Consider the following 56,658-nt stretch of genomic DNA (forward strand, 5'->3'; position numbering starts at 1 on the left):
TCGCGGGCCGGCGCACGACCCTGGTGGTGGCCCACCGGCTGACCACCGCGGCCCGCGCCGACCGGGTCGTGGTCATGGACCGCGGCCGGGTGGTGGAGGACGGCACCCACACCGAACTGCTGAACCGCGGCGGCCGCTACGCCGACCTGTGGCGCACCTTCGCCGGCGAGGACGAACCGGCCGCGGCGTAGGGGCGGCGGGCCCCGGCCCGCCCCGCCCGCGCTCAGAGCTCGCCGAACAGCAGGTTGCCGGGAGCGTCCTCCTCGTCGCCCGTGTAGTACGCGCGGACGGCGTCGAGGAGTTCGTCGACGGACAGGTAGCCGTCGTGGTTCCGGTCGATCCGCGCGAACAGCGCGTCCGCGTCCGCCGGGCCCAGCTCCGTGTCGAAGGCCAGCTGGGCGCGGTGGAACTCCTCGGGGCTGATGCGGCCGTCCCCGTTGGTGTCCACGACCGTCAGGATCGCCTTGACCATCGGGCGGAAGGAGCGGTCGTACGCCGCCCCGCCGCCCCGGTAGAGGCGCGTCATGCCCTGCTTGTACTCCTCCGGGGTGACCTTGCCGTCCCGGTCCAGGTCCAGCTCCGTGAACAGCTCCTGCCAGAAGTCGACGAGCCCGCCCATCACCAGCGTCGCGCGGGGCGAGGCGGCCGGCTCGTCGAGCGCCGACAGCAGGCGCGACCCCAGCCCGATGATGTCGTGCTCGTCGATGACCCGGTCCCCGTTGACGTCGAGGTGGGCGAAGGCGCGCTCCAGCTTGCGGTCGAGGAGGTCGTTCGTCATGTGGATGGCCTTTCACGGCTACGGTGGGCGTTCGTCGGGCCACCCAGCGTAGGGTCCCCGCGGGGCCGCCGCTCCCGCCCTCCCCCGCGGGGCCGCCGATGCACCCGTACGGGGTCCCGCCGCGCCCGGATCCGTGGGTGCTGCAACCTTCCGCGGGGTCCGCGCGTCGTACGTGCGTACACGCGCGGTACGTACGGCTGAGGGGGGCCAGGGTGATGCGGTGGTGGAGGGCGCGCGGCCGGGGGACGGTCGCGGCGGGGGTGTTCACGCTGGCGCTCGGGCTGTGCGCGGGCGGGCTGTACGCCGCGCCGGCGGCCCGGGCCGCGTCCGAGGGCTGCGGGGGCCGGCTGGCGCGCACGCTGCCGTTCCCGACGGGCGAGGTGCGGGTGTACAAGAGCCGCACCCAGGCCTGCGCGCTGGCGGTGGCCCGGGTGCCCGGCGAGCGGCGCCGGATGGCCGTCAGCATCCAGCCGCGCGGCGGAGTGCCGGTCACCGATGCGGGGCTGTTCACCCGGTACGCCGGGCCCGTCACCGTCGGCGCGATCAACCGGTGCGTGTATGTAAAGGGGAGCGTGGGAGCCGGATCGGTCGACTCCGGATGGATCCTGTGCTGAGGCGGCGGCCCAACGGGGTCTGGTCACGGGCGCGTTGGCCCGGCTAGGTTCACGGCGACCGAAGTGAACGCAAGGGGAGGGTGCATGCGCAAGACGCTCGGATGGCTGCTGTCGCTCGTGGTGCTGATCGGCACCATGGGCGCGGCCGGCTCCACGGCACACGCGGCCACCGCCGCGGGGCCCGCGGCCGCCACGGACATCAAGGACCAGATCCTCGGCATTCCCGGGATGAGCCTGATCGAGGAGAAGCCGTACCCCGGCTACCGCTTCTTCGTACTGAACTACGAGCAGCCGGTCGACCACCGGCAGCCGTGGAAGGGCACCTTCACGCAGCGCCTGACCCTGCTGCACAAGGACGTGTCGCGGCCGACGGTCTTCTTCACCTCCGGCTACAACGTCAACACCAGCCCGCGCCGCAGCGAGCCGACGACCATAGTCGACGGCAACCAGGTCTCGCTGGAGTACCGGTTCTTCACGCCGTCCCGGCCCGACCCGGCCAACTGGGCCAACCTGGACATCTGGCAGGCCGCCAGTGACCAGCACCGCCTCTTCGCCGCGCTGAAGAAGATCTACAAGAAGAACTGGCTGTCCACCGGCGGCAGCAAGGGCGGCATGACGGCGACGTACTACGAGCGCTTCTACCCGCGCGACATGGACGGCGTCGTCGCGTACGTCGCGCCCAACGACGTCGTCAACAAGGAGGACGCGGCCTACGACCGCTTCTTCGCCAAGGTCGGGACCAAGGAGTGCCGCGACCGGCTGAACGCCGTGCAGCGCGAGGCGCTCGTGCGCCGCGGGCCGCTGGAGGCCAAGTACGCGGCCGCCGCCGCGGAGAACGGCTGGACCTTCGGCACGATCGGCACCCTCGACAAGGCCTACGAGGCCGTCGTGCTCGACTACGTGTGGGCCTTCTGGCAGTACAGCCTGCTCGCCGACTGCCCCACCGTCCCGGCCGCCGCGACCGCGACGGACCAGGAGATCTGGGACAGCATCGACACGATCTCCGGCTTCTCCGCCTACACCGACCAGGGCCTGGAGACGTACACGCCGTACTACTACCAGGCGGGCACCCAGCTCGGTTCGCCCGACATCAAGCAGCCGCACCTCAAGGGCCTGAGCCGCTACGGCTACCAGCCGCCGCGCAACTTCGTGCCCCGCACGATCCCGATGACCTTCCAGCCGGGGGCCATGGCGGACGTGGACAACTGGGTGCGCACGCACGCGAACCAGATGCTGTTCGTGTACGGCCAGAACGACCCGTGGGGCGCCGAGCCGTTCCGCCTCGGGTACGGGGTCCGCGACAGCTACGTGATGACCGCTCCGGGCGCCAACCACGGCGCCAACGTCGCCAAGCTCCAGGACGGCGAGCGGGCCCTGGCCACCGCGAAGATCCTCCAGTGGGCCGGGGTGGCCCCGGCCGCCGCCCTCGCCGACGCGGCCAAGGCGGCGCCGCTGGCCGCGCCCGACGCGCAGCTCGACCAGCGCGACGTCGAGCGCGAGCCGCAGCTGCGGCCGTAGCCCGCGACCCCGCGGGGCCGCGGGCTAGTACGAGAGCCCGTGGCCCCGCGGGTAGCGGCCCGGGACCGGGACCGGCAGGCGGCCCCTGGGGGACACCGCGCCGGTGACCACCCGGGCCGCCGCCCGCATCTCCACGTCCGTCCAGGAATACGTCGCCAGCTCCGCCGCGCACGCCGGCAGCCGGGCCGTGTCGTACGGGTTGCGGACCGCCACCGCCACCACCGGGACGCCCGTCGCGACGAGCTCCGCCACCAGGGCGCGCTGCGGGCTCTCCCCCTCGGGGACGTTGTACGTGCACACCAGCACCGCCGCGTGCCCGGGGGCCGCGGCCGCCGCGCCCGCCGCCGGCACCGCGGTCGCCCGGCAGCCCAGCGCGGTCAGCTCCCGGGCCAGGACGGCCGCGGGGGGGCCGGTGGTACCGGTGGGTGACGCCGGTTCGGCCCCCGTGACCAGCAGCCGCGGGGCGGTGGCCGGGTCGATCGGCAGCAGTCCGGCGGGGTTGGCCAGCAGGGTCGTCGTACCGGCCGCGATGGCGTCGGCCGCGGCCAGGTGCTCCGCCGTCCCCACCACCGCGTCCGCCCGGGCGGCGGTCGTACCGGGCGCGTCGAACAGCCCGCGCCGGGCCTTCAGCTCCAGGATGCGCAGCACCGACTCCTCGATCCGGGCCTCGGCGAGCTCGCCCGCGGCGACGGCCGCCAACACGCTGCGGTGCGCGAGCCCCAGGTCCGGCGGGTTCAGCAGCTGGTCGCAGCCGGCGAGCAGGGCCAGTACCGGCACCCGCCCGTCGCCGTACTTCTGGCGGACCCCGGCCATGTCGAGGGCGTCGGTGACCACCACCCCGCCGAAGCCGAGGCGTTCGCGCAGGATGCCCGTGACGATCGGCCGGGAGAGCGTCGCCGGATCGCCCGAGGGGTCGAGGGCGGGGAAGACGATGTGCGCCGTCATCACCGCGTCCACGCCCGCCTCCACGGCGGCCCGGAACGGCGGCTCGTCCAGCTCCTCCCAGACGGCCCGGGTGTGCCGCATCACCGGCAGTCCGACGTGGCTGTCGGTCGCGGTGTCCCCGTGGCCGGGGAAGTGCTTGGCGGTGGCGGCCACCCCGGCGCTCTGGTAGCCGCGTACCTGCGCCGCGACCAGGGCCGCCACCGCCCGCGGGTCGGAGCCGAAGGACCGTACGCCGATCACCGGGTTGGCCGGGTCGACGTTGACGTCGGCCACCGGCGCGTAGTCCTGCCGGATGCCCAGGGCGGCCAGCTCGGCGGCCGCGATCCGCGCGGACCGGCGGGCGTCCGCGGGGGAGCCGGACGCCCCGAGCGCCATGGCCCCCGGCAGCAGGGTGGCGGGCCTGCCGATCCGGGCGACGGCGCCGTGCTCCTGGTCGGTGGAGAGCAGCAGCGGGATCCGGGCTCCGCCGGCCAGGGCGGCCCGCTGGAGGCCGGCCGAGAGCTCCGCGATCTGCTGCGGGGCGCCGGTGTTGTGCGCCCACGCGAAGTAGACGATCCCGCCGAGGTGGTAGCGGGAGACCAGTTCGGCCGCGGTGCGCACCCCGAACAGCGCCAGGTTCTGCTCCGCGTCGGCACGGTCGGGGTCGGTCGCCGAGTGGCCGTACACGCGGGAGACGAAGAGCTGCCCGACCTTCTCGGCCAGGCTCATCCCCTCCACGATCCGGCGCAGCCGGGCCCGGTCCGGGCCACGGTGCGGCGGCCCGTCGGGGTCCCGGCCGGGCGGGCGCGGGTCGTCGGGCAACGGGCGGGCGCCCGCCGCGGCGGAGACCGCCCCGGCGGCCGTGGCGGCGGCCAGGGCGGCCGCGGCGAGCAGGGACCGGCGGGAGGCGTGGATCGGCACGCGCCGGACCCTACTGCCGGGCCGCTCCCGGCACCTGACGGACACTCGGCGGTTCCCCCGGACGGGTCCAGTGCTCCTGGAGCGTCCGTACGGCCTCGGTGATCGCGGGCCGGCGGGCGGCCCCGGTCCGCCACAGCGCGTACAGCCGGCGTACGGGTCCGGGCTCCAGCGGCACGGCCACGGCGCCCGGCGGCAGCGCGCCCGTGCCCAGCCGGGGGACGACGGCGACGCCGAGCCCGGCCGCGACCAGGGCGACGATCGTGTGGTTCTCCTCCGCGACGTGCGCGATGTCCGGTTCCAGTCCGGCCGTCCGCAGGGTCCGCACCAGCCAGTCGTGGCAGACCCGGCCCGGCGGCTGGCACACCCAGCGCTGCCCGACCAGATCGGCCCGGACGACGGCCCGCCGGGCGGTGAAGGGGTGTCCGGCCGGCACCACCAGGTCGCACGGATCGTCGCCGATCACCGCCTGCTCGACGCCCTCGGGAGCCGGCAGCGGGGCGATGTCCCAGTCGTGCGCCACCGCCAGGTCGGTGACGCCCCGGGCCACCAGGTCCACCGACAGGTGCGGGTCCACCTCCGTGAGCCGGACGTCCAGCGCGGGATGGCGCCGGGCGAGGTCGGCCAGCACCCCGGGCAGCAGCCCGCGCGCCGCCGAGGCGAAGGCCGCCACCGTCAGCAGCCCGCCGGGCTCCCCGCGGCGCTCCTCCAGGGTCGTCTCGGCGCGCTCCACGATCGCCAGCAACTCCCGAGCGGTGTCCGCCAGGTGGCGGGCCTCCTCGGTCAGCGCCACCCCGCGCCCGCGCCGCTCCAGCAGGGTGGTGCGGGTCTCCCGCTCCAGTTTGGCGATCTGTTGCGAGACCGCCGAGGGGGTGTAGCCGAGGGCGGCGGCCGCACCGGCGACCGAACCGTGGACGGAGACGGCGTACAGGGCGCGCAGTCGGGCGAGATCGAGCATGCGGTCATGGTGGCAGCCACGCCACGCGTAAGCAACGCTTCATCCATCTCGGAAGGAATCCGCGCTGGTGCTACATGGTCCCGGCGTCGATGCTCGGAGCATGCGTCCCGTACACACCGCTCTCGCCGTGCTCGTCGCCGCCGTCTGGGGCGTCAACTTCGTCGTCATCGAGATCGGGCTCGGCCACTTCCCGCCGCTGCTCCTGTCCGCCCTGCGCTTCCTCGTCGCCGCCCTGCCCGCCGTGTTCTTCGTCGGCCGTCCCAAGGTCGCCTGGAAGTGGATCCTCGGCGTCGGGGCGGCCCTGGGCATCGCCAAGTTCGGCCTCCTGTTCACCGGCATGGCCGCCGGCATGCCGGCCGGGCTGTCCTCGCTCGTCCTCCAGGTGCAGGCCGTCTTCACCGCCGCCCTCGCCGCCGTCGTGCTGCGCGAGCGGCCCGGGCCCGTCCGGGCGGCCGGCATGGCGGTGGCCCTCGTCGGCATCGCCGTGGCCGCGGTGGACGGCGGGAGCTCCGGGCCGGTGCTCGGCTTCACCCTGGTCGTCGCGGCCGCCGCCTGCTGGGGGGTGTCCAACGTACTGACCCGCAAGGCCGCGCCGCCCGACGCGCTGAACTTCATGGTGTGGGTGTGCACGGTCCCCGTGCTGCCGCTGTTCGCGCTCTCGCTGCTGCTGGAGGGACCCGGGCGGGACCTGGCGGCGCTGCGCGCCCTGGACTGGTCCGGGGCGGCCGTCATCGGCTACGTCGCCTGGGTGTCGACCGTCTTCGGCTTCGGCGCCTGGGGCCACCTGCTGCGCCGCTACCCGGCCTCCTCGGTGGCGCCCTTCTCCCTGCTGGTCCCGGTCTTCGGGATGTCCTCGGCGGCCTTGGTGCTGGGGGAGTCCGTCTCGGGCACGCGCTGGCTGGCGGCGGTGCTCCTGGTCGGCGGGGTGGCCCTGACCTCGTTCGGCCGGGCCCGTCCGCGCGTCAGCCCGGGGAGCCCTCCCGCAACGGCAGCCGCCAGTCCTGCCCCGTGAGGTCCGCCCCGTACGAGCGGTGCGGGCGCTCGGCGACCAGGGTGAAGCCGGCGCGCAGGTAGAGGGCGCGGGCCCCGAGCAGCACGTCGTTGGTCCACAGCACCAGTTCGCGGTAGCCGGCCGAGCGGGCGAACGCGACCACGGCGTCGACCAGCAGGGTCCCGATGCCGCGGCCGCGCCCGGCCGGATCGACCAGGAGCAGCCGCAGCCGCGCGGTGCCCGGGGCGCCGTCCTCGCGCACGCACATCACCGAGCCGACCGGGCGGCCGTCGAGCTCCGCGATCCAGACGCGCTCCAGGTACGGGTCGTGGTCCTCGGCGAAGTCCGCGACGATCCGGGCCACCAGGCCCTCGAACTCGGCGTTCCAGCCGTACTCCGCGGCGTACAGGGCGCCGTGCCGCTGCACGATCCAGCCCAGGTCGCCGGCCCCCGGGTGGCGCAGGAGGACGGGGGACGGCCCGCGGGCGGGCTCGGGCCTTGCCTCGGGCGTGTCCATGGCGCCCGAGGATAGCGCGCGATCCGGCCCCGGCGGTCCGGGGCCGGAAGGGACGGTCCCGGCGGTCCGGGACCGGAAGGGACGGTCCCGGCGGTCCGGGACCGGAAGGGACGGCCTACGCCGTACGGGGCGCCCCGGTCACTTCTTGCCGCCGCCGAGGATCTGGCCCAGCAGGTCCCCGAGGCCGCCGCCCGCCGGGGCCGCGCCGCCGGGGGCCGCCGCGCCGCCCGGGGCCGCGCCCGCGGCGGAGCCGCCCGCGCCCTTGCCGGCCGTGGCGCGCTTGGCGAAGACCGCCAGCACCACCGGGATGAGCAGTTCGATCACCCGGCTGATGGTGGGCGCGGGGATGCCGGTCTTCTTCGAGACGGCGTTGGCCACCGGCCGGCTCGCCTTGGCGAGCACCCCGGCCATCATCCCGCCGCTCAGCAGTCCGCCCAGGCCGCCGCCCAGCGTGGCCACGCCCTGGAGCGGCGGGTCCGCCTGCGCCACCTCGGCGACGGCCTGGCGCACCTCCGCGCCGTCCGCGTCGTCCGCCCGGGCCTTCTCCTGCAGCCCGCCGGCCATGGTGCCGACCGTTTCCGCGACGGTCTGGCGGGCGCCGTCGGCGTCCGTGCCGAGCAGCCCGGCGATCTCGGTCAGGCGGTCGTCGCCGAGCTCGTGGAGCACGTCGTCCTGGAATGAAGGTTCGCTCATGCCTGAAACGCTACTTCTGTGATGATTTGGCGGCACCTCGGCGCGGCATCCGGTAACGGAAACGTAAAAGTCCGTCTCCGAGTGCAACCCCCGGCGGTGGTGGCGGGTCGTATGGTGCGTCGGGACTTCCGGGAGGGGATCTGGGGGGATCGGGAAGACCGGCACGGGAGGGGTAACCGTGAGGGGGGTCCGGCCGCGAGGCCGGACCCTTTTCTGGTGGGCCGCCCCTTCCCTGGTGGCCCGCCACCGACCCCGCCACCGCGCGGGCCCCCGCACCGGGCCCGCCGTCCACAGGGCTGCCGCACTGTCGGCCCCGGACGGTAGTTTCGGGGCATGGCAACCAACGGGGCGGCGGTACAACCGGCGGTGGTCGAGGGGGTGCTCGAACGCATCACCTACGCCAACGAGGAGAGCGGCTACACGGTCGCGCGCGTGGACACCGGCCGCGGCGCCGGCGACCTCCTCACCGTCGTGGGCTCCCTGCTCGGGGCGCAGCCCGGCGAATCGCTGCGCATGGAGGGCCGTTGGGGCTCTCACCCGCAGTACGGAAAGCAGTTCACGGTGGAGAACTACCGCACCGTGCTCCCCGCCACCATCCAGGGCATCCGGCGCTACCTCGGCTCCGGCCTGATCAAGGGCATCGGCCCGAAGATCGCCGACCGGATCGTGGAGCACTTCGGCACCGACACCCTCGACGTCATCGAGGAGGAGCCCGGGCGGCTGGTCGAGGTGCCCGGCCTGGGCCCCAAGCGCACCCGGCTGATCGGGGCCGCGTGGGAGGAGCAGAAGGCCATCAAGGAGGTCATGGTCTTCCTCCAGGGGGTCGGCGTCTCCACCTCCATCGCCGTCCGCATCTACAAGAAGTACGCCGACGCCTCCATCTCGGTGGTGCGCAACCAGCCCTACCGGCTCGCCGCCGACGTCTGGGGCATCGGCTTCCTCACCGCCGACCGCATCGCGCAGGCCGTCGGCATCCCGCACGACAGCCCCGAGCGGGTCAAGGCCGGGCTCCAGTACGCGCTGTCGCAGTCCACCGACCAGGGCCACTGCTTCCTGCCCGAGGACCGGCTCATCGCCGACGGGGTGAAACTGCTCCAGGTGGACACCGGGCTCGTCATCGACTGCCTGGCCGAACTCGCCGCCGACCCCGAGGGCGTCGTACGGGAGCGGGTGCCCGATCCGCAGGGCGCGCCCGATCCGCTCACCGCCGTGTACCTGGTGCCCTTCCACCGGGCCGAGCTGTCACTGGTGGGGCAGGTGCGCCGGCTGCTGAACGCCGAGGAGGACCGGATGCCGGGGTTCGGGGACGTGGACTGGGACAAGGCCCTGGGCTGGCTCGCGGGGCGGACCGGAGCCACCCTGGCCCCCGAGCAGCGGGACGCGGTCAAGCTCGCGCTCACCCGCCGGGTCGCCGTCCTGACCGGCGGACCGGGCTGCGGCAAGTCCTTCACCGTACGGTCCATCGTCGAACTGGCCCGGGCCAAGAAGGCCAGGGTGGTGCTCGCCGCGCCCACCGGCCGGGCGGCGAAGCGGCTGGCGGAGCTCACCGGGGCCGAGGCCTCCACCGTGCACCGGCTGTTGGAGCTCAAGCCGGGCGGGGACGCGGCGTACGACCGGGAACGCCCGCTGGACGCAGACCTGGTGGTGGTCGACGAGGCCTCGATGCTGGACCTGCTGCTGGCCAACAAGCTGGTCAAGGCCGTGGCTCCGGGCGCGCACCTGCTGCTGGTGGGGGACGTGGACCAGCTCCCGTCCGTCGGCGCCGGCGAGGTGCTGCGGGACCTGCTGGCGGACGGCGGCCCGGTGCCCGCGGTCCGGCTCACCCGCATCTTCCGGCAGGCCCAGCAGTCGGGTGTGGTCACCAACGCCCACCGGATCAACACCGGCCTCCCGCCGATCACCGACGGGCTGCCGGACTTCTTCCTCTTCCCCGAGGAGGACACCGAGGCGGCCGGGGTGCTCGCCGTGGACGTGGCGGCCCGCCGGATCCCGGCCCGGTTCGGACTCGACCCGCGCCGCGACGTCCAGGTGCTCGCCCCCATGCACCGCGGCCCGGCCGGCGCGGGCAACCTCAACGGGCTGCTGCAGCAGGCGATGACGCCGGGCCGGCCCGGCCTGCCGGAGAAGCGGTTCGGCGGCCGGGTCTTCCGTGTCGGCGACAAGGTGACCCAGATCAGGAACAACTACGACAAGGGCGCCAACGGCGTCTTCAACGGCACCGTCGGCGTGGTCACCGCCCTGGACGTCGACGAACAGCGCCTGACCGTGACGACGGAGGAGGACGAGGCGATCGACTACGAGTTCGCCGAGCTCGACGAGCTGTCCCACGCCTACGCCGTCACCATCCACCGCTCCCAGGGGAGTGAATATCCGGCCGTGGTGATCCCCGTCACCACCGGCGCCTGGATGATGCTCCAGCGCAACCTGCTCTACACGGCGGTGACCCGGGCCAAGAAGCTCGTGGTGCTCGTCGGGTCGCGCAAGGCCCTCGGACAGGCGGTCCGCACGGTTTCCGCAGGCCGGAGGTACACGGCGGTCGCGGCCCGGCTCGCCGGCCGGATACCGGTGGGAAACATCACCTAGATGATCGATCATTTGGGGTTCCTACAAGCGGTGCATAGGGGGCAGGATGAGCAGCTTGACGGCACTGAGTGCCGTCAAAAAGACCAAAGGCCGACCCCGAGTGCACTCTCCTGCGCCAAATGGGGGAAGGTAGAGGCAGTCAGGGCACCTCGAAGAAGAGGCACTACGTCGGTGAGGGATGACGTGAGCGACAACTCTGTAGTACTCCGGTACGCGGACGGTGAATACACCTACCCGGTGGTCGAGAGCACCGTCGGTGACCAGGGCTTCGACATCTCGAAGCTGCGGGCCCAGACCGGGCTCGTCACGTTGGACAGTGGCTACGGCAACACCGCGGCGTACAAGTCCGCCATTACCTACCTCGACGGTGAGCAGGGCATCCTGCGCTACCGCGGCTACCCGATCGAGCAGCTGGCCGAGCGTTCGACCTTCATCGAGGTCGCGTACCTGCTGATCAACGGGGAGCTGCCGACCGTCGACCAGCTCGCGTCGTTCCGCAACGAGATCACCCAGCACACGCTGCTGCACGAGGACGTCAAGCGCTTCTACGACGGCTTCCCGCGCGACGCGCACCCGATGGCGATGCTGTCCTCCGTGGTCAGCGCGCTGTCCACGTTCTACCAGGACAGCCACAACCCGTTCGACGAGAAGCAGCGCCACCTCTCGACGATCCGCCTGCTGGCCAAGCTGCCCACGATCGCGGCCTACGCGTACAAGAAGTCGGTCGGCCACCCGGTGGTCTACCCGCGCAACGACCTCGGCTACGTCGAGAACTTCCTGCGCATGACCTTCTCGGTGCCGGCCCAGGAGTACGACCTGGACCCGGTCGTGGTCTCGGCGCTGGACAAGCTGCTGATCCTGCACGCGGACCACGAGCAGAACTGCTCCACCTCCACCGTGCGCCTGGTCGGCTCCTCGCAGGCGAACATGTTCGCCTCGATCTCCGCCGGCATCTCGGCGCTGTGGGGCCCGCTGCACGGCGGCGCCAACCAGTCCGTCCTGGAGATGCTCGAAGGCATCAAGAACGACGGCGGCGACGTCGACGCCTTCATCCGCAAGGTGAAGAACAAGGAGGACGGTGTCCGCCTGATGGGCTTCGGGCACCGCGTCTACAAGAGCTTCGACCCTCGGGCGAAGATCATCAAGGCGGCGGCGCACGACGTCCTCTCGGCGCTCGGCAAGAGCGACGAGCTGCTGGACATCGCGCTCAAGCTGGAAGAGCACGCGCTGGCCGACGACTACTTCGTCGAGCGCAACCTCTACCCGAACGTGGACTTCTACACCGGTCTGATCTACCGGGCCATGGGCTTCCCGACCGAGATGTTCACCGTGCTCTTCGCCCTCGGCCGGCTGCCCGGCTGGATCGCGCAGTGGCACGAGATGATCAAGGAGCCCGGTTCGCGCATCGGCCGTCCGCGCCAGATCTACACCGGCGAGGTCCTGCGCGACTTCGTCCCCGTAGAGGCCCGCTGACGCCGAGTCCGACCGGGCCGCGTACGCCCCGTGCGAGGCGTACGGCCGGCTCGCGGCGGCTCGCGACCGCATACGAAAAGCGCCCCGCCGTCGATCCCCCCACGGGTCGACGGTCGGGGCGCTTTCCTTTCCCCGGTACGGATTCCCCCCACGGGACCCGAGCCGGGGCGTCGGTGTCTGCCGGGACCCGTTCGGGTCGGGAGGGCCGCTCAAAGCTTCCCGCGGGCACGCGTCCCGGCCGGCCGATGCCGTCGGACGTCCCCCAAGACCTCCGTGGAACGTCCCCCAAAGACGTTCCTGGCATCGCACCATTAGACCCATGACGGCGCCGGATGGTTACGTCGTCATCACTGTGATCTGCGTCTCCCGTGAAGGAACCGTGGGGGGAATGCGAAGGCGGTCCATTAGCGGAAGGACCGCAACCGGAGGCTGTTGGTCACCACGAACACCGAGGAGAAGGCCATCGCCGCCCCCGCGATCATCGGGTTGAGCAGTCCGGCGGCGGCCAGCGGCAGGGCCGCCACGTTGTAGCCGAAGGCCCAGAACAGGTTGCCCTTGATCGTGGACAGGGTCCGCCGGGACAGCCGGATCGCGTCCGCCGCCACCCGCAGGTCACCCCGTACGAGGGTCAGGTCGCCGGCCTCGATGGCCGCGTCGGCGCCGGTGCCCATGGCCAGGCCCAGATCCGCCCGGGCCAGCGCCGCCGCGTCGTTGACCCCGTCGCCGACCATGGCGACCGTACGGCCCTCGGCCTGGAGCCGCTCGACCACCGCGGCCTTGTCCTCGGGCATGACCTCCGCGATGACCTCGTCGATGCCGACCTCCCGGGCCACCGTCTCGGCCACGGCCCGGTTGTCACCGGTCAGCAGCACCGGCGTCAGGCCCAGTGCGCGCAGCCGGGAGACCGCCTCGGCGCTGGTCTCCTTCACGGCGTCGGCCACGGTCAGCACCCCGCGGGCCGCGCCGTCCCACGCGACGAGCACGGCGGTCGCGCCCGCGGCCTCGGCCGCGGCCCGGGCCTCGGCGAGGGCGGCGGGCAGGGCCACGGACCGGTCGGCCAGCAGCCGCTCCCGGCCCACCAGCACCTCCCGTCCCTCGACCAGGCCCCGGACGCCGAGCCCCGGCAGGTTCTCGAAGGCCTCGGGGACGGGCAGGGAACCGGCCCGCGCGGCCGCGCCCGCCGCGACGGCCCGGGCGATCGGATGCTCCGAGGCGTGCTCCAGGGCTCCGGCGAGGCGCAGCAGCTCGGTCGCGTCGACGCCGGGGGCGGGTACGACGCCGGTCAGGGTCATCCGGCCGGTCGTGACGGTCCCGGTCTTGTCGAGCACCACGGTGTCCACGCGGCGGGTGGACTCCAGCACCTCGGGCCCCTTGATCAGGATGCCGAGCTGGGCGCCGCGTCCGGTGCCGACCATGAGGGCGGTCGGGGTGGCGAGCCCGAGGGCGCAGGGGCAGGCGATGATCAGGACGGCGACGGCGGCGGTGAAGGCGGCGGTCGGGTCGTCGGTGATCAGGAGCCAGGCGACCCAGGTGCCGAGCGCGAGCAGCAGGACCACGGGCACGAAGACGGCGGAGATCCGGTCGGCGAGCCGCTGCACCTCTGCCTTGCCGTTCTGGGCGGCCTCGACGAGCGCGGCCATGCGGGCCAGCTGGGTGTCCGAGCCGACCCGGGTGGCCTCGACGACCAGGCGGCCGGAGGCGTTCACGGTGGCGCCGGTGACGGCGTCGCCCGGGCGGACCTCGACGGGTACGGACTCCCCGGTCAGCAGGGAGGCGTCGACGGCGGAGCTGCCCTCGGTGACGGTCCCGTCGGTGGCGATCTTCTCGCCGGGGCGGACGACGAACCGGTCGCCGACCGCGAGCGAGCCCACCGGGACCCGCACCTCGGCGCCGTCGCGCAGGACGGCGACGTCCTTGGCGCCGAGGTGCATCAGGGCCTTGAGGGCCGCCCCGGCCTTCCGCTTGGCACGGGCTTCGAGGTAGCGGCCCAGCAGGATGAAGGTGACGACACCGGCCGCGACCTCCAGGTAGAGGGCGGAGGAGCCGTCCGCTCGGGAGGTCGTGAGGTCGAAGCCGTGTCGCATGCCGGGCATGCCGGCGTGGCCGAAGAACAGCGCCCAAAGGGACCAGGCGAAGGCGGCGAGGGTGCCGACCGAGACCAGGGTGTCCATGGTGGCGGCGCCGTGCCGGGCGTTGGTCCAGGCGGCCCGGTGGAAGGGGAGGCCGCCCCAGACGACGACCGGGGAGGCGAGGGTGAGCGAGAGCCACTGCCAGTTGTCGAACTGGAGGGCGGGGACCATCGCGAGCAGCACCACGGGCAGCGAGAGGACGGCGCAGACGAGCAGCCGCCCGCGCGCGGCGGCGAGCACGGGATCGGGCTCCTCGTGCTCCCCGGACGCCCCGGTGGGGTCCGAGCCCGCTTCCGCCGCCGCTCCGGCGCCCGGTGCCGCGTCCGGCCGGACGGCCGGACGCGGCGGGGGCTGGGCGGCGGTGTAGCCGGTCTTGACGACGGTGGCGATCAGGTCGGCCACCCGGACGTCCCCGGTGTAGGAGACGTGGGCCTTCTCGGTGGCGTAGTTCACCGAGGCCTCGACGCCGTCCATCCGGTTCAGCTTCTTCTCGATGCGGGCCGCGCAGGAAGCGCAGGTCATCCCGCCGATCGCGAGCTCGACCGCCGCTATGGGTCCGTCGTGCACTGTGCTGTTCATGGTCCGGGGCTCCAGGGGGAGGGCCGGGCGGTGCGGAACCGGTGGGGCCGGCTGGGCGCCGCCCGGCGGGTGTCGCGGGTACGGCCGGAGGGGGCGGGAGCTCAGGCCCGGCCGGTGAGCTCGTAACCGGCCTCGTCCACGGCGGCGCGCACGTCCTCGTCGGCGAGCGGGGCCGCGGACACCACGGTGACCTCGCCGGTCGCGGCGACGGCCTTGACCGAGTCGACGCCCGGCAGGGCGGAGAGCTCGGCGGTCACCGCGCCCTCGCAGTGTCCGCAGGTCATGCCGGTCACCCGGTAGACGGTGGTGGTCTGGGTGTCCGTCTCGGCGGTCATGTCGTTCTCCTCGGGGGTGGGTCGTGCGGGTTGCGTCCTGCGGCCGGGGGCGGCGGATGGCTCCAGCCTCCTCCCGGTCTCCCCAGATTATACCCCTAGGGGGTATTAAAGCGAGGATGCGCGCGGGCTCCTCTGAAGTGGACGATACGGGTGAACCATATGTAAATGGCCGATATGGACCAACCGGGAACCCTCGTCCTGATCATGGCCGTCGCGGTGCTGGCCCCCCTGCTCGCCTACGCGGTCGGGCGCTGGCTGGCCGTCCCGCTGGTCATCTTCGAGATCCTGCTCGGCATCCTCCTCGGCCCGGACGTGCTCGGATGGGCGCGGACCGGACAGGTGATCGACGTGCTGAGCCAGCTCGGCCTGGCCATGCTGATCTTCCTGGCCGGCTACGAGGTCGAGTTCGACCGGATCAAGGGGGACACCCTCACCCGGTCGGTGTGGGCCTGGCTGATCGCCCTGGTGCTCGGCCTGGCGGCGGGGGTCCTGCTCTCCGGCGGCGGCTTCGACAAGGGCCTCTACGTCGGCACCGCGCTGACCAGCACCGCGCTCGGCGCCATCCTGCCCGTGCTGCGGGACGCCGGGCAGCTCCGGACGCGGTTCGGGTCCGTGATGATGGCGATGGGCTCCGTCGGCGAGTTCGGGCCGATCATCGCCATGGCGCTGCTGCTGAGCGGCCGGGCGCCGGCCCGGTCGGCGGCGGTGCTGGTGGCCTTCGCGGTGCTGACGGCGGGGGCCGTGTTCTGGGCGCTGCGGCCCAAGCCGCCGTGGTTCTCGCGGGTCATCGGCAAGACCCTGCACAGCAGCGCCCAGTTCGCCGTACGGCTGGTGATGCTGGTGCTCGTGGCGATGCTGGCCCTCTCCGCGGTGCTCGGGCTCGACATCCTGCTCGGGGCCTTCGCCGCCGGGCTGATCACCCGGCTGGTGCTCCAGGGGGCCGCTCCGGAGAGCAGCGCGACCGTGCTGTCGAAGGTCGAGGCCATGGGCTTCGGCTTCCTGGTGCCGCTGTTCTTCGTGGTCACCGGGATCGAGTTCGACCTGGACGCGCTGCTGCGCGGCGGGAAGGAACTGCTGCTGCTCCCGGTCTTCCTGCTGCTGTTCCTGGTGGTGCGGGGGCTGCCGATGTGGCTGCTGGCCCCCAGGGACCTGGGGCGGCGGGACCGATCGGCGCTGGTGCTGTTCGGCTCCACCGCACTGCCCCTGGTGGTGGCCATCACCACGATGGGCGTGCAGGCCGGAAAGGTGACGGCCGGCGAGGCGGCGGCGCTGGTGGGCGCCGGGATGCTGTCCGTGCTGCTGTTCCCGCTGGCCGGGCTGCGGCTGCTGGCCGGCGCGGGGGAGGAGGGCGGGGCGCGCGCGGGCGGCCGTGGCGCGGACCGGGTCAACGGGGGCGATGCGTGGTGACCATGGGTTCCAGGTAGCGCAGCAGGACGGTCTTCAACCCGGCCGCGTAGGCGTCCCGTTCGGCCCCCGCGCCCGGCGGCCACGAGGGCGCGGTGCGCACCGGGCCGGCGCGTACCGGCGGGCTGATCGCCGCGGCCGCGGTGATCCTGGCGGTGGTGATGACGGCCATCGGCACCTCGCGGGTGGCCAACACCAAGATGCTGGGCCCGGGCATCGCCCCGGCGGTCCTGATGGACGCGATGGTCGTCCGGAGCCTGCTGGTCCCGGCCGTCACGAAGCTGACCGGGAGGGCCACCTGCCCCGGGCCCGCTGCGCCGGCTGCCCGCGCGGATCGGACCGGGCGAAGGGGAGGCCGGGGGCCCGGCCACCGGCCCGGACCTCGGCATGGAAGGGGGCGGTGAGGGCGGCCCGGAGGCGGGCGAGCCGCTGAAGGCTGAAGGTGCCGGCCGGGATCGGGTGGCGGCGCCGGCCCGGCGGCCCGGGCAGGCGGGCCGGGCGGGCGGGCCGGCCGGAGGCGGGGCCCGGTCGGACCGCCTTCGGCCGGCGGCCTCATGTGTCGCGGCGGCCCCGGTTGCCGGGTCGGCGGGCCACCCAGGTGCGGATGGTGTCGGCGTACCAGTAGGGCTTGCCGCCCTCCACATGGTCGGGCGGAGGGAGGAGTCCGTGCTTGCGGTAGGAGCGCACGGTGTCCGGCTGGACCCGGATGTGGGCGGCGATCTCCTTGTACGACCACAGCTGTCGGTCGCTCATGTACGACACCTCCTTGTCCACGCGGCGGGGCCGGCCGGGAGGCCGTCGGGAGAGCCGGTGCGTGGACACTGACGATCACTCGGGTACTGCCCGGCGAACGACGCGGAGCGAGGGCAGGGGAGGGGCTGTCGAGCGCCTGTGACGGAAAACCCGCGTAATGCGGATATGTGTGACACAAGGGCAACCCTCGTGACAGAGGTGACACAGAGGGCGAGAACGACCGGAGGGACGGATCGCCCGGACGGATCGCCGGGACGGACAGCCGGGACGGACAGCCGGGGCGGGTCGGCGCTGCGCGAGGGATCAGCGGTACAGGGGCGGGCGCTCCACCAGCTCCACCGGCGTCCGGACACCGCTGCGGGCGGCCGCGAGGCCCGCCTCCGAGACGGCGGCGGCCGCGTAGCCGTCCCACGCGTCCGCGCCCGCCACCCGACCGTGCCCGGCCGCGGCCACCCAGCGCCGCAACTGCCGGTCGTAGGCCTCGGCGAAGCGCACCGTGAAGTCCTGGGCGATCTCGCCGCCCCAGCGCCCCGCACCCTGGACGACCATCGCGTGCCCGTCACCGATCCGGGCGCTGCCCGACTCCCCGACCGCCTCGCACTGCACCTGGTAGCCGAAACCGCAGTTCACGAAGATCTCCACGTCCACGACGGTCCCGCCCGAGGTCTCCAGCAGCACCAGCCGGGGATCCCGGAGCCCCTCCGGCGCCGCCGAGGACGGGGTGGGCGAGAGCACCGACACCGCCGTGACCTCCTGCCCCAGCAGCCAGCGCGCCGCGTCCACCTCGTGCACCACCGAATCACTGATCAGCATGTCGCTGGTGAAGAAGGCGGGGGAGGAGGCGTTGCGGTGCCGGCAGTGCAGGAACAGCGGCCGCCCGATGCCGCCCGCGTCCAGCAACTGCTTCAGCTCCTCGTACTCGGCGTCGTGCCGTCGCATGAACCCCACCTGCACCAGCCGCCGCCCCAGCCGCTGTTCGGCCTCCATGATGCGCAGCGCACCCGCCGCATCCGGGGTCAGCGGCTTCTCGCACAGCACCGGCAGCCGCCGTTCCAGCGCGTGCAGGACCGCCTCCTCGTGCGCCGGTCCGGGGGAGGCGATCAGCACCGCCTCCACCCCCGGCGCGGCCAGGGCGGCGGCCGGGTCGGTGTACGCGCCCGCCCCGTCCAGCTCGGCCGCCACCCGCCCGGCGCGATCCCCGTCCGGGTCGGCCACGGCCACCACCCGGGCCCCGCCGACGGTCCGGCCGATCCTGCGGACGTGGTCCGCGCCCATCTTCCCGGTGCCGATGACGGCGATGCCGAGCGTGCTCATGCGGTGTTCCTTCCGGAGGGTCAGCGGGCGCCACAGGAGCGCAGGTAGGCCCGGGTGCGCCGGGCGATCGGCAGCGGCCGGTCGGGCGGACAGGGGTACATGTCCTGCTCCACGATGGCGAACAGCTCCACCCCGAGCCGCTGGGCCGCCGCCAGCACCGGTTCCAGGTCCGGCACCCCCGACGGCGGCTCGCACATCACCCCGCGGGCCACGGCCGGCCCGAAGGGGACCTCCTGCGCGACGACCTCGGCGAGGATCCGCGGGTCCACCTGCTTGAGGTGCAGGTAGCCGATCCGCTCGGCGAAGGTCTCGACGGCCCGGACGCTGTCGCCGCCGCAGTACGCGTAGTGGCCGGTGTCCAGGCAGAGGGAGACCAGCTCCGGATCGGTGGCGTCCAGGAACCGGGCCACGTTCTCCGGGGTGTCGATGTGGGTGTCGGCGTGCGGGTGCACGACGATCCGCAGCCCGTAGCGGTCGCGGACCTCCCGGCCCAGGCGTTCGGTCTGGCTGGTCAGTTCGCGCCACTGCCCCGGTGTGAGGACCCGGTCCTCGCGCACCTCTCCGGTCCTGTCGTCCCGCCAGAAGGAGGGGATGACCACCAGATGGGCCGCGCCCACCGCACGGGTCAGCGCCGCGATCCGCGACACGTGCTCCCAGGTCTCCGCCCACACGCCGGGCCCGTGATGGAGTCCGGTGAAGACGGTCCCGGCCGAGACCCGCAGCCCGCGCCGGGCCGTCTCCTCGGCGAGGCGGACGGGATCGGTGGGCAGGTAGCCGTACGGGCCCAGTTCGATCCACTCGTACCCGGCGTCCGCGACCTCGTCGAGGAACCGCACCCAGGGGGTCTGCCGGGGGTCCTCGGGAAACCAGACACCCCAGGAGTCCGGAGCCGAACCGATGCGGATACGGGTCAACGCGGGTGGGGAGGACGTCATAGCGGCCACCTTAGGGTGCGGGGCTCCGGCGGGCCGGGAAGGGGCACGGAACGTGCGACGGTGGACGAGCGAGCGGGAGGACTGGCGGTGAGCGGCGATCCGATCGGCTTCGACCTGATCACCATGGGGCGGATCGGGGTGGACCTCTACCCCCTGACGACGGGGGTGCCACTCGCCGAGGCCGACACCTTCGGCAAGTTCCTGGGCGGCTCCCCGTCCAACGTGGCCGTCGCGGCGGCCCGGCTCGGCCGCCGGGTGGCGGTGGTCACCCGTACCGGCGCGGACCCTTTCGGCACCTACCTGCGCGCGGAACTGCGCCGTTTCGGCGTCGACGACCGCTGGACCACCGAGGTCGCGGGGCTCCCCACGCCGCTCACCTTCTGCGAGGTCTTCCCGCCCGACCGGTTCCCGCTCTACTTCTACCGCCTGCCGAAGGCCCCCGACCTGGAGATCTCGGCGCACGAGCTGGACCTGCCCGCGATCCGGGCGGCCCGGGTCTTCTGGATGACGGGGACCGGCCTGAGCGAGGAGCCGAGCCGCTCCGCCACCCTCGCGGCGCTCGGAGCCCGGGCGAAGTCCGGGACCACCGTCTTCGACCTGGACTGGCGGCCGACGCTGTGGCGGGAGGACCCGGGGCCGGCCTACGCACGGGCCCTGGCCCTGGCCACGGTGGCCGTCGGCAACGCGGAGGAGTGCGCCGTCGCCACCGGCGAGGGCGAACCGTACGCCGCGGCGCGGTCCCTGCTCGCCGCCGGAGTGGAGCTGGCGGTCGTCAAACGCGGCCCGGACGGCGTCCTCGCGGTGCACCGCGACGGCACGGTGGCCGAGGTGCCGCCGGTGGCGGTGGACGTGGTCAACGGCCTCGGCGCCGGGGACGCGTTCGGCGGGGCGCTGTGCCACGGGCTGCTCGCGGGATGGGACCTGGAACGGGTGATGCGGTACGCGAACGCGGCCGGGGCCATCGTGGCCTCCCGGCTGGCCTGCTCCACCGCGATGCCGTACCCCGACGAAGTGGAGGAGGTGCTCGGTCGTGCCGGTGGTGTCTGAGTGGCGCATGGAGTGGACGAGGTTGCTGGTGCTCCAGCTGGAGCCGGGGGAGGTGTACGCGCACCCGTGCGGGGAGGCGGAGTGGATCGTCCTGCCGCTCTCCGGCGGCTGCACGGTGCACGTCCGCGCCGGCGGCCACGGCGCGGGAGGGCGCGCGGGAGGGAGCGCGGGCGGTCCGGTCCCGGGCGCCCCCGGCGGTGACGGCGCCCACGAACCGCCGGGCCGCGTCTTCGAACTGCACGGCCGGAAGGGGGTGTTCGACGCCGTCACCGACTTCGCCTACCTGCCCCGCGACGCGCACGCGGAGGTCGTCTCGTCCGCCGGCGGCCGCTTCGCGCTCGCCGGGGCGCGCTGCGAGCGGGTCCTGCCCGCGCGGTACGGCCCGGCCGCGGACGTGCCCGTCGAACTGCGCGGCGCGGGCAGCTGCTCCCGTCAGGTCAACAACTTCGCCGCCGCCGACGCCTTCCCCTGCGACCGGCTCATCGCCGTCGAGGTGCTCACCCCCGGCGGCAACTGGTCCTCGTACCCGCCCCACAAGCACGACGAGCACCACCCGGGCGAGGAGTCCCGGCTGGAGGAGATCTACTACTTCGAGATCGCCCCCCACGGCGCCGTCCCCGGCGTCGGCTACCAGCGCGTCAGCCCGTCCCCGGCCGGAAGGACCGACATCCTCACCGAGGTACGCACCGGCGACGCCGTGCTCATCCCCGACGGCTGGCACGGGCCGTCCATCGCCTCGCCCGGACACGACATGTACTACCTGAACGTGATGGCGGGCCCCGGCCGCACCCGCGAATGGCTCATCCGCGACCACCCCGACCACGGCTGGATCCGCGCCACCTGGCCCGGCCGGGCGACCGACCCCCGGCTGCCCTTCCACCCGGCGGAGACCCCCCGATGAAACTCACCGTCGCGCAGGCCCTCGTCCGCTTCCTCGCCGCGCAGTACACCGAACGCGACGGCCGGCGCCACCGCCTGATCGCCGCCACCTGGGGCATCTTCGGGCACGGCAACGTCGCCGGCCTCGGCCAGGCCCTGCTGGAGGCCGGCCAGGACACCATGCCGTTCCTCCAGGGACGCAACGAGCAGGCCATGGTGCACGCCGCCGTCGGCTACGCCCGCCAGTGCGGCCGGCTCTCCGCGCACGCCGTCACCACCTCCATCGGGCCCGGCGCCACCAACCTCGTCACCGGCGCCGCGCTCGCCACGATCAACCGGATCCCGGTGCTCCTGCTGCCCGGCGACACCTTCGCCACCCGGCCCGCCGACCCCGTGCTCCAGCAGCTGGAGGTGCCGTACGCGGGGGACGTGTCCGTCAACGACACCCTGCGGCCCGTCTCCCGCTACTTCGACCGGGTCACCCGCCCCGAGGCCCTGATCCCGGCCGCGCTCCAGGCCGTACGGGTGCTCACCGACCCCGTGCAGACCGGCGCCGTCACCCTGGCGCTGCCGCAGGACGTGCAGGCGCAGGCCCACGACTGGCCCGAGGAGTTCTTCGCCGAGCGGACCTGGGGCGTGCGCCGGCCCCGGCCCGACCGCGGCGAGCTGGCCCGGGCCGCCGAGGCCGTACGCACCGCCGAGCGGCCGCTGATCGTCGCGGGCGGGGGCGTCCGGCACAGCGGGGCGCAGGCCGCCCTCGCCGCGTTCGCCGAGGTCACCGGCATCCCGGTCGCGGTCACCCAGGCGGGCAAGGGCGTCCTGCCGCACGGCCACCCCGCCGACGTGGGGGCCATCGGCCACACGGGGACGGCCGTCGCGGACGGACTGGCGCGGGAGGCGGACCTGGTCATCGCGGCCGGCACCCGGCTGACCGACTTCACCACCGCCTCCGCGACGCTCTTCCGGCACCCGGCCGTCCGGTTCACCGGCCTCAACCTCGACCCGTACGACGCCCACAAGCTCGCCGCCCGCCCCCTCGTCGCCGACGCGCGCGAGGGGCTCGACGCCCTCCGCGAGGCCGTCCGAGGCCACCGCGTGGACCCCGCGTACGAGGCGGCGTACCGGCGGGGAGCGGCCGACTGGCAGGAGCGCGTCGAGCGGGCCTGGGCGGTGCCCGCCGCCGAGGAGGAGCTGCCGCCCACCCAGGCGCAGGTCCTCGGGCTCCTCGACGCGCTGGTCGACGGCACCGACATCCTCGTCAACGCGGCCGGCTCCCTGCCCGGCGACCTCCACCGGCTGTGGCGGGCCCGCTCCGCGGACCAGTACCACGTCGAGTACGGCTACTCCTGCATGGGCTACGAGATCCCGGCCGCGATCGGGGTGGCGCTGGCCGCGCCCGGCCGCCCCGTGTGGGCGCTGGTCGGCGACGGCACGTACCTGATGAACCCGACCGAGATCGTCACCGCCGTGCAGGAGGGCGTCCCGCTCAGGCTGGTCGTCCTCGACAACCACGGCTACGCCTCCATCGGCGGCCTGTCGGCGTCGGTCGGCGGCGAGGGCTTCGCCACCGGGTACCGCTTCCGGGCGGCGGACGGCGCGTACACCGGAGATCCCCTCCCGGTGGACCTCGCGGCCAACGCGGCCTCGCTCGGGATGGCCGTGATCCGCGCCCGTACCGTCCGTGACCTGCGCGAAGCCCTCGCGCAGGCGCGCTCGGCAGGGCGTCCCACATGTGTCTACGTACAGACCCGAACGCCCGACACTGTGTCGGGCCCGCCCCCCGCACAGGCGTGGTGGGATGTTCCTGTGGCCGAGACCGCGACCCGCAAGGCGGCGGCCGAGGCACGTGACGAGTACGACCGGCAAGCCGCGCAGCGACGTCGCCATCTGTGAAGGAGCAAGGCAATGAAGACCGTCAACCACTGGATCGGTGGCACGACCGTCGAGGGCGCGTCGGGCAACTACGGCCCGGTCACCGACCCGGCCACCGGCGCGGTCACCACCCGGGTCGCCCTGGCCTCCGCCGAGGAGGTCGACCGGGCGGTACGGATCGCCCAGGAGGCCTTCGTCTCGTGGGGGCAGTCCTCGCTGGCCGCCCGCACCAAGGTGCTGTTCGCCTACCGCGCGCTGCTGGACGCCAACCGTGACGCCATCGCCGAGCTGATCACCGCCGAGCACGGCAAGGTCCACTCGGACGCCCTGGGCGAGGTGGCGCGCGGCCTGGAGATCGTCGAGCTGGCCTGCGGGATCACCACCCAGCTCAAGGGCGAGCTGTCCACGTCCGTCTCCAACCGGGTGGACGTCTCCTCGATCCGCCAGCCGATCGGCGTGGTCGCGGGCATCACCCCGTTCAACTTCCCGGCGATGGTGCCGATGTGGATGTTCCCGCTGGCCGTGGCCTGCGGCAACACCTTCATCCTCAAGCCCAGCGAGAAGGACCCCTCGGCCGCCAACAAGCTGGCCGAGCTGATGACCGAAGCCGGCCTGCCGGCGGGCGTGCTGAACGTGGTCCACGGCGACAAGGTGGCCGTGGACGCGCTGCTGGCCCACCCCGGCGTCGCGGCCGTCTCCTTCGTCGGCTCCACGCCGATCGCCCGCCACATCCACACCACCGCCTCCGCCAACGGCAAGCGGGTCCAGGCGCTCGGCGGCGCCAAGAACCACATGCTGGTCCTGCCGGACGCCGACCTGGACGCGGCCGCCGACGCGGCGGTCTCGGCCGCGTACGGCTCGGCCGGCGAGCGCTGCATGGCGATCTCCGCGGTGGTCGCGGTCGGCGCCATCGCCGACACCCTCGTCGAGAAGATCCGCGAGCGCGCCGAGAAGATCAAGGTCGGCCCCGGCAACGACCCGACGTCCGAGATGGGCCCGCTGATCACCGCCGCCCACCGCGACAAGGTCGCCTCCTACGTCAAGGGCGCCGCCGCCCAGGGCGCGGACGTGGTGCTGGACGGCACCGGCTACACGGTCGAGGGCAAGGAGGACGGCCACTGGATCGGCCTCTCGCTGCTCGACAACGTCAAGACCGACTCGGACGCCTACCGCGACGAGATCTTCGGCCCGGTCCTGTGCGTCCTGCGCACCGATACCTACGAGGAGGGCGTGGCCCTCATCAACGCCTCGCCGTTCGGCAACGGCACCGCGATCTTCACCCGCGACGGCGGCGCCGCCCGCCGCTTCCAGCTGGAGATCCAGGCGGGCATGGTCGGCGTCAACGTGCCGATCCCGGTGCCGGTGGGCTACCACTCCTTCGGAGGCTGGAAGGACTCGCTCTTCGGCGACCACCACATCTACGGCAACGACGGCATCCACTTCTACACCCGCGGCAAGGTCGTCACCACCCGCTGGCCGGACCCCTCGGACGCCCCCGCGGGCGTGGATCTGGGCTTCCCGACGTCTCGATAACGCCCGACGCCCGACAGGCGCCCCGGCATAGCCACACCGGCCGGGGGCTCCCGGTCAGCGCGCCCCGGCCGGGTCCGGGGCCGGTGCGGGACGGTCCGCCGCGGCGCGGGCCCGGCGCCCGCGGCGCAGCGCCCACAGCCCGGCCCCGGCGCCCGCGAGCACCAGGAGCACCCCGACGGCCGGCCACGGCACGGCGAGGAACGCCACCTCGGACTCGGAGACCAGGTCGGGGTGGGCCGCGGCACCGGCCCGGACGCGGACCGTCACCCGGTCCGACTGCGGGGCGTCCGGCCAGTCCTCGGTCAGCTCGACGCGCTGCCCCGGCAGCAGGGACACCTTCAGCTCCCGGGCGGGCCGGTCCAGCACCCCGCGCCCGAACAGCCCCCGGGCCGAGACCGTCACCGTGGGCTCGACCACCACGTTCCCCCGGTTGACCAGCGCGTACGAGACGGTGGCGCGGGCATCGTGGACCCACGGCAGCAGCGGCGCCGACCGGTTGACCCGTACGTCCTCCACGCTCAGCCCCGGGGTCAGCGGCCCCGGCACCCGGAAGTAGAGCCGGGCGCCCACCGAACGCTTCACCCCGACCCGGACCCCGCCCTCCTGGCGCACCCCCTCCACCGCGGTGCCCAGCACCACGATCCCGCCGACGTGGTCGCCCGGCGTCGCGTCCCCCGGGACCTTCACGGTGAACGGGACGTCCTTGCGGCCCTTGGCCGGCACGGTCAGCGGCTGCGCCATCTCCGCCGGCAGGACGATCCACCGGCCGAGGTCCGCGGGCCGCTCCTCCACCGGTAGCAGTGCGAACGCCCCGCCCGAGGGCGTGTTCACGGCATCGGTGGCGAAGACCCGGAAGGTCAGGTCGCGGTCGGAGGAGTTGACGATCGTCACGCTGTCGGCGACGGTGCTGCCGGCCTCGCCCTGGTGGAAGAAGTACGCCCGGTCGGAGAGCGCCGCACCGGCCGGCGGGGTCGGGAAGACCCCCCAGGTGCCGTTGTCCGCGGCCCGCGCGCCACCGGCCGGCAGGACCAGGCCCGCGCCCAGCAGCAGGAGGACGGCGAGCAGGCCGTACAGGCGGTGGACGCCGGTGCCGGTGCGGGGCGCGGGCCGTTGCGGGGCCCGTCGGCCGCCCGTGCGCGTACTACTCGCTCTCGCTCTCACTGGATCGCGACTCCTCCGTCATGACGACCCCCGCCCGCCGTGTGGGGGAGGCAGGGTCGGTGCGGTGGCCGTCATTGACGCGTCGCGGTGCCGAGAAGTCAATGCCCGGGGCGGCCCGGAGCCGTCAGCGCTCGACCGGCACGTGCAGCAGCAGGTTCGCGGTGCCCGCCGGTGCGCCGGTGATCCGGTCGGGCACGGCGCCCCGCACGAGGGCGCGGGCGACCTGGTCCGGCGTCCGCGCGACACCCCCCGCCAGGATCAGCGCCGCGACGCCCGCCGCGTGCGGGGCGGCCATCGAGGTGCCCGAGGCCCTCGCCGTGGCCGTCGCCGCGCCCTTCCACGCCGACACCACGCCCACCCCCGGCGCGGCCAGGTCCACGCACCGGCCGTGGTTGGAGAAACCCGCCCACCGGTCCTGCGCATCGGTCGCGGCGACCGTCACGGCCTGCGGGACGCGGGCCGGGGAGCCGGCGCAGGCGTCCTTGCCCTGGTTGCCGGCGGCGGCCGTGAAGGTGATCCCGGCGGCGACCGCCCGGGTCACCGCCGCGTCGAGGGCGCGGCTGGGCGTCCCGCCCATGCTCATGTTCGCGACCGCCGGCGCGGTGGGCTTGGCGACGGCGTCCTTCACCATCCACTCCAGGCCGCCGAGGATGCCCGAGAGCCGGCCGCGGCCCCGGCAGTCGGCCACCTTCACCGACACCAGGGACACGCCCTTCGCCACCCCGTACGTCGCCCCGCCCGCGGTCGCCGCGACGTGCGTGCCGTGGCCGTCGCAGTCGCCGGAGGTCTCGAAGAACACCGCGGTGTACCCGCTGCGGGCACGCCCGCCGAACTCCTGGTGCGCGAGGTTGATCCCGGTGTCCACGACGTAGACGGTGACACCCTCGGCCTTCGCGGCGTACGTGTACGAACCGTCCAGCGGCAGGGCGCGCTGGTCGATCCGGTCCAGCGGCCAGGGGGCGGCGGGCTGCGTGTCGGTGGTGCGGAACTCGGCGTCCGGCTCGACGGAGGCCACCCGGGGGTCGGCGGCGAGGGCGGCGGCCCGGGCGGCGGTGGTGCGGACGGCGAAACCGTTCACGGCCGTGTCGTAGACCTCGCCCACCCGGTCGCCGGACCGCGCCGCCTCGTCGGCGAGGGCGCGCGCCGGGGCGCGCGCGGAGGTGTCCTTGAGGACGACGACGTAGCGGGCCGTCGGGGCGGCCGCGCCGACGGCCCGCGGCGGGGCCGCCGCCGTGGTGAGGCCGGCCAGGAGCGCGGCGGCCGGGAGGAGGACGGCGGGGCGCAGGACGGCGGCGCGCAGCGGGAGCCGGCGGTGCGCACCCTCGGGCCGGGGCGTGGTGGAGGTCATGCCGCCGATGCTCGGCGAGCGGCGGGACGGGCGCGCGGAGGGTGCGCCGAGTGGCCCCGCGACACGCCGCCGACCGGGCGACCGGGTCGGTGGCGGTGACGGACGCGCCCTACGGGGTCTCGGCGGCCAGCGGCCAGCCGCGCACCGTGAACAGGCCCTCGTCGAGGGCGCCGGCCGAACCGTAGGTGGCGAGCGCGGCCTCGTTGTCCGTGTCCACCCCCACCCACATGCCGTAGCAGCCGCGCGCCGCGGCCTCCTCGGCGAGGGCCAGGGTCAGCGCGCGCCCGATGCCGCGCCGGCGGTGGCCCTCGGCCACGGAGAGCTCGTACAGGCACATCTCGGTGCCCTTGTCGGGGTGGCTCATCTCGACGCCGGAGACCATGCCGACCGGTACGCCGTCCACGGAGGCGATCAGCATCAGGTGGCCCGGTGCGGCGAGGAACCGCTCCGACCACTCCGGACGGGCGGGACCGTCGAAGAGGGCCTCGGCGGCACGGAGTTCGGCAACGGTACGGGCCCGGCGGATGTCCACGACCGTCACGATAGGGGACCGATGACATCAGGGGACCGGAGTTTCGCCGCGGCGACCCGTGTCCGCCGCCTGGCGCGCGCCGTCCGCTGGCGGGCCGGGCCGTCAGCCCGTCAGCTGCCGGGCCGTCAGCCCGTCCGGCTCCGCCCGGGGGCGGGGTCGGCCACGGCGAGCGCGGCCGCGTAGCCCGCGGGGGCGGGGAGGTCCGTCAGGGTCCAGCCCGGGAGGGGGCCGGGGGCGGGAGCGGCGCCGATGTACGGGTCCGCCAGCCCCTTGGCCAGGCCGGTGCCGGTGCCCTTGAGGTAGGCCTCCTTGCGGGACCAGAGGCGACCGAGGGCCGCGCGCCGCTCCGGCCCGGGCAGCGCGGTCAGTTCGGCCGTCTCGTCCGGGTGCAGGCTGCTCAGCACGTCCGCCATGGCGGACGCGCCCGGGGTCTCCTCGACGTCCACGCCGACCGGGGTCCCGGCGAAGGCGAAGTAGGCCAGGTTGCCGCTGTGGGACAGGGAGAAGTGGACCGCGCCGCCGGCCACGGCGGGACGGCCGTGCGGACCGCCGCAGCACGGGCAGTCCTCCCGTACCAGGGACACCTCTTCGGGAGCCAGCCCCAGGCAGCCGCCGAGCAGGATCCGCAGCCCCAGGTGCGAGGCGAGGTAACGCTGCCGGTCGGCGGCGCGCACCAGCCGCTCCGCCCGGTCCCGTTCGCCCGCGTCGAGCACCGTCCACGCGCCGTCGACCGCGCGGCCCCCGACCCGGCGCAGCGTGGTGTCCAGGGACCAGACGGCCACGCTCCGGCCCCGGGGGAGCCCGCCGCTCTCCGGTGCGTCACTGCCGAGTTGGTTCACGCGCTCGATCACCACACGAGGGTAGACGAGCCGGCCGCCCCGCCGCGGCCCCGTCCACCGGCGGCCGGTCCGGGCCCCGGGTCGTGTCGTCGAAGTCCTGTCTGGCCGGCGACGTCGCCGACGCTCCCTAGCGGACCGCCACCTGGGACGTGGACCCCCGGGGTGCGGGTGCGGGCTCGGCCCGGTCCGGCGTGCCGGGGGACGGGGTGCCGTCGGTCCAGGCGTAGACCCGGTTGCCGCGCACGGCGACCTGGTACTGGCGCACGTCCCGGCACTCGGGCCGCGCCTCGGACCGTACGCCCTGCGGCCACCAGCGGGCGCCGAGTTCCGGGGCCGCGACCTTGCGCGGGGTGCCCGAGGCGCACTGCGGGCCGTCCAGCGGGGTGTGGCCGAGGGTGAAGCGGATCAGCCTGGCCTCGCCGTTGGCGCGGACCTTCACCCGGACGTGGGTGGCGTCCTTCGGTATCCAGGACGGCAGCGCGAACTCCGCCCTGCCGCGCGTCGGCGCGTCCGCGGCCGTCGCGAACTGCCGCCCGCGCTCCGCGAACACGCGGTCGTGGATCGTGTCGGTGAGGGGATTGGGGGGCAGGTTGGGCAGCGCGAACGCGGCCGTGGCGAGCACTCCCACGGTGGCGGCGGCGATGACGAGCGGACGGCGGTTCATGTCGTCCAGTCTCGGCCGGGAGCCCTCTCCCGCGCGTCCCCCTCCGGGACGAACCGCCCTCTGCCGGAAGTCTCACACCGCCTCATCCCTGAGGGTGGCCGGCCCTGCGGGGCCGGCCACCGCCGGGCCCCCGCCCCGTCAGCCCGCCACCAGCAGGTCCGCGATCCGCTCCGCGCTCCACAGCCCCGCGGCGCCCGGACACCGCGCGAGGTAACGGCCGATGGACCGCTCGTCCCACGGCCCCGCCTCCAGCAGGCCCGCCGCGAGGTACCGGACGTACGCGGCGGACGGCCCGACCCACTCCACCTCGCCCATGGCCCACGGCGCAGTGAACGTCAGCACCGGCAGCCCCTCCAGCACGCCGCAGCAGATCAGCGTCTCGTACCGGCCCGGCCCCAACGAAGCCCGTCCCGTGCCCAGTACGCCGGTCAGGTCGAGGTCCGTGCCCGGCTCCCGGTACATCTCCTGCGCCGCGATGTCGCAGAACTGCTCCGCCGTCACCAGGTGGGCCCGCCCGCGCATCCGGCCCGGCGCGGACGGGTCGTAGAGGGCCCGGCCGCCCGCCCACACCGGGGAGCGCGTGGCGAAGTACAGCCGGCCGGCCAGCTCGACCGGCACCGACCGCTCCGGAGCGCGGTGGTCGCGGCAGCCGGGGTGGCCGGGATGGTCCGCGGCCGCGCCCCGGGGGGTGCCCCCGGCGAGGTAGCAGGCCAGGCGGTCCAGGTGCATGTTCGAGCCGTACGAGGTGTACCAGACCCGCTCCGGCGGGCTCCCGGCGTATCGGGCCGCGTCCACCGTGTGCACCGCGCTCATCGCACTCCCCGCCACTCGTCCGTACCCGTACCCGTACCCGTACCCGTACCCGTACCCGTACCCGGATCGGGCCCCGGGCGCCGGCCGTTCCGCGCGACGCCCGGGTCGGGTTCAGTCTGCGACGTCGACGCCGTAGGAGCGGGCCAGCGCGGCCAGACCGTGGTCGTACCCCTGGCCCACGGCGCGCAGGCGCCAGAGCGGGCCGCGGCGGTAGACCTCGGCCAGCAGCATGGTGCGTTCGGTGGTGGCCGCGTCCACGGTGACCTGCGCCAGCGGCGTCTCGCCGGCGCCCGGCGCCACCACGACCTGCACCGGGCCGACGTCGCCGAAGGCGGGCGCGCCGTCGATGGCCGCGCAGACGACCACCTTCCGGGCGGCGGGCGGCAGGGTGGCGAGGTCGACGGCGACGGTCTGCTCGGTCGGCCCGTCGCCGAGCAGCCGTACCGCGCCGTTGGGGCTCTCCGGCGCCCCGTAGAAGACGAAGTCCTCGTCGCAGGAGACCTGTTCCTCCTCGTCGACGACGAAGGCGACCAGGTCGATCTCGCACCGCGTCTGCTGTGCCCAGGACGCGCTCACGTGCCAGCGCTCCGCCCCCTGCGCACGGGGCAGGTCGATCACGCCGCCGGACGGCAGGACCCGCGGCGCCGGGCCCCGGCCGCTCCCCGTGGCCGCGGCGGCCGGGCCGGCCAGCCAGTGCGCGTCGTGGGCCGGCACCCGCAGGGAGGTGATCCGGGCCATCCGGCGGTCGCGCTCGCCGCCGGACAGCAGGACGACGTCCGTCACGCTCGCGGAGAGGTTCACGGCGGCGGCCCCGCCCAGGGCGACGATCCGGGCCCGCGCCCGGGACGCGTCCGGATGGGTGCCGCCCAGGACGAGGACGCGCCGGCCGGCCAACGGCCGCTCCGCGGTCGTCGCTTCGGCCGGGCGCGGGGCCGGTACGGACGCGGCCACCGGCGCGGCCACCGGCACCGGCGCGGCCACCGGCGTGGGCGCGGGCCCGCTCGCGAGGGGAGCCGGGGCCGGCTTCTCGTGCGCGGTGCCCGGCCGCACGTCGTCCAGCAGGCGGAGGAAGGCGGGTTCGTCGAGGACCGTGACCCCCTCGGCCGCCGCCCGCCGGGCCTTGGCCGATCCCGAGGCGGCGTCGCCGGCGACCAGGGCGCTGGTGTGCCGGCTGACCGAACCCACCACGTTCAGCCCGGCGGCCGCGCATCGCGCCACCAGCGCGGTGCGGGCGGTCGCGGTCTCGCCGGTGATGGCGATCTTCATGCCCTGGACCAGCGGGTTCCCGGCGGACAGCCGTCCCGGATTGCGGTACGCGCACGGCGTCTTGGGGGGCTTCGGGGCGAACCGGGCGTCCTGCCGGGGCGGGCAGGCCACCAGCGGCAGCGGCAGGTCCAGCAGGGCCGCCTCGCGCAGGGAGGCGCGCAGGATCCCGGCCAGCACCCGGGTGTCGTCCAGTGCGTCGTGCGCCTTCTCCTGCGGTACGCCGTAGTGCGCGGCCAGGGTCCCCAGGCGCAGGTCCCCGGTCGGCGGGTCGACCCGCCGGTTCAGCGCCAGCGTGCACAGCCGCCGCGTCACGGGCAGGTGCAGCCCGGCCCGCGCGAACTCGTGGGCCAGGAAGTCGTAGTCGAACTGGGCGTTGTGGGCCACCAGCACCCGGCCGTCCAGCAGCGCGGCGATCCGCTCCGCGACCTCGCCGAAGGCGGGCGCCCCCCGGAGCCGTTCGGCGGTCAGTCCGTGGACGTGCACGGGTCCGGGGTCGCAGCCGGGGTTCAGCAGGGTCGAGAACGCGCCGGTCTGCCGCCCGTCCGGCCCCAGGGTGACCACCGCCACCTGGAGCACGCGGTGGTGTCGCGGTATCAGGCCGGACGTCTCCACATCCACCAGCGCCCACTCATGGGCGTAATCGGACAGATCGGACAGGTCGGGCAGGCCGGGGGCGGCGGAGGCGGGACTCATGACGGCAAGGATGATCCGACATTCGTTCCGCCTTCAACCGGAATGCCGATTTATCCCCTATGGCGTCAGGAAAGGGAACGCGGGGGTCCGGGTACCGGCTCGCGCGGAGCCGTCGGGACGGGCCTCCGGGAGGGGGCGGACCGGGTGCGCCGGCCCCGCCCACCAGGCCCTCCCGGGTGCTTACGCCGTCGCTACCGGCCCCGGGCTAAAGTGCGTCCGACCTGCGTGAAAGCCCTCCCCGGAGGGAGGGCTGACGGTGGTGCGGACGTGGTGCCCCCGGCAGGACTCGAACCTGCGGCCAAGTGCTTAGAAGGCACCTGCTCTATCCACTGAGCTACGGGGGCCGGAAGGTGGCCCTGATGGGCCTGGAGCCCCCGGTGGGGGGTGGGACTGCGGTCCGTGCCGGGTCAAGGATAGGGCTCCGGTCGCCTTGTCCCGGTTGCTTCACCCGCGTGCCACGATGTGGAGGTTCGGTGAAGCGGTCCCGATAATCGCAGGCAGGTGCGATTCGCGCATCGCTTTTGCGCCGCGGCGCGCTGGGTGTTGTGCACTCGTTATGCCTGCGTCCGACTCGCCCGTTCTGTCGAAAATGTCCCTCCAGAACTCGCGGTCGGCGCGCAGAGGACTTATAAGCTTCAAAAATGGTCCTAAATTGGGCATTCTTCGCATGTGGTGACCTTGGATGTTCGGCCTCAGCTGCTCGATGCCCTGTCCGCCCTGCGCGACCGGGTCGCGTCCGTGCGTCTGCCGCTGCCCCTGCCCGGCGCTCCGCGCGCCCGCCAGACCAGAGCGGAGCTGCTCGCGCAGCTCGACGACTACCTCGTACCCCGGCTGAAGGCGCCGGAGGCGCCGCTGCTCGCCGTCGTCGGCGGGTCCACCGGGGCCGGTAAGTCCACCCTCGTCAACTCCCTCGTCGGGCGGCAGGTCAGCGAAGCGGGGGTGCTGCGGCCGACCACGCGCACACCGGTGCTCGTCTGCCATCCGGACGACCACCACTGGTTCGCCGGGATGCGGGTGCTCCCCGACCTCATGCGGGTCTGGGTCCCGCACGGGGAGGAGGAGGACACGCCCCTCGGCCGGTCCCGGGGCCGCGCCGACCGCGGCCCGGGGCGCACGCACGCGACCCGCGAGATGCGGATCGAGACCGTCTCGACCCTGCCCCGCGGGCTCGCCGTCCTCGACGCCCCCGACATCGACTCGCTCGTGGTCGAGAACCGGACCCTGGCCGCCGAGCTCATGTGCGCGGCCGACGTCTGGGTGATGGTCACCACCGCCTCGCGCTACGCCGACGCCGTCCCCTGGCACCTGCTGCGCACCGCGAAGCAGTACCGGGCCACCCTCGTCACCGTCCTGGACCGCGTCCCCCACCAGGTGCTCGCCGAGGTCTCCCGGCAGTACGGGGCACTGCTCACCCGGGCCGGGCTCGGCGACGTACCGCGGTTCACCGTGCCGGAGCTGCCCGAGTCCGCCGGCGGCGGCGGGCTGCTGCCGGCCAGTGCCGTCGCGCCGCTGTTCGCCTGGCTCGCCCACCACGCGCAGGACCCGGCCGCCCGGCAGTACGCCGTCGGGCGGACCGCGCTCGGCGCCCTGGACTCGCTCGGGCGGCGGATGCCCGAGCTCGCCTCCGCCGTCGCCGCGCAGTACGCCGCCTCCGTACGGCTCGCCTCGGCCGTCGAGGACGCGTACAAGCGGGAGGGCAGGCGGGTGCGCAACCGCCTCGACCGCGGGGCCGTCCTGGCCGGCGACGCGCTGACCCGCTGGCGCGGCTACCCGCTCGACACGAGCGCCGACGAACTCCTCGACTCGCTCGCCGAGTCCCTCACCGCCCTGCTCCAGTGCGCGGTCGCCGCCGCCGACGAACGGATCGCCGAAGCCTGGCGGCGCGAACCGGCCGCCGGAGCGGTGCGGCTGCCCGCGCCCGACCGGGAGGCGGGCGAGCGCATCGGCGTGGCCGTACGGCGCTGGCGGCGCGTACTGGAGGAACTCGCCGAGGAGGAGGTCGCGCACCTCGAACGGCAGCCCGCCCCCGACCCCGACGCCGTCGCCGCCCTGCTCGTGACGGCGCTCCTCGGCGGCAAGCGGGCCCGGCCCGCCGGGGAGAAGCTCGCCGAACGGATCGGCGTCCAGGCCGCCGTACGGCTGCGCGACCGCGGCGGCGAGCTGGTCGGCGACCACCTCGACCAGGTGCTGCGCGCCGAACGCGACCGCCGCCTCGCCCCCCTGGAGGCGCTCGAAGTGACCCCGGAACCACAGGCCGAGCTGATCGCCGCGCTGTCCGTACTGCAGAAGGAGAGGTGACGCGGTGACCGCCCTGACCGACCGTACCGACGACCGCTGGGACGACGGGCTCATCGCGCGCTCCCGGCCCCGGCCCGCGGACCCGGGCGCCGGCCCGTCCGACGAACCGGGCGCGGGGGGCACCGAGAACGGCGGCGCGGAGGGCGACGAGGGGGACGACGCGCTCGTGCGGGCCCTCTCCGGGGCCGGGAGCGGCGGCGGCAAGGCGGCCGCGCCTCCGCTCAGCCCCGAAGGGCAGGCGCTGCGGCTGCGGCTCGACGCGCTGCGCCAACTGGTCGGGCTCTCCCGCACCCGCCTCGACGGCAAGACCCTCGCCGAGGCCGGCCGGGTCCTGGACGAGGCGGCCGCCCGGCGCGGCCTGTCGCCGCAGCACACGGTCGTCGCCATCGCCGGCGCCACCGGAAGCGGCAAGTCCACGCTCTTCAATTCACTCGCGGGGGTGCAGATCTCCGAGACGGGGCTGCGCCGGCCCACGACCGCGGCACCCATCGCGTGCAGCTGGTCCGACGGGGCCGCCGGCCTGCTGGACCGACTGGAGATCCCCGGCCGGCTGCGCCGGCGCCCGCGCGAGAGCGCCGAGGCCGAACTGCTGCGCGGCATGGTCCTCGTCGACCTGCCCGACCTGGACTCGGCGGTCGGCGCGCACCGCGACCACGTGGACCGGGTCCTGGCACTGGTCGACGCGGTGGTGTGGGTGGTGGACCCGGAGAAGTACGCCGACGCCGTCCTCCACGAGCGCTACCTGCGGCCGCTGGCCGGACACGCCGAGGTGACCTTCGTCGTGCTGAACCAGGTGGACCGGCTGCCCGGCGAGGCCGCCGACCTCGTCCTGGACGACCTGCGCCGACTGCTCGACGAGGACGGCATCGCCCTCGGCGAACACGACGAGCCCGGCGCCACCGTCCTCGGGCTGTCCGCGCTCACCGGCGAGGGCGTCGGGGAACTGCGCGAGCTCCTCGGACAGTTCACCCAGGAGAAGGGCGCCGCGACCCGCCGGATCTCCGCCGACGTCGACCGGGCCGCCGTGCGCCTGCGTCCGCTGTACGTCGCCGACGGGCACGCGGGTCCCGAGATCGGCGAGGTGGCGCGCGCCGAGTTCGAGGACCGGCTCGCCGAGGCCGTCGGCGCGTACGCGGCCGGCCTGGCCGCCGAGCGCGCCTGGCGGCGCAACGCCGGGAAGGCGTGCGGGACGCCCTGGCTGCGGCTGTGGCGGTGGTACGAGGGCCGGCGCGCCCCGCGCTCGCTGGGCGGCCTGGCCGTCCTGGCGTCGATCGGCGGCCGGGGCGCGGTGGCGGCGCAGCCGCCGCCCGAGGAGGAGGTGACCGCCCGCCAGCGGGTCGAACAGGCCGTACGGGTCGTCGCCGACGAGGCGGTCGTCGGCCTGCCCGACCCGTGGGCCCAGGCGGTGCGGGAAACGGCGGTGCGCGGCGCCGAAGGGCTCCCGGAGGCGCTGGACGAGCTGGCCGTCACCCTGGGCGCGGCGGTCGCGGTCCCCGCCGTGCGTCCGCCGCGGCCCGCGTGGTGGCCCGCGGCCGTGCTGGGCCAGGCGGCCATGACGCTGCTGCAGATCTTCGGCGGGCTGTGGCTGGCCGGGCAGATCGTGGGGGTCCTGGAGCCGCGGCTGATGCCGCCGGTCCTGCTGATGGTGGCCGGCATCATCGGCGGGCCGCTCGTGGAGTGGGGCTGCTCCCTCGCGGCCCGGGGCCCGGCACGGCGCTACGGGCAGGACGCCGAACGCGGACTGCGGCAGGCGGCGGCCGGCTGCGGCCGCGCCCGGGTGCTGGAGCCGGTGGCGGCGGAGCTGCTGCGCTACCGGGAGGTGCGCGAGCAGTACGCGGCGGTCGCCGCAGGGGGGAGCCGGTTGTCCACAACCCGTCAGTAGTCCACAGGCGCGAGCGGGATCGTGCGGACCGCCCCAGCATGGTGTGCAGCCGGTGCGGAGGGTCCGCACCGGGAGCGCGGGGAGGGCGGCCGGGATGAACGACACCCAGGTGACGCTGGTCGGACACGTGGCGACGGCGGTCGACTACAAGGAGACGCCGAACGGCGCGGCGGCGAGGTTCCGCTTCGCGGTGACGCCGCGGTACTTCGACCGTCGCAAGGACGCGTGGGCGGACGGGACCACCAGCTTCTACACCGTGTGGGCGCGCCGGACCCTCGCGGTGAACCTCGCCGGATCGGTGTCGGTCGGCGAACCCCTGGTGGTGCACGGGCGGCTGCGGGTGCGCGACGACCCGCCCGACGGGGACGGCAACCGGTGGTTCTCGGCGGACATCGAGGCGACCGCCATCGGGCACGACCTGAACCGCGGGACGGCCGCCTTCCGCCGGATCGTGAAGGCGGACGTTCCCCTGATGGGCAATCAGAGGGCGCCGGTGGGCTGAGCGTTCACGACGGATAGGATTCCCGCGTACTCACGGGCACCTGGGTCTTTGGCCCGAAGGGGAAGACTGTGTCGATTGCCGTTCCCGCATCCTCCGCTCCCGATTCCGCTCCGGAGCCCGCATCCCGCGGCGCTGCCGCGGCGGCCGGCCGGTCCGGTGGCGCGGTCAGCGCGGCCGCACGGTCCGCCGCCCGCCGCCCGCTGGCGGTGGCCCTGCTGGCCGCGGCCCTCACCGCCGCGCCGGGGGCGACGGCGGCGGCCGACACCGATCCCGTGGGCGGCCGCCCGGCCGAGGGGGCGAGCGCCGTGCTGGACGGGCTGAAGACGTACGGGCAGGCGGTCCTGCGCGGCGGCGACGGATCGGTCCGGCAGATCCCGGCCGGCCTCTACGAGATGCGCGTCGACGGCGGCGGCACGCTCCAGACCTACGGAGTCGGGGTCGAGGGCAACGCGCAGCCCCAGGCCCGCTACACCGAGGGCGGCTGGAGCGGCAGCGTCCTGGCGGGCAACGGGGAGGCGGGGCGCATCCGCTGGGTGCTGGAGCACTCCTACCCGCAGCTGAACGACCTGGCAGGGCTGGCGGACGCGGCCGGCGCCGGGACGCTCACCGCGGAGAGCGCCGCGGCCGGGACCCAGGTGGCGATCTGGCGGCTGGCGGACGGCGCCCCGGTCGAGGCCGCCGATCCGGAGGCGGAGAAGCTGGCCGACTACCTCCAGCGGCAGGCCGGGCAGCTCCCCGAGCCGCCGGCCTCGCTGGCCCTGGACCCGGGCCACGTCACCGGGCCCGTGGGCGGCCGGCTCGGCCCGGTGACCGTGCGCACCGGTGCGCGCAGCGTCTCGGTCGTCCCCGACGCGGACGCCCTCGCCCTGGGGGTGCGGGTGGTGGACGCCGAGGGGCGCCCGCTGGAGACCGCGGGCAACGGCACCCGGCTGTACTTCGAGGTGCCCGCGGGCACCCCCGACGGGACGGCCTCGGTCACCGTCCGGGGCGCGACCAAGGTGCCGGTCGGACGGGTGTTCACGAGCGGGGTCCCGGCCCGGGCACAGATCGTCGCCGGCTCCAGCGAGTCGGCGGCCAAGGCGGTGGCCTCGGCGCTCTGGCCGCAGTACGAGGAGGCCCGTACGGCCGCCGACGGGACCACGGCCCCGGCCGGCACGCCCACCGGCGGGCCCGCCACGACCACCCTGGGCAGCCGGTCCGCGACGCTCTCCCCGGACTCACCCGACTCGCCGGCCGCGAGCCGGCTGGCGTCCAGCGGGAGCTCGGCCGCGACCCCGGTCATCGCCTCCCTCGCGGTGGGGCTGGTGGTGTTGGGCGGCATGGTCGTGCTGCTGCTGCGCAAGCGCCCCCACGAGGAGGAGGAACAGGCCTGACCCGGATGGACCAGGACGGACGCCCAGCCTGATTCGGACCGGATCCGGCGGGTATGGGCATGAAATGGTTGATCAGGAACTGACCTGGCAGGGAGCGGTCGCGCGGTGGGACCGCGGACTGTTCGACATGGTGGCCCGGCGGCACTGGCCCGGCGCCGACCGGGTCCTGCCGAGACTCGGACGGGCCGCCAACCACGGGGTCCTGTGGGGCGGCACGGCTGCGGCCATCGCCGTCTTCGGATCGACCCGCGGCCGCAAGGCGGCGGTGCGCGGCATGGCCTCCCTGGCACTGGCCTCCGCGACCATCAACACCGTCGGCAAGTGGTCGGTGCGCCGGGCGCGGCCGCAGCTGGACGGCGTACCGGCGGTGCGGCAGCTGACCACCCAGCCGCGGACCACCTCCTTCCCGTCCGGGCACTCGGCCTCCGCCTTCGCCTTCACCGCCGGGCTCGCGCTGGAGTCGCCCGGCTGGGCGGCCGTGGTGGCCCCGGTCGCGGCGTCCGTCGCCTTCTCCCGGATCTACACGGGTGTCCACTACCCGTCCGACGTGGCCGCCGGAGCCGCCTGGGGCGTGGCCGCGGGACTGGTGGTGCGCCGGATCGTGCGCGGTGCGCAGGAGGCCCGCATCGTGCCGGGTGACGAGCGCGCCGCCGCCGGGGCGCCCGCCCTGCCCGAGGGCGAGGGGCTCACGGTGGTGGTCAACACCGGATCGGGCAGCTCCGCGGCCGTACCCGCCCTGCTGCGCGAGCGGCTCCCCAAGGCGGAGGTCGTGGAGTGCGCGGGCCCGGACCTGCCCGCGGAGCTGGCGGCCGCCGCCTCCCGGGCCACCGTGCTGGGGGTCTGCGGCGGCGACGGCACGATCAACGCCGCTGCCACCGCGGCGCTGCGGGCGGGGGTGCCCCTGGCGGTCTTCCCCGGAGGCACCCTCAACCACTTCGCCCTCGACCTGGGCCTCGCCGGCCTGGACGACACCTGCCGCGCCCTGACCGCGGGCGAAGCCGTCCACATAGGAGTGGGCCGCTTCACCCCCGGGCCCGAAGGCGAGTCCGGGTACTTCCTGAACAACTTCAGCATCGGCGCCTACCCCGAGCTGCTGCGCCACCGGCTCCGCTGGGGCCCGCGCATCGGCGGCGGTCCGGCGGCGCTGCTCGCGGCCTGGCGGGTGCTGCGCTCCGAGCGGCCCGTGCGGCTGAGGCTGACCGGACGCCCCCGCAGCGTCTGGCTGCTGTTCGCGGGCAACGGCACGTACCACGGCACCGGCCCCACGCCCCGGCGCCGCGACAACCTGGGCGAGGGCCTGCTCGACCTGCGGCTCGTCTACGGCGGCGGCCGCCCCGGCCCGCGGCTGCTGGCCGCGGCCTTCGCGGGGCCGCTGACCCGTTCCCCCGTCCACACCGCCACCCGGCAGCGCAGCCTGCGCATCGGCGACATCCCGCCGGGCACGGCGCTCGCCTACGACGGCGAGTACGCGGAGGCGCCGCCGGCCCTGGTCCTGGACGTACTGCCGGACGCGCTGACGGTCTACCGGCCGCGTCCGTGAGGGGGTGGCCGGCGCATGTGAACCCGTTCGGTTCCGTGCCTGACGCCCGCCCGACGGGCCCCGCGGGCCGCCGCCCCACCGGCGCGGTCCCGGGGCCCGTCGGCGTACCGGCCCGACCCGCGGGCCGGTACGCCGCACCGGCGGCCGGACCCGCGCTGTCCGGAACGCGGCACCCGCCCCGGCCCGCGCCCCAGCTCAGGGGGTCTGACCTACCCATTCGCCCGTAGCTGTGGACGGCTGGCAAGATGGGGTGTTTCTGGCGAAAATAGAGCCTCATAGGGCCCCTGACCTGCGGCGGAAGCGCCGACCAGGGGCCGTTTTGGGGTCGTGGGCCGTCTGTGGGCCGTCAGGCCGCCTCGGGCGCACTTTGGGCTCCGCCGAACACCGCCGCAACGGCCGCACGCGTTCGCGTCTCGCTGCTCGGCATCAGGTGCGTGTAGATCCGCAGAGTGAAGCCGGGGTCGGAGTGTCCCAGGTACACGCTCAGCGCCTTGATGCTCTCGCCACTGTCCAGGAGCATCGACGCGTAGAAGTGCCTCAGGGCATGCATGCCGTCGTTCGGCGCGGCAGCGTACCGCTTGCCCCGCTGCCTGGGCGGGATCACACCGGCGGATGCCAAGGCGCCCTTCCACACGTGGTCATCGAAGTAGCTGCGCCAGATGGCGTGGCCCACGGCGCTCGTGAAGACGAGCTGACGGGCCACCAGCGGCCCGTCAGGGGTCTTCCAAGGCAACTTCACCTCGACCGGCGGGAAGCGCTCCATGTGGGCGCACAGCGCCGCAGCGGTGACGGGGCTCAACGGCACGTCGCGGAGCTTGCCCCGCTTGGGCGGCGCGAACACGAGCTTGCCGCCGACCCGCTTGATCTGCTGCCGGACGTTGAGCCACCCCGCCGCGACGTCGATGTTCTCTCGCTCCAGACCGAAGATCTCGCCCTGTCGAAGGCCACAGCCGCCGCCGACGTCGACCGTCGCAGCAAAGCGATCGGGCAGGCCGGCGCGGACGGCCAACACGCGCTTCTCAGACCAGGGCTGCACCAGCCGTGGGGCGGGCTCCGGCGCCTTGACCGACTGCGCGTGGCAGGGGTTCGACCGAATCACGCCGTCGTCCTTGGCCGCGTTGAACAAGGAGGACACCGAGTCGTAGATGGCGCGTCGGTACGTCGCGTTGGGCAGGGACGTCGTGAGGTCGCTCAGCCACGTGCGCACGTGCTCCGGCTGGAACGATCCCATGGGGCGGGTGCCCAGGTAGGGGACGGCGTGGAGGCGAATCCGCCTCCTCACCGCCTCCTGGCTGACGATGTCGGTCGTCAGGCCACCGAGCCACTTCTCGGCATAGTCGCGGAAGGTGATCCGTCCGGCCTTCGGGTCGAAGAACTGCCCTGAGTCCATGTCTGCCTGGATCCGGGTCAGCCACTTCTCAGCTTTGGCCTTCTGCCGGTCCGCGAAGCTCTGCGACTGCTCGGTTCCGTCTGGGCCGACGTACCGGGCGCGGTAGCGCATGCCGGTGCCGTAGCGGTCGGTCTTGACCCGTCGGGTCTTGCCGTCGGGCCCGACTTCGCTCTTGTACCAACGGTCTTGGATGTGGCCTGCCACGTGATGTGCCTTTCCGGGCGTACGGAGGAGGGCGGGCCCGGTTGGGCCCGCCCTCGGCGGTTGCGGTGGGGAGTCAGGCGGCGGCGCTGATGTCCGTCGCCATCTGCTCGGCGATCCAGCTGTGCACGGCGCCCGGGTCATAGCGAACGTGCTTGCCGACGCGGAACCCGGGCGGCCCGGTGCGCTTCTTGCGCCACTGGTAGACGGTCTCCACCGGGACGTCGAACAGCTCGGCGATGTCGTCGGGAGTCAAGTAGCGGTCGGGGAGGCCACCGCGCAGGAGGGCGCGGGGGTCGCTGGGGGCGGGCATTGCTCCTCCGGCGGGGTCGGCTGGGCCTGTGTGTCCGAGGCTCGGATTTCTGCGTCACCGGCGTTAAGCGCGTCACTCGGCTGTCTGACCTGCGGTTTTGGGTGACACGGGATGCGGTTGTGTGTCACCGCTCCACGTCACCCGTGTCACCGGGTGACGTGGAACGGTGACGTGGGTGACGCGTGATGACGAGGCTGGGCCTGTCTACGTCACCGCTGTTTGCGCAGGTCCCGAGCCCTTTACGGGCGGGTGGTGTCGCGGGTGACGCAGCGTCTCTTCTCTTAGGAAAAAGAGGAAGGGGTGCCTGTTGTAGTGAGGTGCGCCTTGGAACGCGAAGAGCGAGCCGCTGCGCGGCGCGTCCCTTGCGGCGGCGGCGAGCCGCCGAACAGCAAGAGGAGCACGCCGGCGCCCGGGTGCTCCTCTTGCGTGTGCCAGGACCGGCCGTAGCGGTGCGGGCTAGAACGCGGCCTGCTGCTCGCTGGGCGACGGCGCGAACGGGCGGGACATCTCGATGTAGCGGGCTGTTTTGGTGCGGCCCCAGTCAACGAGGACGCCGCGCGCGGCCAAGGTCGGCTGGAGCCGCTTGAGCCGGTCGGAGAAGACCTTTCCCGTCGTGGGCCAGCCTTTGGGGAGCGGGCGGAAGTCGTCGCCGGTGTAGAGCTGGGTGAGGACGTGCAGCCACTCCGTGGACGTCATCTGCGCTTCCACGCCCGGGTTGAGGGTGGCGGCGTGCTTGAGGACGGTCTGGGCGAGGAGGTCGCCTTCGATGACGTCGTCGTTGAGGTCGTCGAGGCTGGCCCGGTAGGCGGTCAGCGAGCTGAGGCCGGTGGCCGCGTCGAGCTGGGCGCACAGGTGGGCGAAGTCGGCCATGCGCAGGTCGGAGGGGATATCGGCCTTGGTGGCCCGGACCTTGACGGTGAGGTCGAGGAGGGAGCCGAGGATGACGGGCAGTGCTGGTGCGTACTCCGCCCACAACTCCGCTTCCGTGCGGCGTACCTGGGGGCGGACCAGGCGCAGCGGCAGGAGACGTTCGGCGAGGTCGGGTCGGATGACGCCGACGTCGATGCCGGTCAGGAGCAGGGGGCGGCGGTAGCGGGAGCGTACGACGTCCCCGTCGGTGAACAGGGCGCGCTTGATGCTCTCGGCGCCGGTGACGATGCAGCACATGAGGTCGGACAGGTCCGGGGGCAGGTGGGAGAGGTTGTCCAGGGCGGTGACCCATCCGGCGGCGACGGCCGTGATCAGGTTCTCTTCGTCCTTCGGCGCGCGGCGCAGGTCGCCGGTCATGCCCTCGATGATCCGCACCAGCATCCGGCCGGCGGTGGACTTGCCGGCGCCCTGGGGGCCAGTGAGGAACGGGGCGGGAACAGGTACGACCGGTTCCAAGCAACCGATCAACCACGCGATGGCCAGGCACTCGCTCTCGGCGTTGGCAAGGTTGCACAGCCGCAAAAGCGCGTCGATTCCCTTGCCGTCGGTGTCCTTGCTGGGGAGGGGGAGTTCGCCGGTGAGCTGGGTGCGGCGCCAGCAGACCTCTCGGGGGTCGGGGGTGAGGATGTCCCAGCCGGTGGGGTGGATGCGGATGGACTGGCCGTCGTCGCGGCCGAGGTCGAGCCAGGTCGCTCCGTCGAATCCCGGGGCGACCCGGATGTGGGTGGGCTGTACGTCCTGGCTTAGGGCGAGTGCTTCGATCAAGTCCAACGCCTCCTTGAGGGCGGTTCCGTTGAACACGCCGTGTCCGTCGTTGTAGAGGCCGACCATGAGTTCCTGCCGGTGGCTGCCGGTCGTGCCCTGGGAGCGGATCGGGCGGGCGACGGGGTGGCCGTTCTTCTGCGCGTACACGGTGCCTTCGGTGGTGCGGAAGTACCGGAAGTGGTCTCGGGCGTAGTCGGTGATGATCTGCCGGGCCGGGTTCTTCTCGTCCTCGGGCATCCCTACATCCCCAGCTTGATACGGGCGTTGGACCAGGCGGCCTCGCAGTGCCGCAGGGACTCGCCCTTGGCCTGCGCCACGGTGAACAGCCGCGTGATGTGCGCCTCGGTGAGGCAGCCGCACCGGCCGTGCGCGGACAGCACGGCGAGGAACGTTCGGTACACCGTCGTGTGGATGGCCTCGGCGGCCACGGTGATGCGCTGTTCCGCCATGGTGATGCCGCGCTCCAGGTAGGCGGGCGAGCGGTGACGGCACACCGCCTCCCCGGCCGACGCGAGCATGGAGACGGCGCCCGACACGGGTCGGACCGTGGTGGGCTCCCTCACGGCGAGCGCGCGCACGGCATCCGGCAGCAGGGTCATGGTTCCGGTACCGGGGCCGAGCCAGCGGGCGTACGACATCGCGGACTTGATGTCGACGCCGGGCCGCACGGCGTTGGGGGAGGTCATGGTGCCGAAGTAGATCCAGTGCTCCCCCCGGGTGGTGGGCACGGTCGTGGTCGCGGGGAGGTTCTGGCGGGCCCACGCGACCGCGCCGGCATGGTCGAGGTCCACGACGGTGAGGGCGGCGCCGCCGGGGTGGTAGGCGACGGCCCGCGCCTGGCGCCAGGCCTTGGCCCACGCGGGCGAGGCGAGCACGTCGGGGTCGGTGGTGGCGGCCGCCCATCCGTGGCAGGGAGCCGGGCACCCGCAGGGGCCGGCGGCCTTCATGTGCGGGCGGTCCCCGCACGCCGAGCGGGTGCAGTCCCGGCAGTTCCCGAAGGGGAGCTTGCCCGCCCGCAGCGGCAGGACGGGCAGGCCCCGTTCGGCGAGCTGGAGCGCGGTCCGCAGCAGTGCGGGTAGAGCCGTTCGGGCGGGGGCTCGCGGGATGTCGGTGGTGTGGGTCATGCTGGTCTCTCCAGTTCTTGAGCGTGCTGGATGAGAGCGGCCCCAGTCATTGGCGTGAGGGGGCCGCTCTTGGCATGTCCGGCAGGTGATGCGGAATGCCTGCCGCCGAGAGGGCAGGGAGGCGTGGGCACCCCTTGCCGGGAGGCTTGTGGAGGGGGTTTCGGGGGTCTGACCTGCGGCGCCTCCCTGCCTCCCTGACAGATCATTTGCCCAGGTCAAAGCCAGGGAGGGGGGTCAGGGAGGCGGTCAGGGAGTTCTCCCTGCCTCCCTGACCCGTGCGGGGGTCGTCTCCCTCTACTCGGCGGCGGAAGCGGAACCCGTCTCGGGCCGGTTGGCGAGGACGCGGGCGACGCGTTCGCGGCCGATGACCATCCGCCCGTCCGACTTGTAAGGCGCGGCCGGCGTGCCGTCGAGGACGCGCTTGAGGTCGATGAACGACCACCCGCCGTACGCCTCCGCGTTCAGCGCGGTGAGCCGCTTGAGAACGTCCTGCGTGAGGACGCGCGGCTCGGTGCCGAGCACGGACAGGATGTCCGCCAGCGGGTCGAGGGCGGGCCCGTGGTCGACGGCGTGCGCGGTGGTGACCCCGTCGCGCAGGGACTTGGCCCGCTCCGCGATCAGGGCGGCGGTCTCGGTGTCGATGTAGTGGGTGCGGACCGTGATGGACGCCTGCCCGGCCGGGATCGCGATGCCATCGGAGGCGACGACCACGGTGCCCTTGTCGAGACCCTGCCGCAGCAGGTGCGGGGCCGCCCCGCCGTCGACCGCCTTGTCACCCAGCGCCATGCGGGCCTGCGACTCGGTGCCCAGGGCGAGGGAGATCCGGGTGTGGGCGCCTTCCCGGACGAGCTTGGGCAGGTTCTGGTCGGTGGGGTCCTGGGTGCCCTCTTCGAGGATCACGTCGACGGCCCGGCCCTGGTTGTGAATCTTCCGGACGGCCATGAAGTACCGGGAAGTGGCCTTCGACCCGCCGTACGGGCGCTTGTCCGGGCCGACGGCCGGGCACATGAACGCGACCTGCGCTTCGTCCACGATGCCAACGAGCGGAGTGAAGACGGTGCCGGGCGGGGCCTGGATGCGGCGCTCCATCTCGGCGACCATGCCTTCGACCATCTCGGTCGCGGCGATGACGTGGTCATCGGTCGGACCCTGGATCAGGGTGGTGGCCAGGCCGTCGAACATGGCCCAGTCGCCTACGCCCTTGAGGTCGGCGATCCGGAACTCGACGGTCTTGTCGAGGGCCAGCCACAGGGCCAGCGCGCGCAGTGCGGCGGTCTTGCCCTGGTTGGACAGTCCCGTGATGAGCAGGTGGCGCTGGTACAGGCTCAGCGTCGCCGCGTCGCCGCGCAGGTCCTGACCCCAGGGGGCCCTGCCGGTCTTGTAGTTCGCGGTCATCGTCTCGTCGGTGACCAGCGGGGACGGTCCGATCGGCTCATCCAGCGCGCCGGAGTCGGCGATCCACAGCCGCACCGTGCGGGCGGCGGCCGGGAGGGTGATGAAGACTTCGTGCTCGTGCCGGGCGAGGTTCTCGGCGAGCTTGCGGCGCCGTCCCTGGACTTCGGCGGTGGAGACGCCGGAGGGGAGGGTGACGTCGACTTCCACACCGCATCCGGCGATCCGGATCGGGCCGAGCATCGCGGCCCCGGCGTCCCCCATGTCCTTGATGGCACCCCTCAGCGGGGCGATACCAAGGTCACGCAGGGCGGTCACGACGATGGACGGGGTGATGGGTGCTCCGGCGTCGTCGCGCTGCTGGGCGGGGAGCGTCCACTGCGGTGCGGCCTGCCGGCGGCGGCCGACGCCCCACAGGGCCAGTAACGCCAGCCACGGGCCGATCGTGAGCGCGGGCCCCCAGACGACGGTGGCGACGACGACGATCGTGCGGATCGTCTCGACCAGGGCGCTGATCGGGGCGAACAGCCAGGAGATGTCCTTGTTGGCTATGGCCAGCACGATGCCGAGCAGGAGGAGGCCGCCGATGGTGAGGCCGGTGCCGACGGCCGCGCTTTTGGCGAGGTCGGGGGCGGAGCGGAGCAGGTCCATGCGGCGGTGGTGGCGGCCGGAGCGGAAGCGCTGCAGCCGGTCCTCCCACTCCTTGGCCTCCTCCCAGTTCCCGGCCGCTTCGGCGGCCCGGATCATCCGCTCGTACCGGGAGGCGGTCCGCCCGTCCCACGTCCGCTTCGCCGTGATCCGGGTGCCGCCGATGACGTACATGCCGTGCCGGGCGACCAGCCGCGCGGCGGTGCGGGTCCGCTCGCTGGTGACGGCCGTACGGACACCGGATGCGGTGCGCTTCCACACCCGCACCGGCCGGACCGTGCCGACGGCGGCCGGGGCCGGGGAAGCCGCGGCGATTGTGTCGGTCGGGGTCGAGGGGTCTTTGAACAGGGGGACGACGTTGTCGGTCATGCTGAAAGCTCCTGCTCTCACTGACTGGCTCAGGGTGGGTAGGGCCCGGGGCGGCCGACGTTCTTTGGCGAGAGGGACGGCCGCCCCGGGGCACAGCTACGCGCGGTTCCTGGCAGCGCTGTTCTTCGCGTTGGCCTTCCGTGCGGCCTTCTCGGCCGCCGCGGCGTCTTTCGCTTCGCGCTCTTCGCGGTCGCGGGCGCCGTCGATGATCCGGTCGACCTTGCGCTCCAGGTCGCCGAGGTAGACGCTCTCCCCGGCGATGCCGCGCTTGGCCATGCGGGCGATGTACCAGCCCATCCGGGCGGTCTCACCGGCGGTGAACTTCGGGTCCTTACCCATCACGGAACTCCATCTCCTGAGACCGGGCTGTCCGGCTGCTCTCACCACCCGCCGCCGGGGCGGGTGGATCGGGCAACCGTCAGCGACGGCGGCGGGCCTTGCGCACGTTCTTCACGGCCTGCGTCCCGCTCGGGCTACCAACCGACTTCACGACGGTGTGGACGCACCAGCCGAGGACCAGCGCGAGGAGGGCCAGGAACGCGATGTTCGCGGCGATGGCGGTCAACGCGCCGATCAGGAGCGGGCCGAAGTACACGCCCGCGGCGACCGCGCCGGCGCCGACCCCGGAGCCGAGCGCCAAGCGCTGCGCCGTGCGGTCCGGGGCGGCCTGGTGGATGTGCTGGTGCACGATCTGCGGCCCGGCGTAGGGGGTGGGGATCTGGTCGGTGTAGGTGTGGGTGCCGTCCGGGAGCCGGACGACACGGGGGATCGGTTCGGGGAGGTGGTTCACGAGCGTCTCCCTTCGGAGGGGTTCAGGCGGCCGCGGCCGCTTCGCCGGAGTTCATGAGGGCGTGCAGGGCGGCGGTGGCCTGCTGCGGGACGACGCCGTTGCCGAGGGCCTTGAGCTGGGCGGTGCGGGAGAGCCCGGGGACGTCGGTGACGTGGCCGGCGGGCAGGCCCATCAGCCACTCGACGAAGGGCGGGTTCAGGCGTCCCACAGGGTCAGTTGGCCGGGGAGCGGGGCGTCCGATGACGCCTTCCCACCGGTGGACGGCGGCGGTGTAGGGGCCCCAATCCGGTGGGCCGCCGAGGGGAGCGTCAGGTCCCCCTTGCTGCCGCGCTGGTTCGGACCGCCCTTGCTGCCGTCCGTCGCCCTCGGCGTCGGCAGCAGCTGCGCGAACGACAGGTCCGACAGCGTGGGTGAACTGCTGCGGGGGTTGGGCGCTGTCGCCTGCCGTGCTCCCTTGGAGTCGCCGACCACCGGCGTCGGCAGCAGCGAGACGACGTGCCGCAGGTTCATCCCGCCCTGTGCCGCGTGGCCGGGGCCGGCCGCCTCCGACGTCGAGGGGGTGGGCAGCAGTGAGGCGACGGCCGGAAGGCCGTCCGGGAAGCCCCGGCCCTTCGCGTCCCGGGCCCGCGGTGTCGGCAGGCCAGGCGAGGAGGAAGAGCCGGTTCCGTCGGTGGGCCGCGCCGACGTCCGATGCGCGTACACAGCTCCAGCGCGCATCGAACCCGAGGGCGGCAAGGTCGGCGAGGACGGTGTCGAAACCGAGGGAAAGGTGCCCTGCGACGTTCTCAAAGACCGCGTAGCGGGGTCGAAGAACGCCAAGGGCGCGGGCGATGTGGGGCCAGATGTGCCGGTCATCGGCGACTCCCTTGCGCTTGCCGGCGGAACTGAACGGCTGGCACGGATAGCCGCCGCAGACGACATCGACGGGTTCGACCTGGCGCCAGTCGACGGCGGTCAGGTCCCCCAGATTCGGCACGCCGGGGAAGTGGTGGGCCAGGATCCGGGAGGCGCCCGGGTCGTTGTCCGCGACCCAGGCGAGCGAGCCGCCCATCACGCTCTCGACGGCCATGTCCAGGCCGCCGTAACCGGTGCACAGCGACCCGATCCGCAGGCTCACCCGGCCACCGCCGCCGCGGCGTCCCGCTCCCGCTCCGCCCGCAGCGCCTCACGGACGATCCGGGCCTTCGCCGCGGACGTGCGCAGGGCCTTGCGGATGCCCTCACCGGTCAGCTTCTCGACCGGCCACGACTCCGTCAGACTCCGCGCCTCCGCCAACAACTCGACATCCGTACGGGTCGGTCGGGTCGACCGGGCGACCGCCGGGACCCGCCCGGTCGCCCGACGCGAACGCGTCAACTCAGCCGCCGCGACGAGCTGCGGCCGGGCCTCGATCGGCTCGACCGCCGGGACCGGGGAAGCATCCACCTCCGCCTGCGGGGCCGGCGCTTCGACCGGCGGTTCGCCCTGGTCAGGCATCGACCGATTTACATTGATCTGTGCTGATTCCTGCGTGGTCGGCTCGATCGCCGGGCGGTGGTGGAGGACTTTGGCGACGAGGTCGGAGCCGAAGTAGATCGACCCGACCGGGAGCGACGTTGCCAGCAGCACGAGCGCCCAGTTCGCGGGATCCCAGTCGGCCAGTCGACCCCAGTCGACCGACCGACCATGCAGCGCGGGAACGAGCCCGTGCACGTAGTTCAGGACCAACGAGGCGAGCGTGTACGCAGCCAGCACCCGCAGAGCGAAGCGGCGGGCATCGCCGGTCAGCGTGAGCGCGGCGACCAGCGCCAGGGCCATCAGGCCGTCGACTACGAACGGGTACAGCGTCGCCGCCGTCCGGTCCGCACCGATGGCCGTAGCGACGTCGCGCAGGGCGTTCCAGGAGACCCGGAAGGCCATGGCGACCACGGCCACCAGGGCCAGGACGAGTGCGGCTTTCGCCGTGCGGTTCATGCCGCGCCACCGGAGGACGGAAGGCCGGCGGCGGCGCGGTTCTCCAGCGCGGTCCGCGCGGCCAGCACCCGCCGGCGGGCCCGCCGCAGACGCTGCGTGTCCACCTCGGTGGGCGTCCGGTCCAGGGTCACGATCTCCGCGTCGAGCAGTTCGCGTTCCGCCAGGATCAACGGCAGCTCATCCTCGATCGCGTTCAGCTCCGCGTCCGACGGCTCCAGGCCGTCGGACCACGGGGTAACGATGCTTTGAAGTGCGGCGATGGACTTCATGGGTCTTGCTCCTTCTACAGAGGAACGGGACTCAGCAGCCCCCGGCGCGGGAACGCCGGGGGCTGCACTGCGTCGGAAAGATCAGGACTGGTTGACGGCGCACCGAACGAGGTCGTCGGCGGCCGTGATCGCGGCGGACCGCAGCGAGCTCAGAGACTGCCGGTCGGGAGCGCCCCGCAGCGCGTAGGTCGCGCTGGCGGCAGCCTCAGCCCGCTCAGACAGCTCCGGCGCCAGCAGCGCCAGCGCCACCAGCGGGGTGGTCAGTGCGGACCGGGTGGCGTGACTCTCGGCGCGCGCCGCCTCATAGGCGACGGTGTCACCGGCCAGCCGCAGGTCCTCGCGCAGCCACATCGCCCGGCGATGGTCCGCCAAGGCAGCCGCGAGGGCGGTGAGAGCGGCCAACCGCGCCGCCCGCGCCTCGTGAGCCCGGACCTCTGCCCGGTCGGTGCGGATGCTGCGCTGCTGGAGCACGAACGCAGTCACCGACCCCAGCAAGGTTCCGGCAACCGCTATCAGACTTGCCCACATATGAGCCCCCTCGGGTAGACAGCAGAAGATCAAGAGCAGGAAATCCGGGCTCCCCTCAACCCCGCCCGTGCGACGACAAAGGCCGGACGGGCGGAGGAGGCATCCGGCCGCCGCGCAAGCTGCGGAGTTGAAGTTGTGGTGTCTCCTTCGGGAGCGTGCTCCCGCTTTAGGCAGAGACATGACCCTTCGGTCTGTGCCCTCCGGTTGACCAGGGATCCGGGACCCTCGCCCCGCTTTCGCAGGCCTCGATGCCTTGAGCAGCGCCTATTGGGGCGGAGCTCTCCCGTTCAAGCCTGACTTACTTGGCTAGCCCGGTCGGCATGGGAGTAACGTAGTCAGCATGGCTAGCCATGTCAACATCTGGCTATCCAAGCTGCTCAGCTAGTCAGGTTGGCCGTAGCATCGGGGCATGACCTTTGCGCTTGAACCCCTGGATCCGGATGACGACCGGCCGCCGTACGAACAGGTGGCGCGCAGCTTGGGGGCCGCGATCAAAACTAGGAAGCTCGCCCCTGGGGGGAAGCTGCCGTCGCACAAGATGCTGACGGACCACTTCGGCTTCGCCCGGGCCACGATTCAGCGGGCGCTACGGGACCTGGAAGACGAAGGGCTCGTCGTGTCCCGCAAGGGGAGCGGAGTGTTCGTCCGCAGCCGCACCGAGCGACCGGCGGGCCTGCGGCCCTACGTCGAGCAGGCTTTCGCGAGTAAGAACGTCACAATCGATTTCGCGGGGTTCTCCAGCGAGACTCTGCACGGGGCGCTTCAAGAGCCACTGGACAAGATTCGCGTCGGGCGGCTCACGCCGGCCAGCATCCGCATCCGGATTCTGGTGCCCCACATGGACGTGCCGCAGGCGGCCCCGGTCCGGCGGGATGACTGCGCGGACGACGCCCGGTTGCGCAGCCGGATGCACGACATCATGGTCGGCTACACCCGCAGCATCTCGGACGCCATAAGCGAGCTGAGCCACCTGGGGCTGGTTCAAGAGAGCAGCGTCAGTGTCCGCGTCCACAGCGGTACGCAGTTCTTCAAGCTCTACGTGATCAACAACGAGGACGCATTCTTCGGGTACTACCCGATCAGGCCGAACAAGGTGGTAGCGCAGGGTGAGGCTATCGAGATTTTCGACCTTGTCGGCAAGGACACGATCCTCTTTCACCATTCGATCAACGATGACTCTTCGGGTGGAGCTCAGCAGGTCGAGCAAGCCCGTATGTGGTTCGACAGCATCTGGGAAACGATTGCGAGGGACGCCGATGCAGCCATCCTCTGAGGCCTTGACCAACGTGCTCAGCGCGTCCCGCGGGGTTCTCTTCGACTTCGACGGCCCCATCTGCGATGTGTTCCGCGGACTGCCGGCGCCCGGCGTTGCGCAGGAACTGGCGGAGCTCGTCGCTCAGCGCGCCCCGCACCTCGGGGAGCGGGTTCGCGGGACGGATGACCCCATGGAGGTGCACCGGATCTCCCGAGAAGGCGGCGCCGTGCTACTCGGGGTAGTGGAGGACGCCCTTACCGTCGCGGAACTGAGGGCGGTTAAAGTCGCCGGCGCGCCGGTGGAAGGTGCTGCGCAAGCGCTTCACGCGGCACACGTCGCGAAGCGCCGAATTGCCGTGGTCAGCAATAATTCTGCTGCCTGCGTGATCGAATTTCTTGCGATCAATGGCCTCACTGATCTCGTGGCCGAGGTAATCGGACGGCCCAGTCTTCGGCCGGACCTTATGAAGCCGGCGCCACATCCAGTTCTGGCCGCCGCGAATGCCCTAGGTGTGGAACCCGCGGAAGCGGTCCTCGTTGGGGACGCGGTGACCGACGTTGAGGCGGCAAAGGCTGCTGGCGCACGAAGCATCGGATTTGCCAACAAGCTGCCGAAGTGGTCGGCGCTTGCTGATGCTGGCGCCGACGTCATCGTCTCAGATATGCAAGCTGTGGCGGATTCCCTGATCACCCTGGGGGCGTCGGATCGCTGGGCCTAGATCGGCGTTTACTGAATCCGTTGTCGACGAATGAGATGCTGGTGTGCATGGCTCATGCACTCGAATTCCCGTGATCTTCATTTGGGTTGACAGGCGGTCCCGCGATCATGGCCTGCACGAGAGATTCCGTGATCCGTGCGCGCTGTTCTGACGTAAGGCCTGCATCTGCTATCAACCGCTCAGCCGCCAAGTATCGAGAGAATTCGAGTGGCTGGTCAAAGTAGGCGCGGAGGTGGCCGGCCGAGGTCTCTTGAGACTTGACGAAGGTTTGGCTGACGTAGCCTGCAAGAGCTGCCGAAACTGCGCCCAGAGCGCCAGCAACAACGGCGCCCGCAGTACTGTTAGCCATCACACCGGCGACTGCGAAACCAACCAAGAGGACAAATCCAACCGTCATGGCTATCTGGGCGTTTCGGAAAGATTTCGCCGCTTGCCCAAGCGCAATTCCGTGATAGTGGTCAAGTCGTCTGTGGGTGACGGACCAGAGATCTGAAAGCGCCAGGCGAGCCTGCTCGGCGCTAGCTTCGCCTGCCGTGCTTGCGTCCAGGGTTCGGAGCCCCTCCTCTAGGGTCTCTTCCGCCTGTCGGACGCGATCGCGGGTTCCATCGCTCCCGCCTTGCGCGTCTCGGGGGCGAGCGATTTGAGCCACCGCCCAAGCGAAGAAGCAGCCGATCCCGATAATTATAGTTCCCGGAATTATTTCGACTGGTTCCTTTCCCCGCAGTACGCTCACCATGAATAGTGTCTCTGTAATCAAGGCGGCCGCGATGGCGGCAGGCCACATGCCCCGACGGTCATACCAGGCTGACTTCGCTCCTCGGCGAGGTAGGCGTACGTGCTGTGACACGACCTCGCTTGTGGCTGCCTCGGTTCTTACAATCAACTGATCCTCGTACAGGATCGGTGATCTGTCAGTGGCCTCTACCTTGATTACTCCAAGATGCTTTCCGTGAATGGTTACTGTGTCGACGCTGATTCTTGGATGCGGCTTCAGGTGCTGCAAGGAATAGTCCACGAGCCGCTGAAAACGTGCCGGTTCTACACCGATCGTTTCGGGTATGCTTTCGCCGCTCCTGGGGGTGCCCACCCCCACGATGATGACGCCCCCGCGAGTATTCGAAAAAGCGGCGATTATTCGACCCAATATCGAGGGTGGAACTCTGGCGGACTTAAATTCGAGCTCCATTCCTTCCGGTTGGGTCAGCAGGGCCTCGATCTCTTCGGGTGTCGGCATGGACGCAGATCTTAGTGGCGCTTTCGCGTTGGGTCAGGAGAACTGTCACATCCGTGCAGTGAAGATGACGCTTGGGTTTTGGAACCGGTCCAACGCGGATGAGTCATCGGGCCGATCGACGCTTCTGGCGGTAGCGCGCGCTGCATCGCGAGTTACCAGTCCGCCGGAGGTCGGCTGCCGCCCAGTCCGCTAGCTGCGTTGGCGCAGGGTGGCCGGAGCCCGAGGCCGTCTTAGTGGAGCGACGATAGACAGGCGGTGTCGGAGAGGTCCCCACGTGCGTGAACCCAGCACTCCCGGGCCGTCCGTGGGCCGTCAGGCGTGGCCCAGGGACGGCCACCGATGACCAGTGATGACCGCGACCGTGCGGGGGGTGTGGCGCTGGACCCCAGGTCAGGGCGCCGGGACCATACGCGTTTCCCCCGACGTATGGACGGCTGGCAAGATGGGGTGTATCTGCCCACACATCGATCTGCCGGACGGTTTCTCTTGGCTGAGTTCATCTACACCATGCGCAAGACGCGCAAGGCGCACGGCGACAAGGTGATTCTTGATGACGTCACCCTGAACTTCCTGCCCGGCGCGAAGATCGGTGTGGTCGGCCCGAACGGTGCCGGCAAGTCCACCGTTCTGAAGATCATGGCGGGCCTGGAGCAGCCGTCGAACGGCGACGCCTTCCTGTCGCCCGGCTTCACCGTCGGCATCCTCATGCAGGAGCCCAAGCTCGACGAGTCGAAGACGGTCCTGGAGAACGTCCAGGACGGCGCGGCCGAGATCATGGGCAAGCTGAAGCGCTTCAACGAGGTCGCCGAGGAAATGGCGACCGACTACACCGACGCGCTCATGGACGAGATGGGCAAGCTCCAGGAGGTCCTGGACCACGCCAACGCCTGGGACCTCGACGCCCAGCTGGAGCAGGCCATGGACGCCCTGGGCTGCCCGCCCGGCGACTGGCCCGTCACCAACCTCTCCGGTGGCGAGAAGCGCCGCGTCGCGCTCTGCAAGCTGCTGATCGAGGCCCCGGACCTGCTCCTCCTCGACGAGCCCACCAACCACCTCGACGCCGAGTCGGTGAACTGGCTGGAGCAGCACCTCTCGCAGTACAAGGGCTGCGTCATCGCCGTGACCCACGACCGGTACTTCCTGAACAACGTCGCCGAGTGGATCCTCGAACTCGACCGCGGCCGCGCCATCGCCTACGAGGGCAACTACTCCACCTACCTGGAGAAGAAGGCCACCCGACTCAAGGTCGAGGGCCGCAAGGACGAGAAGCGCCAGAAGCGCCTCAAGGAAGAGCTGGAGTGGGTGCGGTCCAACGCCAAGGGGCGTCAGACCAAGTCCAAGGCCCGTCTCGCCCGGTACGAGGAGATGGCGGCCGAGGCCGACAAGATGCGGAAGCTGGACTTCGAGGAGATCCAGATCCCGCCGGGCCCGCGGCTGGGCTCGATCGTCGTCGAGGTCAACAACCTCTCGAAGGCCTTCGGCGACAAGGTCCTGATCGACGACCTGTCCTTCACCCTGCCCCGCAACGGCATCGTGGGCATCATCGGCCCCAACGGCGCCGGCAAGACCACGCTGTTCAAGATGATCCAGGGCCTGGAGACGCCGGACTCCGGCGCCATCAAGGTCGGCGACACCGTCAAGATCAGCTACGTCGACCAGAGCCGCGCCAACATCGACCCCAAGAAGACCCTCTGGGCGGTCGTGTCGGACGAGCTGGACTACATCAACGTCGGCCAGGTCGAGATGCCGTCCCGCGCGTACGTCAGCGCCTTCGGCTTCAAGGGCCCGGACCAGCAGAAGCCGGCCGGCGTCCTGTCCGGTGGCGAGCGCAACCGCCTGAACCTGGCGCTGACGCTCAAGGAGGGCGGCAACCTGCTGCTCCTCGACGAGCCCACCAACGACCTGGACGTCGAGACCCTCTCCTCGCTGGAGAACGCGCTCCTCGAATTCCCCGGTGCGGCCGTGGTCATCTCCCACGACCGCTGGTTCCTCGACCGCGTCGCCACGCACATCCTGGCGTACGAGGGCGAGTCCAAGTGGTACTGGTTCGAGGGCAACTTCGAGTCGTACGAGAAGAACAAGGTCGAGCGTCTCGGTGCGGACGCCACCCGCCCGCACCGCGCCACCTACAAGAAGCTCACCCGAGGCTAGGCCGAGACCATGGCCAGACACCACTACCGGTGCCCCCTGCGCTGGGCGGACATGGACGCCTTCGGGCACGTCAACAACGTCGTCTTCCTCCGCTACCTGGAGGAGGCGCGCATCGACTTCATGTTCCGCCTCGCGCCGGGCGAGGGCAGCGAGTCCTTCACGGGCGGCTCCGTCGTGGCCCGTCACGAGATCGACTACAAGCTGCCCCTCGTGCACCGGCACGAGCCGGTGCTCGTCGAGTCCTGGGTGACCCGCATAGGCGCCGCCTCCCTGACCATCCGCTACGAGGTCAAGGACGAGGCGACCGAGGACCGGCCCGAGACGGTCTACGTCCGCGCCGAGACCGTGGTCGTGCCGTACAACCTCGCCGAGGGGCGGCCCCGCCGCATCACGGCCGAGGAGAAGCGGTTCCTGGAGGAGTACCTCGACCAGCCGAAGGACCCGTCGAAGGCTCCCGAAGGGCGTCTCGCGGCATGAATGAGCGGCTGTGCTTCGCCGACCCCGGGGAAGCGGCGGACCTCGCCGCCTTCCTGGGCCGGCTGGTGCACTACGACCGGGCCGCCGCCGTCCGCCTCCAGGCGGGCGGCGGCGCGCTCGGCGTCTTCGGACGGCCCCCGTCCTTCGACGTCCTGGCCATCCGCACGGTGCGGCTCGCCGAGCCCGTCTCCGTGCCCCTGGACCTCACGGCCTCCGCCGGCGAACTGCTGGAGTCCGTGGACGAGGCCGCGGCCACGGCCGTGGTCCCCGGGCCCGTCACCGGCCCGCCCTGGACCGGTGTGCTCCCGCCCCGCGGCGGCTGGGCGCGCCTGGCCGGGCTGCCCGGCCCCGAGCGGATGCGGGCGGCCCTGACGGCCGCGGTCGCCGAGTTCCGCTCCCGGGACGGTGCGCTGCCCGCCCACCACCGCACCCGGTCCGAGCGCGACCGCATCGGGCGCGAGATCTGGTCCCGCACCCTCGGCGACACGGAACT

General features: G+C 73.0%; 50 protein-coding genes, 1 tRNA gene and 3 pseudogenes (2 of these 54 only partly in view). 22 read left to right on the plus strand and 32 right to left on the minus strand.

Annotated elements, in window-relative coordinates; genetic code table 11:
• Nucleotides 1-191: the 3' portion of an ABC transporter ATP-binding protein gene (locus CP968_RS21400; protein ID WP_150519534.1), read on the plus strand. Its footprint begins 3,658 nt before the window's first position; 191 of the gene's 3,849 nt are visible here — the last part of the coding sequence; its start codon lies off the left edge, out of view; it ends in the stop codon at nt 189-191.
• Nucleotides 192-223: 32 nt separating this feature from the next.
• Here the strand turns inward: CP968_RS21400 and CP968_RS21405 are convergent, their stop codons facing one another.
• The gene (locus CP968_RS21405; RefSeq protein ID WP_150519535.1) at nt 224-778 is read right to left on the minus strand and encodes an EF-hand domain-containing protein; all 555 of its coding nucleotides are present in this window, start codon (nt 776-778) and stop codon (nt 224-226) included.
• 215 nt (nt 779-993) lie between these two features.
• Here CP968_RS21405 and CP968_RS21410 point away from each other — a divergent pair, with 215 nt between their 5' ends.
• Both CP968_RS21410 and CP968_RS21415 read left to right on the plus strand, forming a co-directional pair.
• On the plus strand, nt 994-1,392 hold the full coding sequence (locus CP968_RS21410) for a hypothetical protein (RefSeq protein WP_150519536.1): 399 nt from the start codon (nt 994-996) through the stop codon (nt 1,390-1,392).
• 84 nt (nt 1,393-1,476) lie between these two features.
• Nucleotides 1,477-2,910: an alpha/beta hydrolase family protein gene (locus tag CP968_RS21415; protein ID WP_150519537.1), complete on the plus strand. Its 1,434-nt coding sequence runs from the start codon at nt 1,477-1,479 to the stop codon at nt 2,908-2,910.
• Nucleotides 2,911-2,934: 24 nt separating this feature from the next.
• Here the strand turns inward: CP968_RS21415 and CP968_RS21420 are convergent, their stop codons facing one another.
• Nucleotides 2,935-4,755 carry a glycoside hydrolase family 3 protein gene (locus tag CP968_RS21420; protein WP_150519538.1) on the minus strand — a complete coding sequence of 607 codons (1,821 nt, stop codon included), beginning with the start codon at nt 4,753-4,755 and terminating at the stop codon, nt 2,935-2,937.
• 10 nt (nt 4,756-4,765) lie between these two features.
• Nucleotides 4,766-5,710, minus strand: coding sequence for a LysR family transcriptional regulator (locus tag CP968_RS21425; protein WP_150519539.1), 945 nt, complete (start codon nt 5,708-5,710; stop codon nt 4,766-4,768).
• Nucleotides 5,711-5,810: 100 nt separating this feature from the next.
• Here CP968_RS21425 and CP968_RS21430 point away from each other — a divergent pair, with 100 nt between their 5' ends.
• Nucleotides 5,811-6,722, plus strand: a complete 912-nt coding sequence (locus CP968_RS21430) for an EamA family transporter (protein ID WP_150519540.1) — start codon at nt 5,811-5,813, stop codon at nt 6,720-6,722.
• On the opposite strand, the pseudogene CP968_RS21435 reads toward CP968_RS21430, so the two are convergent.
• Together CP968_RS21435 and CP968_RS21440 are read right to left on the minus strand one after the other, a co-directional pair.
• Nucleotides 6,673-7,176: pseudogene (locus CP968_RS21435) on the minus strand (GNAT family N-acetyltransferase); the annotation flags it as partial. The gene CP968_RS21430 and the pseudogene CP968_RS21435 sit on opposite strands and share 50 nt — an antisense overlap.
• Nucleotides 7,177-7,356: 180 nt before the next feature.
• Nucleotides 7,357-7,911: a DUF937 domain-containing protein gene (locus tag CP968_RS21440; protein ID WP_150519542.1), complete on the minus strand. Its 555-nt coding sequence runs from the start codon at nt 7,909-7,911 to the stop codon at nt 7,357-7,359.
• Nucleotides 7,912-8,244: 333 nt separating this feature from the next.
• Here CP968_RS21440 and recD2 point away from each other — a divergent pair, with 333 nt between their 5' ends.
• Both recD2 and CP968_RS21450 read left to right on the plus strand, forming a co-directional pair.
• Nucleotides 8,245-10,494 carry an SF1B family DNA helicase RecD2 gene (gene recD2, locus CP968_RS21445; protein ID WP_150519543.1) on the plus strand — a complete coding sequence of 750 codons (2,250 nt, stop codon included), beginning with the start codon at nt 8,245-8,247 and terminating at the stop codon, nt 10,492-10,494.
• Nucleotides 10,495-10,677: 183 nt separating this feature from the next.
• Nucleotides 10,678-11,967 carry a citrate synthase gene (locus tag CP968_RS21450; protein ID WP_030010215.1) on the plus strand — a complete coding sequence of 430 codons (1,290 nt, stop codon included), beginning with the start codon at nt 10,678-10,680 and terminating at the stop codon, nt 11,965-11,967.
• A gap of 404 nt (nt 11,968-12,371) precedes the next feature.
• On the opposite strand, the gene CP968_RS21455 is transcribed toward CP968_RS21450, so the two are convergent.
• Both CP968_RS21455 and CP968_RS21460 read right to left on the minus strand, forming a co-directional pair.
• Nucleotides 12,372-14,675, minus strand: a complete 2,304-nt coding sequence (locus CP968_RS21455) for a heavy metal translocating P-type ATPase (RefSeq protein ID WP_150519544.1) — start codon at nt 14,673-14,675, stop codon at nt 12,372-12,374.
• A 101-nt stretch (nt 14,676-14,776) separates the two neighbouring features.
• Nucleotides 14,777-15,010 carry a heavy-metal-associated domain-containing protein gene (locus CP968_RS21460; protein WP_150519545.1) on the minus strand — a complete coding sequence of 78 codons (234 nt, stop codon included), beginning with the start codon at nt 15,008-15,010 and terminating at the stop codon, nt 14,777-14,779.
• Between the two features lie 174 nt (nt 15,011-15,184).
• Between CP968_RS21460 and CP968_RS21465 the strand changes: the two genes are divergently transcribed.
• Together CP968_RS21465 and CP968_RS21470 are read left to right on the plus strand one after the other, a co-directional pair.
• The gene (locus CP968_RS21465) at nt 15,185-16,417 is read left to right on the plus strand and encodes a cation:proton antiporter (RefSeq protein ID WP_150522044.1); all 1,233 of its coding nucleotides are present in this window, start codon (nt 15,185-15,187) and stop codon (nt 16,415-16,417) included.
• Nucleotides 16,418-16,491: 74 nt separating this feature from the next.
• Nucleotides 16,492-16,772: pseudogene (locus CP968_RS21470) on the plus strand (MMPL family transporter); the annotation flags it as partial.
• A 194-nt stretch (nt 16,773-16,966) separates the two neighbouring features.
• On the opposite strand, the gene CP968_RS21475 reads toward CP968_RS21470, so the two are convergent.
• The 3 genes from CP968_RS21475 to CP968_RS21485 form a co-directional block, all read right to left on the minus strand.
• On the minus strand, nt 16,967-17,167 hold the full coding sequence (locus tag CP968_RS21475) for a helix-turn-helix transcriptional regulator (RefSeq protein ID WP_150519546.1): 201 nt from the start codon (nt 17,165-17,167) through the stop codon (nt 16,967-16,969).
• Nucleotides 17,168-17,470: 303 nt separating this feature from the next.
• On the minus strand, nt 17,471-18,481 hold the full coding sequence (locus CP968_RS21480; protein ID WP_150519547.1) for a Gfo/Idh/MocA family protein: 1,011 nt from the start codon (nt 18,479-18,481) through the stop codon (nt 17,471-17,473).
• A gap of 20 nt (nt 18,482-18,501) precedes the next feature.
• Entirely contained in the window at nt 18,502-19,416 is a 915-nt protein-coding gene (locus CP968_RS21485) for a sugar phosphate isomerase/epimerase family protein (RefSeq protein ID WP_150519548.1), read from the minus strand.
• Between the two features lie 123 nt (nt 19,417-19,539).
• On the opposite strand from CP968_RS21485, the gene iolC reads away from it, so the two are divergent.
• The 4 genes from iolC to CP968_RS21505 are packed head-to-tail and all read left to right on the plus strand — an operon-like array spanning nt 19,540 to nt 24,747.
• Entirely contained in the window at nt 19,540-20,463 is a 924-nt protein-coding gene (iolC, locus tag CP968_RS21490; protein WP_150522045.1) for a 5-dehydro-2-deoxygluconokinase, read from the plus strand.
• 7 nt (nt 20,464-20,470) lie between these two features.
• Complete coding sequence (gene iolB, locus CP968_RS21495) at nt 20,471-21,364, plus strand: 5-deoxy-glucuronate isomerase (protein WP_150522046.1); 894 nt, start codon at nt 20,471-20,473, stop codon at nt 21,362-21,364.
• Nucleotides 21,361-23,235, plus strand: a complete 1,875-nt coding sequence (iolD, locus tag CP968_RS21500; RefSeq protein ID WP_150519549.1) for a 3D-(3,5/4)-trihydroxycyclohexane-1,2-dione acylhydrolase (decyclizing) — start codon at nt 21,361-21,363, stop codon at nt 23,233-23,235. The genes iolB and iolD overlap by 4 nt, the downstream gene beginning before the upstream one ends.
• A 12-nt stretch (nt 23,236-23,247) precedes the next feature.
• Nucleotides 23,248-24,747 (plus strand): CoA-acylating methylmalonate-semialdehyde dehydrogenase, encoded by a 1,500-nt coding sequence (locus CP968_RS21505; RefSeq protein ID WP_150519550.1) that lies wholly within the window; start codon nt 23,248-23,250, stop codon nt 24,745-24,747.
• Between the two features lie 54 nt (nt 24,748-24,801).
• On the opposite strand, the gene CP968_RS21510 is transcribed toward CP968_RS21505, so the two are convergent.
• The 8 genes from CP968_RS21510 to CP968_RS21545 all read right to left on the minus strand — a co-directional run bounded on the left by CP968_RS21510 (nt 24,802) and on the right by CP968_RS21545 (nt 32,407).
• Nucleotides 24,802-25,908: a WxL protein peptidoglycan domain-containing protein gene (locus CP968_RS21510; RefSeq protein WP_229886862.1), complete on the minus strand. Its 1,107-nt coding sequence runs from the start codon at nt 25,906-25,908 to the stop codon at nt 24,802-24,804.
• A 124-nt stretch (nt 25,909-26,032) separates the two neighbouring features.
• Nucleotides 26,033-27,256 (minus strand): S8 family peptidase, encoded by a 1,224-nt coding sequence (locus CP968_RS21515; RefSeq protein WP_150519551.1) that lies wholly within the window; start codon nt 27,254-27,256, stop codon nt 26,033-26,035.
• A 109-nt stretch (nt 27,257-27,365) separates the two neighbouring features.
• Nucleotides 27,366-27,788 (minus strand): GNAT family N-acetyltransferase, encoded by a 423-nt coding sequence (locus tag CP968_RS21520; protein ID WP_150519552.1) that lies wholly within the window; start codon nt 27,786-27,788, stop codon nt 27,366-27,368.
• Between the two features lie 125 nt (nt 27,789-27,913).
• The gene (locus tag CP968_RS21525; protein ID WP_150519553.1) at nt 27,914-28,639 is read right to left on the minus strand and encodes a 4'-phosphopantetheinyl transferase family protein; all 726 of its coding nucleotides are present in this window, start codon (nt 28,637-28,639) and stop codon (nt 27,914-27,916) included.
• Nucleotides 28,640-28,754: 115 nt separating this feature from the next.
• Nucleotides 28,755-29,291, minus strand: coding sequence for a hypothetical protein (locus CP968_RS21530; RefSeq protein ID WP_150519554.1), 537 nt, complete (start codon nt 29,289-29,291; stop codon nt 28,755-28,757).
• Nucleotides 29,292-29,429: 138 nt separating this feature from the next.
• Nucleotides 29,430-30,104, minus strand: a complete 675-nt coding sequence (locus CP968_RS21535; RefSeq protein ID WP_150519555.1) for a histone deacetylase — start codon at nt 30,102-30,104, stop codon at nt 29,430-29,432.
• Between the two features lie 111 nt (nt 30,105-30,215).
• Nucleotides 30,216-32,063 carry a TerD family protein gene (locus CP968_RS21540; RefSeq protein ID WP_150519556.1) on the minus strand — a complete coding sequence of 616 codons (1,848 nt, stop codon included), beginning with the start codon at nt 32,061-32,063 and terminating at the stop codon, nt 30,216-30,218.
• Between the two features lie 268 nt (nt 32,064-32,331).
• A tRNA-Arg gene (locus CP968_RS21545) sits at nt 32,332-32,407 on the minus strand.
• A gap of 334 nt (nt 32,408-32,741) precedes the next feature.
• Between CP968_RS21545 and CP968_RS21550 the strand changes: the two genes are divergently transcribed.
• The 5 genes from CP968_RS21550 (at nt 32,742) to CP968_RS21570 (ending at nt 39,658) form a co-directional block, all read left to right on the plus strand.
• Nucleotides 32,742-34,361 carry a dynamin family protein gene (locus CP968_RS21550; protein WP_189829095.1) on the plus strand — a complete coding sequence of 540 codons (1,620 nt, stop codon included), beginning with the start codon at nt 32,742-32,744 and terminating at the stop codon, nt 34,359-34,361.
• Nucleotides 34,362-34,365: 4 nt separating this feature from the next.
• Entirely contained in the window at nt 34,366-36,243 is a 1,878-nt protein-coding gene (locus CP968_RS21555; RefSeq protein ID WP_150519558.1) for a GTPase, read from the plus strand.
• A 94-nt stretch (nt 36,244-36,337) separates the two neighbouring features.
• Nucleotides 36,338-36,745: a single-stranded DNA-binding protein gene (locus tag CP968_RS21560; RefSeq protein WP_150519559.1), complete on the plus strand. Its 408-nt coding sequence runs from the start codon at nt 36,338-36,340 to the stop codon at nt 36,743-36,745.
• A gap of 68 nt (nt 36,746-36,813) precedes the next feature.
• On the plus strand, nt 36,814-38,118 hold the full coding sequence (locus CP968_RS21565) for a thioester domain-containing protein (RefSeq protein WP_150519560.1): 1,305 nt from the start codon (nt 36,814-36,816) through the stop codon (nt 38,116-38,118).
• Between the two features lie 64 nt (nt 38,119-38,182).
• Complete coding sequence (locus CP968_RS21570) at nt 38,183-39,658, plus strand: bifunctional phosphatase PAP2/diacylglycerol kinase family protein (RefSeq protein WP_150519561.1); 1,476 nt, start codon at nt 38,183-38,185, stop codon at nt 39,656-39,658.
• A gap of 346 nt (nt 39,659-40,004) precedes the next feature.
• On the opposite strand, the gene CP968_RS21575 is transcribed toward CP968_RS21570, so the two are convergent.
• The 13 genes and pseudogenes from CP968_RS21575 to CP968_RS21625 all read right to left on the minus strand — a co-directional run bounded on the left by CP968_RS21575 (nt 40,005) and on the right by CP968_RS21625 (nt 50,330).
• Nucleotides 40,005-41,252 (minus strand): tyrosine-type recombinase/integrase, encoded by a 1,248-nt coding sequence (locus CP968_RS21575; RefSeq protein ID WP_150519562.1) that lies wholly within the window; start codon nt 41,250-41,252, stop codon nt 40,005-40,007.
• A 73-nt stretch (nt 41,253-41,325) separates the two neighbouring features.
• Nucleotides 41,326-41,562: a helix-turn-helix domain-containing protein gene (locus CP968_RS21580; protein WP_150519563.1), complete on the minus strand. Its 237-nt coding sequence runs from the start codon at nt 41,560-41,562 to the stop codon at nt 41,326-41,328.
• A 456-nt stretch (nt 41,563-42,018) separates the two neighbouring features.
• On the minus strand, nt 42,019-43,494 hold the full coding sequence (locus CP968_RS21585) for an ATP-binding protein (RefSeq protein ID WP_150519564.1): 1,476 nt from the start codon (nt 43,492-43,494) through the stop codon (nt 42,019-42,021).
• A gap of 2 nt (nt 43,495-43,496) precedes the next feature.
• A complete protein-coding gene (locus CP968_RS21590; protein ID WP_150519565.1) occupies nt 43,497-44,381 on the minus strand; it encodes a bifunctional DNA primase/polymerase in 885 nt (294 codons plus the stop codon).
• Nucleotides 44,382-44,675: 294 nt separating this feature from the next.
• A complete protein-coding gene (locus CP968_RS21595) occupies nt 44,676-46,790 on the minus strand; it encodes an FtsK/SpoIIIE domain-containing protein (protein ID WP_150519566.1) in 2,115 nt (704 codons plus the stop codon).
• Nucleotides 46,791-46,886: 96 nt separating this feature from the next.
• Nucleotides 46,887-47,129, minus strand: coding sequence for a DUF6257 family protein (locus CP968_RS21600; RefSeq protein WP_150519567.1), 243 nt, complete (start codon nt 47,127-47,129; stop codon nt 46,887-46,889).
• 79 nt (nt 47,130-47,208) lie between these two features.
• Nucleotides 47,209-47,580 (minus strand): DUF6251 family protein, encoded by a 372-nt coding sequence (locus CP968_RS21605; RefSeq protein ID WP_150519568.1) that lies wholly within the window; start codon nt 47,578-47,580, stop codon nt 47,209-47,211.
• Between the two features lie 22 nt (nt 47,581-47,602).
• Nucleotides 47,603-47,788 carry a hypothetical protein gene (locus CP968_RS34950; RefSeq protein WP_229886974.1) on the minus strand — a complete coding sequence of 62 codons (186 nt, stop codon included), beginning with the start codon at nt 47,786-47,788 and terminating at the stop codon, nt 47,603-47,605.
• Nucleotides 47,776-48,282 (minus strand): hypothetical protein, encoded by a 507-nt coding sequence (locus tag CP968_RS34955; protein ID WP_229886973.1) that lies wholly within the window; start codon nt 48,280-48,282, stop codon nt 47,776-47,778. The genes CP968_RS34950 and CP968_RS34955 overlap by 13 nt, the downstream gene beginning before the upstream one ends.
• Nucleotides 48,281-48,649, minus strand: a pseudogene (locus CP968_RS34960) (DNA cytosine methyltransferase); the annotation flags it as partial. The pseudogene CP968_RS34960 and the gene CP968_RS34955, both read right to left, overlap by 2 nt.
• A 44-nt stretch (nt 48,650-48,693) precedes the next feature.
• Entirely contained in the window at nt 48,694-49,533 is an 840-nt protein-coding gene (locus tag CP968_RS21615; RefSeq protein WP_150519569.1) for a DUF2637 domain-containing protein, read from the minus strand.
• Complete coding sequence (locus CP968_RS21620; RefSeq protein ID WP_150519570.1) at nt 49,530-49,802, minus strand: DUF6284 family protein; 273 nt, start codon at nt 49,800-49,802, stop codon at nt 49,530-49,532. Before CP968_RS21620 ends, CP968_RS21615 begins: the two co-directional genes overlap by 4 nt.
• 81 nt (nt 49,803-49,883) lie before the next feature.
• Nucleotides 49,884-50,330 carry a protein kilB gene (locus CP968_RS21625; RefSeq protein ID WP_150519571.1) on the minus strand — a complete coding sequence of 149 codons (447 nt, stop codon included), beginning with the start codon at nt 50,328-50,330 and terminating at the stop codon, nt 49,884-49,886.
• A 409-nt stretch (nt 50,331-50,739) separates the two neighbouring features.
• On the opposite strand from CP968_RS21625, the gene CP968_RS21630 reads away from it, so the two are divergent.
• The gene (locus tag CP968_RS21630; RefSeq protein ID WP_150519572.1) at nt 50,740-51,603 is read left to right on the plus strand and encodes a winged helix-turn-helix domain-containing protein; all 864 of its coding nucleotides are present in this window, start codon (nt 50,740-50,742) and stop codon (nt 51,601-51,603) included.
• A gap of 13 nt (nt 51,604-51,616) precedes the next feature.
• Nucleotides 51,617-52,303: an HAD family hydrolase gene (locus CP968_RS21635; protein WP_229886972.1), complete on the plus strand. Its 687-nt coding sequence runs from the start codon at nt 51,617-51,619 to the stop codon at nt 52,301-52,303.
• Between the two features lie 52 nt (nt 52,304-52,355).
• On the opposite strand, the gene CP968_RS21640 is transcribed toward CP968_RS21635, so the two are convergent.
• Entirely contained in the window at nt 52,356-53,537 is a 1,182-nt protein-coding gene (locus CP968_RS21640) for an RNA-binding domain-containing protein (RefSeq protein WP_150519574.1), read from the minus strand.
• A 486-nt stretch (nt 53,538-54,023) separates the two neighbouring features.
• On the opposite strand from CP968_RS21640, the gene ettA reads away from it, so the two are divergent.
• The 3 genes in view from ettA to CP968_RS21655 are tightly spaced (at most 9 nt apart) and all read left to right on the plus strand, a layout consistent with a single transcriptional unit that may run on beyond the window.
• On the plus strand, nt 54,024-55,688 hold the full coding sequence (ettA, locus tag CP968_RS21645; protein WP_150519575.1) for an energy-dependent translational throttle protein EttA: 1,665 nt from the start codon (nt 54,024-54,026) through the stop codon (nt 55,686-55,688).
• A gap of 9 nt (nt 55,689-55,697) precedes the next feature.
• Complete coding sequence (locus tag CP968_RS21650; protein ID WP_150519576.1) at nt 55,698-56,165, plus strand: acyl-CoA thioesterase; 468 nt, start codon at nt 55,698-55,700, stop codon at nt 56,163-56,165.
• A protein-coding gene (locus tag CP968_RS21655) for a DUF8010 domain-containing protein (protein WP_150519577.1) crosses the window boundary here: on the plus strand, nt 56,162-56,658 show its 5' portion. The gene runs 220 nt beyond the window's last position; 497 of the gene's 717 nt are visible here — the first part of the coding sequence; the start codon lies at nt 56,162-56,164; its stop codon lies off the right edge, out of view. Before CP968_RS21650 ends, CP968_RS21655 begins: the two co-directional genes overlap by 4 nt.

The organism is Streptomyces subrutilus (genome assembly GCF_008704535.1).
GTDB lineage: Bacteria > Actinomycetota > Actinomycetes > Streptomycetales > Streptomycetaceae > Streptomyces > Streptomyces subrutilus.

Coding starts and splice junctions, on each gene's coding strand:
- CP968_RS21405 (WP_150519535.1), bottom strand. CDS start 778: ATGACGAACGACCTCCTCGACCGCAAGCTGGAGCGCGCCTTCGCCCAC.
- CP968_RS21410 (WP_150519536.1), top strand. CDS start 994: ATGCGGTGGTGGAGGGCGCGCGGCCGGGGGACGGTCGCGGCGGGGGTG.
- CP968_RS21415 (WP_150519537.1), top strand. CDS start 1,477: ATGCGCAAGACGCTCGGATGGCTGCTGTCGCTCGTGGTGCTGATCGGC.
- CP968_RS21425 (WP_150519539.1), bottom strand. CDS start 5,710: ATGCTCGATCTCGCCCGACTGCGCGCCCTGTACGCCGTCTCCGTCCAC.
- CP968_RS21430 (WP_150519540.1), top strand. CDS start 5,811: ATGCGTCCCGTACACACCGCTCTCGCCGTGCTCGTCGCCGCCGTCTGG.
- CP968_RS21440 (WP_150519542.1), bottom strand. CDS start 7,911: ATGAGCGAACCTTCATTCCAGGACGACGTGCTCCACGAGCTCGGCGAC.
- recD2 (WP_150519543.1), top strand. CDS start 8,245: ATGGCAACCAACGGGGCGGCGGTACAACCGGCGGTGGTCGAGGGGGTG.
- CP968_RS21455 (WP_150519544.1), bottom strand. CDS start 14,675: ATGAACAGCACAGTGCACGACGGACCCATAGCGGCGGTCGAGCTCGCG.
- CP968_RS21460 (WP_150519545.1), bottom strand. CDS start 15,010: ATGACCGCCGAGACGGACACCCAGACCACCACCGTCTACCGGGTGACC.
- CP968_RS21465 (WP_150522044.1), top strand. CDS start 15,185: ATGGACCAACCGGGAACCCTCGTCCTGATCATGGCCGTCGCGGTGCTG.
- CP968_RS21475 (WP_150519546.1), bottom strand. CDS start 17,167: ATGAGCGACCGACAGCTGTGGTCGTACAAGGAGATCGCCGCCCACATC.
- CP968_RS21480 (WP_150519547.1), bottom strand. CDS start 18,481: ATGAGCACGCTCGGCATCGCCGTCATCGGCACCGGGAAGATGGGCGCG.
- CP968_RS21485 (WP_150519548.1), bottom strand. CDS start 19,416: ATGACGTCCTCCCCACCCGCGTTGACCCGTATCCGCATCGGTTCGGCT.
- iolC (WP_150522045.1), top strand. CDS start 19,540: ATGGGGCGGATCGGGGTGGACCTCTACCCCCTGACGACGGGGGTGCCA.
- iolB (WP_150522046.1), top strand. CDS start 20,471: ATGGAGTGGACGAGGTTGCTGGTGCTCCAGCTGGAGCCGGGGGAGGTG.
- iolD (WP_150519549.1), top strand. CDS start 21,361: ATGAAACTCACCGTCGCGCAGGCCCTCGTCCGCTTCCTCGCCGCGCAG.
- CP968_RS21505 (WP_150519550.1), top strand. CDS start 23,248: ATGAAGACCGTCAACCACTGGATCGGTGGCACGACCGTCGAGGGCGCG.
- CP968_RS21515 (WP_150519551.1), bottom strand. CDS start 27,256: ATGACCTCCACCACGCCCCGGCCCGAGGGTGCGCACCGCCGGCTCCCG.
- CP968_RS21530 (WP_150519554.1), bottom strand. CDS start 29,291: ATGAACCGCCGTCCGCTCGTCATCGCCGCCGCCACCGTGGGAGTGCTC.
- CP968_RS21535 (WP_150519555.1), bottom strand. CDS start 30,104: ATGAGCGCGGTGCACACGGTGGACGCGGCCCGATACGCCGGGAGCCCG.
- CP968_RS21540 (WP_150519556.1), bottom strand. CDS start 32,063: ATGAGTCCCGCCTCCGCCGCCCCCGGCCTGCCCGACCTGTCCGATCTG.
- CP968_RS21560 (WP_150519559.1), top strand. CDS start 36,338: ATGAACGACACCCAGGTGACGCTGGTCGGACACGTGGCGACGGCGGTC.
- CP968_RS21570 (WP_150519561.1), top strand. CDS start 38,183: ATGGTTGATCAGGAACTGACCTGGCAGGGAGCGGTCGCGCGGTGGGAC.
- CP968_RS21580 (WP_150519563.1), bottom strand. CDS start 41,562: ATGCCCGCCCCCAGCGACCCCCGCGCCCTCCTGCGCGGTGGCCTCCCC.
- CP968_RS21585 (WP_150519564.1), bottom strand. CDS start 43,494: ATGCCCGAGGACGAGAAGAACCCGGCCCGGCAGATCATCACCGACTAC.
- CP968_RS21590 (WP_150519565.1), bottom strand. CDS start 44,381: ATGACCCACACCACCGACATCCCGCGAGCCCCCGCCCGAACGGCTCTA.
- CP968_RS21595 (WP_150519566.1), bottom strand. CDS start 46,790: ATGACCGACAACGTCGTCCCCCTGTTCAAAGACCCCTCGACCCCGACC.
- CP968_RS21600 (WP_150519567.1), bottom strand. CDS start 47,129: ATGGGTAAGGACCCGAAGTTCACCGCCGGTGAGACCGCCCGGATGGGC.
- CP968_RS21615 (WP_150519569.1), bottom strand. CDS start 49,533: ATGAACCGCACGGCGAAAGCCGCACTCGTCCTGGCCCTGGTGGCCGTG.
- CP968_RS21620 (WP_150519570.1), bottom strand. CDS start 49,802: ATGAAGTCCATCGCCGCACTTCAAAGCATCGTTACCCCGTGGTCCGAC.
- CP968_RS21625 (WP_150519571.1), bottom strand. CDS start 50,330: ATGTGGGCAAGTCTGATAGCGGTTGCCGGAACCTTGCTGGGGTCGGTG.
- CP968_RS21630 (WP_150519572.1), top strand. CDS start 50,740: ATGACCTTTGCGCTTGAACCCCTGGATCCGGATGACGACCGGCCGCCG.
- CP968_RS21640 (WP_150519574.1), bottom strand. CDS start 53,537: ATGCCGACACCCGAAGAGATCGAGGCCCTGCTGACCCAACCGGAAGGA.
- CP968_RS21650 (WP_150519576.1), top strand. CDS start 55,698: ATGGCCAGACACCACTACCGGTGCCCCCTGCGCTGGGCGGACATGGAC.